Below are 57,671 nucleotides of genomic sequence, written 5' to 3'. Positions count from 1 at the left end.
TCTCATGCAGCAGGCGCGTTTTAACGCCGTTCGGATGGCCGAGTTTGCTTGGACGAGGCTTGAGCCTTCAGAAGGCCAATATGACTTGTCCTGGCTCGACCGGGCAATCGACCTCATGGACCGATACGGGATCCGAACGATACTGGGAACGCCGACCGCCGGCCCGCCGAAATGGCTGATGGACCTTCATCCGGACATCTATCAGCAGGACATCTACGGCCGCCGCAAAGGCTTCGGTGCCAGAAGGCATTACTGCTTCAACAACTCGACGTTCCACACGTATACAAAGCGAATCGTTACGCAAATGGCCGAACGTTACGGTTCCGACTCGCGCGTCATCGGCTGGCAAATCGACAACGAGTTCGGCATGATCGATACGGCCCGCTGCTATTGCGACAGCTGCCTCAACGCGTTCAAAGCCTGGTTGCAGCAAAAATACGGCACGATCGATGCGGTGAACGAGGCGTGGGGGACGATTTTCTCCAGTCAGACGTTCCGCAGCTGGGACGAGGTCCATCTCCCTGCCTACGCGGTGCACCAGCATCACAATCCCGGGCTCGCCCTCGATTTCCGCCGGTTCTCCTCCGACTCGGTATGCGCTTATCAGAAGCTTCAGATCGATATCATTCGCGCCAACGCGATCAAGAGCCAGCCCATAACTCATAACGAGATGGGCAAATACAATCATATCGACTTCTACGAACTGTCCAAGGAGCTCGATCTGAGCTCGTTGGACATTTATCCGAACATGAAGTCGGAGCCGAAGGACCGTCCCTCCTACGCGGCGGAGCAGCACGACATGACTCGCGGCTTCAAGGGCGGCCGGAATTATTGGGTGCTGGAGCATCAGAGCGGCGCTCCGGGCGCGCTTACCATGGCGCCAACCCCGGTGCCGGGCGAAATTCGCCGCTGGACGTATCAATCCGTCGCCCGCGGCGCGGATGCGATCGTCTATTTCCGCTGGCGGACGTTGCCGTACTCCATCGAGGAGCTGTGGCACGGCATCCTCCAGCACCATGGCGACCCGGGCCGCAAATACGAGGAAGTGAAGCGCATTGGGCAAGAGCTGGAGAAGCTGGCGCCGCTGCTAACGGGCACGACGGTGAAGCCCAAGGTCGCGCTCATCCGCAGCTATGATAACGATTGGGCGTTCGAGCTCCAGCCGCATATGCAGGGCTACGAGTATATCAAACATATCGAGGCATACTATGCCTACTTCTACGAAAGAGGCATTCCGGTCGACATCCTGTCGCCGGAAGCCGATTTCACCAAGTACTCCCTCCTGATCACACCGAACTTGATGATGGCCAAAGAAAGCACCGTAACCGCGCTGCACCGCTATGTAGCGAACGGCGGCTGCTGGGTGGCGGATTTCAGGACCGGCGCCAAGGAATGGAACAATCAGATGACGCAGAAGCGGCTGCCTGGGCCTTACCGCGAGCTGCTAGGGATCGACGTAGAGGATTACGGGGTCATCGAAGCTCATGAGGAGATCGGCATTCATGACCTTTCAACCGGCGCCACCTACCGATCCTCTCAATGGTACGAATCTATCGAATTGCTCCCGCTCGGGTCGCCTGCACAACCGATGGCCGTCTATACAAGCGGCTACTACAAGGATACCCCTGCCGTTACCCGTAGAGCCTTTCAAAAAGGCCATGCGTTCTACATCGGCACGGTGCTTGAGAAACAAGGCTTGTACGCGATCCTGGACCAAATTGTCGACGAGGCAGGCGTAACCTCGCTTATTCCGAACCTGCCGGCAGGCGTCGAGGCGGTTGCCCGAGTGGATGCCGATGGAGGCGGACGAGAGGTTCTTTTCTTGATCAATCATACGGCAGTTGAAGCTGTAGTCTCTCTAAGCGATTCCTGGTCGGATGCTTTATCGGATCAACAATTGAAAGGTCCTCTCGTCCTCAACCCACAGGATGTGAAGGTGCTGCATCAACCCAAGACGATTCCTATGCTTTTCGGTTGATCCCCTATTGTTCCGTATATACGATCCATTTATGATAAAAGCAGGTAGAATAAACGATTGCATCCAAGAGAAGGAGGCGGATTCCATGAGCCAAGCTCCGGCAAAAGCAGAAGCAGCAGCCTGGCAAGCAAAACCAAAGCCGACGGCTCAGACCCAAACATTCCGCTACTTAAGACGCTTTTGGCCCCTGTATGTCATGCTAGTGCCGGGGGTGCTGTACTTTCTCGTATTCAAATATGTTCCACTTCTGGGCAGCGTCATCGCTTTCCAGGACTACAACATATACGGCGGCTTTTTCAACAGCGAATGGGTAGGGTTCAAATGGTTTCAACAATTTTTCGCATATGTGAACTTCCGCCGGCTGCTGTGGAACACGCTTGCGATCAGCTTCTATCAGTTGATCTTTGCCTTCCCGGCTCCGATTATTCTGGCCATTCTGCTCAATGAAATCCGCAGCATGGTATTGCGCCGCACGATCCAGACGATCGTCTACTTGCCGCATTTTTTATCGTGGATCATCATCGCGGGCTTCGGCTATATGCTCCTGTCGCCGCAGATCGGGCTGATCAACACGATGATCAAAGCGTTCGGGTTCGAACCGATTTTTTTCCTGCAGGAGCCTGGTTGGTTTCGCTTCATCGTCGTAGGGTCCGGGATATGGAAAGAAATGGGTTGGAGCGCCATCGTCTTCTTGGCCGCCATCTCCGGGATAAGCCCGACGCTGTACGAGGCGGCGCGCATCGATGGCGCAGGCCGCTGGAAGCAGATGCTGCACATCACGCTGCCGGGCATGCTGCCGGCGATCATGCTGCTGCTGCTGCTGAAGATCGGGCATATTCTCGATCTCGGCTTCGAGCAAATATACGTGTTTCTCAATCCGATCACATTCGAAGTAGGCGATGTCATCGATACGTATGCCTTCCGCGAAGGAATTATCCGAGGCGAATATAGCAAAACGACGGCCATCGGGCTGTTCAAATCGGTAGTCGGGTTCGCTTTGCTCATCATTGCCAACCGAATCAGCCGCAAAACGACCGGAGAGCGGATATTCTGACCCAGGAGGTACACACGATGCGCTATCGTCGCACATTCGGAGAACGAGCTTTTGACACGCTGAACTACACCGTCCTGCTGCTTGGCTGCGCGGCTGTGGCGATCCCCTTCCTCTACATCATCTCGAGCTCGCTTAGCGCGCCGGAGCCTCTCATCCGTGGAGAAGTTACTTTCTGGCCGATAGGTTTCAACCTTAACAACTATGAGATCGTGATGAAAAACAACGTTTTCTGGCGATCGTTCGGCATCACGGTATTCGTAGTGGTTGTCGGCACCGCGCTCAATATGCTCATGACCGTCATCACGGCATACCCTTTATCCAAAGGCGGGCTGAAAGGGAAAAATTTCGTCCTGATGCTGATCGTCTTCACGATGATTTTCCAAGCTCCGATGATTCCGGTCTATATAGTCGTGAAAAGCCTGCATCTGCTGAACACGGTATGGGCGCTTATCATTCCCGGCGCGCTCGCCGCCTTCAATATGCTGATCTGCCTCACCTTTTTCCGATCGCTGCCCGAGGAGCTGTTCGAAGCGGCACGAGTGGACGGCATGAACGAGTTCTCCATCCTGTGGCGTATCGCGATTCCGTTGTCGAAGCCGATCATGCTGACTTTGATTCTCTTCTATGCCGTCGGCCATTGGAACAATTATTTCTCCGCGCTGCTGTTCGTCAACGACTTCAAGCTAAGGCCTCTGCAGCTCTATCTATACAATCTGATCGCGCAGTTCAATATGAACGAGGAATTGGCGGCCGCGATCGAATCGAGCGTCTCGCTGTCCCCGCAAGGCTTGCAGATGGCGACGATCATCGTAGCCACGGTGCCGATTTTACTGGTTTACCCTTTCATTCAGAAGCATTTCATCAAAGGCGCTCTTATCGGATCGATCAAAGAGTAACGTCCTTTGATATAATCAAAATAGGGAGGCAGATTCAGATGAAGAAGAAGGTCAAGCAGGCAGCTGTATTAATGACCTCATTGTCCCTGTTAGTCGCAGGCTGTGGGAGTGGGGAAAAAGGGGGAGCGTCTAGCTCTCCGAACGCAAGTTCAAGTCCGGGTGCCAGCACCGCCGCATCGGCGACGCCGGCAGCGCCGGCCAAGATCCGGATGTACGCTTCGGATCATTCGATGCCGCCGCTCGATCAGAACGATCCCAACATTTTGTTCTTGGAGCAGAAAACGAACACCGACCTGGACCTGGTTTCACTGCCGCATGCCCAGTACAACGATCAGCTCTCGCTCAAGTTCGCTTCCGGCGATTTCCCGGATGTGTACCAATCTTGGTCGGGTCCTGAGGCGGACCTGGTTGCCGCCGGCAAGGTGCTGGAGCTGAACGCCTTGATCGACAAGTTCGGCCCGAACTTGAAGAAAGTAATCCCGAAAAACGCTTGGGATGCGGTGTCCGTCAACGGTAAAATTTTAGCGATTCCGCAACCTTCGACTTACTCGAACTCCGTGCTCTACGTACGGAAGGACTGGCTGGATAAGCTCGGCCTTCAAGTGCCGAAGACATCCGACGAGCTGATGAACGTGCTGAAAGCGTTCCGCGACAAAGATCCGAACGGCAACGGCAAGAAGGATGAAATTCCGTTCTCGATGCGCGAGAAGTTCAGCTGGGGCGACAATATTTTCGGCATGTGGGGTGTCAACAACTCCTGGACGGAGTCTTTCTACAATAACGAAGTCATCATTCAGAACATTCATCCGAATATGAAGCCGGCGCTTTCGTTTATCAAGTCGATGGTGGACGAGAAAGTAATGGATTCCGAATTCCTGACCAACTCCAGAACCGTCTGGGAGCAGAAGATCAAGTCCGGCCTGGTCGGCATGTGGTCGCATACCCAGCAGCTCGCTTGGCAATGGCAGGTGGACCTGGACAAGACGATTCCGAATGAAAAGCCGGATGTGGTCGCGATCCCGACTCCGCGCGGCGCCGGTTATGACGGTCCGCTCGGTACTCGCTGGAGCCCGATCGCCAAAACGTTCATCATCATGAAGAGCGCGAAAAATCCGGAAGCGATCATTAAGTTCTTCGATTGGCTCGTCACCGAGGAAGGGCAGCTGTTCTCGGATCTCGGGCAGGAGGGCAACGCCTATAAGAAGGAGAACGGCAAGATCGTGATCGATACCGCCAAGATGGAGAAGCAGGCGTCGTTTACGAACATTTTCAAAATTCACGATCTCAATGAAGCGGTGGAAGAAGCGAAGCTGAGCAATCCGGCCGCATACGCGAAGGTGAAGGCGGCGCGGGATATCGGCTTGAAGGAAGGCTTCGTCAACGAGTCGGTCGGCATGCCGTCCGTCAAGAACAACTACGACATCGCCAATCAGTTCCTGGAGGCGGGCAGCAAGATCGTGCTCGGCCGCGAGCCGCTGACTCACTTCGACGATTTCGTCAAAACATGGCGCAAGCAAGGCGGAGACGAGATGGTCAAGGAACGGACCGACTGGTACAATAAAAACAGGAAAAAATAACGGTGGACTTGGAAAGCATAACCCAGACCGGCTTCGTCCGGGCGGCGGTTGTGCTTTTTAACCTCGGAATGTCGGGAAAGTTGGTTGCCGATGCTCAAAATCATCAAAGCGTCCTTGAAGTGGAAGTTGATCAGCTTGCTCATCTTGATCATTGTGACGATGGTGTCGATGATCGGATTTTTCAGTTACTACGATACTTCCCGAACGATTCGCCAAGATGTCGCACATTTCAGCGAGCAGGTACTGCGCCAGGCCAACCTAAACTTGGACCGGCAGTACGTGGAATATGAGCGTGGGCTTCTCATTCTCGGCACGAGCAATGAATTCAAGAAATGGTTCCAGATCGACCCGGCCGATCGGTTTGAGCTGGTGAATGGGTTTCACTCTTTGGAGCGCAACTATTTGCGATTTTTTCTGGTGCGCCAGCCTGAAATTTTGTCGATCTCCATGATCTCGGACAAGGGCGGCGATTTCAATTATGCGCTCACCTCGGGACTGTACAAGGATTACACGATGGGAGACGAGCCGTGGCTGAGCGAGGTAGGCTTGCTGGAGAAGGTGTACCACCGGGTCGAGGTCAGTACGGCTTATGTGGATTACAACAACAATCCGAAGAAGGAGCTTCTCTTGACCATGGCCGGACGGTTCGGTAATCCCGATGCGAGAGGTTATCTGAAGATGGACATCTCGCTCGAGCCGGCGCAGTCGATCCTGGATCAGATGAAGCTGGGAGAAGAGGGGATCGGACTCATTGCCAAGCCGGACGGAACGATCCTGATCCATCAGGATGCGGAGAAGGTCGGCAGTACGCTGGAGCCCGACATTACGGAGCGATTAGCCGCCGAGAGAGGTACCTTTTACCGCAAAGAAACGAAGCAGCTTATCGTGTTCGATACGATTCCGTATACCGGCTGGAAGACGGTCGCCATCCTGTCCGACAAAGATATAACGAAGAGCATTGATAGGGTTCGGAACTTCACAATCGGCAGCGCTTCCGTCGGGATGGTCATCGGCATTGCTTTTGTCACCTTTGTTGCCGCTTCCATTTCGCGCCGGTTGTCGAAGCTCCGATCCCACATGAAGAAGGCGCAGTTCGGCAACTTCCGGAACCGGATTCATATCGAGGGTACGGACGAGGTGGCCGATCTCAGCCATTCGTTCAACCGCATGCTGACGGAGCTCGATTCGTCGGTCCAGCAGCTGACGGAGACGAAGCTGATGCAGCAGCGAGCGGCTTTCTCGGCGATGCAATCGCAGATCAAATCCCATTTTCTGTACAACGCGCTGGAGTCCATCAACTCGATGGCACATCTGGCCGGTCATGACCGGATTGAGCGCACGGCGATCTCCCTGTCTCGGATGCTGCGCTACACTTCGAACTATCGGGATACGCACGTCAAGCTGGAAGAAGAGATCACCCATGTGACGCATTACATGAATATCAGCCAAATCCGTTTCGGCGGGGACGTCACATTCCATATCGACCTGCAGGAGGAGTGCCGGGACGCGCTTTGTCTCAAGGTAATCCTGCAGCCCATTGCCGAGAATGCGATCAAACACGGGATTGAGACGACCGGAGAGCCGACGCGGCTCGAAGTGACGGTGCGGAAGGAAGCGGACATGGTGTCCGTCGTGTTCGAAGACAACGGTCAAGGCTATGATCCCGAGCGGCTGGAGGCGTTCCGTGCGAAGCTTCTCGAGGTGGCGAAGGTGCAAGAGGACTACGTGTCGCTGACCAATATCGGGCTGCTGAATGTGCATTACCGTCTGCAAGCCTTCTACCAGATGAGCGACGTAGGCGTCGAGATCGGCAATGACAGCCGTTTAGGCGGAGTGCGAGTGACTGTGCGCTTTCCCTACAGAGTGAACAATCCAAAGGAGTGGTAGCCGCATGTATCGCGTACTTGTTGTGGATGACGAGCCGTTGATCCGGGAAAGCCTTTCCAGCAAAATCGAACAGGTGGGCGAGGAAACGGTCGTCTCCGGCACCGCGGCCAACGGCGCGAAGGCATTGGAATGGCTGGACGGCCACTATGCGGATATATGCGTGACTGATGTGAAAATGCCGATTATGGACGGGCTGGAGCTGATCGGAAAAGTGAGGGAGCGCTACCCTTGGATGATCTCGGTTGTCGTCTCGAGCTACGATGAGTTCGATTATGCCAAAACGAGTATGCAGCTCGGCGCCGTCGACTACATCATCAAGCCGGTGGACCAGCAGCACTTGGACGAAGCGTTCGCCCGCGCCACCCATGAGGTGTCCTCGCGCCGAAAGGCGGACGCCGCCCTGCTGTTGATGCGTTCGCTGCCCCATCACCAGGACATGCTGAAGCGCTGGCTGCTGCAGTTCCAGACCGTTCAGCTAGAAACATTGCCGCTGCTCGTGGTTGATACGCTCGATATGTTGGAGAGCTTGGCAGGGGACCGCTTCTACTTGCTCAATCCGATGTCGATGGCGTGGCTGGAGCTGATCGTGGAGGAGCTCAAGAAGGAGAAGGTCCGCATCGAGCTGCATGAGGGCAAGGACTTGGGGCTGTGGGAGAAGACGATTCCGCATGAAAAAGTGCGCAGCTACTTCCGGCTGTGCGCGGTGCGCCGGTTGGAGGAAGGGGCGAACCGGATTTTCGCAGTGTGCCAGGCGTTGAAGGATCAACCGGCTCGCCGGGCGGTCGAGGAAGTGAAGGCGTTCGTGAACGAGCATTACGCGGATAAGCTGAACCTGCAAGACATTGCGGATCGGGTCGCTTTCAGCCGCAACCATTTCGCGCATATGTTCAAGCAGGAGACCGGAACGACGATCTGGCACTATTTGATCCAGATCCGGATGGGTAAGGCGAGGGAGCTGCTGCTCGGTACGGGGATGAAGGTGTACGAGATTGCGAGTGCGGTCGGCTATGACAACAGCGTGCACTTCTCGCAGGTGTTCAAGGAGCATTTCGGACTGTCGCCGGCGGAGTTCAAGAAGCGGATGGAGCGGTAGTTGGGGTGAGAAGCATTGGGCAGGCAGATGAGGCGGGAGAGAGAGGATGTTGGAGATGCAAAATAAATACACGGTTGAGCAAGTGGGCGGAAATTGGTGTTTCGTTGGGCCGGATGGCAAGCCGTTCTATTCGGTAGGCGTCAACGCGGTGCACAATCAGGTGCTGGATCAGACCCATTGGCTGAAGACGGATTGGGTGGAGAAGTTTGGGGGCGGCCGGGACTGGTTCGCTCGCTGGGCGGGGGAGAAGCTGGGGCAAGTTCGGCAGTATGGCTTCAATACGCTGGGAGCGTGGCATGAGCCGTACTATTGGGGCAACGGGACGCCGAAGACGGTGGAGATCCGCATGTCGCGGCATGCTCCGAAGGTAAACACGGACTGGGGGACGGGGTTCCCGGATGTGTTCGATAAGAAGTTTCGCGCTTCGGTGGAGCGGGCTTGCATCGACTGCTTTCAGAGCGGCAGGGGGGAGGCGCTGCTGCACGACCCGGGCGTCATCGGCTACTATACGGACAACGAGATCCACTGGTGGGGGCATGGCGGCCAATGGGGCAACAACGATCCGGGTAACGGCGTAAGCGACACAAGTTTGGTCGACGATTATTTGGAGCTGGCGGCGGGGCGGCCGGGGAAAATGGCTTGGATCGAGCTGCTGCAGGAGCGCCATGGCGGGTCGATCGAGCGGTTGAACGAAGCTTGGGGCGCCGAGTACACGGCCTGGGAGGATTTGGCGTATATCGCCGTGTACCGGGCGGATCATCGCGAGGTGCTGGAAGCGGACAAAACGGCTTTCCTGCGACGCATCGCGGAGGTGTATTACAAGACGACATCGGAAGCGCTGAAGCGCTACGATCCGGGCCGGCTCAATCTGGGGGACCGGATGGTGGGGACGAGCACGCCGGAAGTGGTGCTGGACGTGATGAAGGATTACGCGGATGTCATCACGCTGAATTTCTATAGCTTCAACCTGCCGGTAAGGTGGCTGGAGTATACTCACAGTCGAACGGGGCTGCCGATTATGATCACGGAGTTCAGCTTTTGCGCGGGGGCGGAGGCGGGTTTCCTGATCAACACGAACGGCGCGCGCAACGTCATTGTCCGGTCGCAGGCTCGCCGGGGCGAGACGTACCGGGAGTTCGTCAGCGCGGCGGCCGAGCTGCCGTTTATCGTGGGCACGCACTGGTTCGCGCTGTACGACTATGGCAATCCGCAAGGGTTGATCGGCAACTACGGGCTGCTCGATCTGGCGGATGAGCCGTACGCCGAGTTTTGTGAGTCCGTTCGGCAAACGAACGAGGCTGTGCTCAGGCGGAGGCGGGGGTAGCGCGGCCGGCGAAATAACGATTTGAGAAATTTGGAGAAATCGCTCTTTCGCGGGAAGTGAGCTTTCGCCAGACATAAAGATATGCCTTTGCCCAGCCGGTCGAGCTGACTTCGCGCTCCATAGAGGGCATTTTGATCTTAGTTTTGGCTAACCTTCCCTACTAGCTGCCAGTCTGAAGGCGAGCGACGATCGTGTCCGCTGCCGCTTCGAACAGCTGCTCGATGCCGCGCTCCCATCGCGAAGGGTAGCCCCATGTTCGCCAGGCGTCTACCTCGTAGCCGCCTTCGTCGTACATGGAGCGGCGCGGGATGTAGCCGATCTGCGCGTGGCAGTAGGCGAGTGTGAGCAGGCGCAGCTTCGGATGGCGGGCTTTGAGCCGCAGGCCGTACGCGGCGACGACCTCGCCCGGCTGGCCGAGCAGGATCGCGTCGCCGATCCGCAGGCCGTGCAGGCGCGCCTCGACCCTCGAAGGCCACTCAGGCTCGCCCGGGAAGCGCTGCAGCTGGAACCGCGCCCAGCGGGCGTCGCCCGGATGGTCCCCGGCCGCACGCTCTTCGAGCTCCCGGCGATCCGGGAACCGCTCGAAGCCGGGATAGCAGCTGAGCGTGAAGCTGGCGAGTGCGTCGCTCTCGATCGGCTCCATCCGATGGCCGAGCACGAGCAGCACCTTCCAGGCCAAGTACCGGCCGGCTGCCTCTACGTCCTCCCATTGGTCGGGCAACTGGTACCGCTCCTTCTCGCTGTTGTGCACCCCGACCACGGCATCCGCCGCGCAGCCTTGCAGGAACACCGTCTTCACGCCGGCATCCGGCAGGCGCGAAGCGACAACCCGCCGCGCTACGCCGGGAAACTCCGCCGAGACGAAAAGTCCGTTCGTCATCGTCGGATGGCAGGCGTAGCTGAACAGCACGAGCTTGCGGCTCCCGTCCTCGCGGTGCGCCGCCAGCACAGGCAAATCATGGTCCGCCGTCCCGTAAGGGTTGGCGGCGAACTGATTCGCGCCGTCCACGATGAGCCGGCGCGACACGGCAAGCTCGCAGGTGCCGCTGCCATAGGTCAGCGACACCGGCTCCAGGTCGCCTCGCGCTTCCTCGCTCGTCTCCATCACCGCCTCCAGCAGCGCATCCCAATACGCTGCCGGATAACCCGCGTGCTCGAACCCCGGCGTCGGCTCGCGGTACAGCGGGGCGCAGTGCGTATGCGTCCAGTGCACGAGCACTTGCCCGGACCCGAGCCCCCAGCGCTCGCCCATCCGTTGCTCCAGCCTATCCGTCCACTCGCGCGTCACCCCAACCTGATCCAGGACGACTAGCACATGCTCGCAGGAAGAATCGGTTTGCAGCCATATTACCTGGGCAAGCAAATCATCCCGCACGCCCTGCGCAGGCTCCGTCCGATTGGAAAACCCGCCTAACCATATACCAGCCTCAGGCGAAACCGCCCGTTCGGCAAATCCGAGTCTCAGCATGTCGCGCTCCTCTATATCGAGTAATTGGTTTAAGTCGTTATAATACAACTATTCGACCAGGACAGAGGAAACTCCTTTTTTCCGGACTCAGCTTTCATGGACTTTTCCTGCCCCTTTACCCTCACCGGCACCTCTGCCCATTCCCAGCAGTCTACCCCCGAGCTTCCTCCAACTTATCGCTTCATACAGAACAACGACAAACCAGCTGCCGAACAACGGCCACACAAATCCGATCAGTGTATAGAACGCATAAGCTATCGTCGATTCCTGGGGCGCGACCGAGAGGCGGTAGACGGACAGGAACAGGGGGTGCACCAGATAAATGCCGAACGAAGCGGCTCCGAGCGAGGTGTACCAAGCTAACTGGCGCGGCTGCCTAGTGGCGCTCCATCGTCCGAGACCAAGCATAGTTACACTGAGCGACATGACGTAGACCACGAGCAGCGCTTCGAACCATCCCCTTCCTAACGTATAGCCGAAATAACGGGAGGCCATGAAGAGGCTGACAAAACTAAAACCAGACAGAACGGTCGCCGACACTAGCCACCCGATTCGACGGTTCGTCCACCGGCTCACCCGCTCATACTCCAATCCGATCGCCGCGCCGAGCAAGAAGTACGCCAAGTACGAAATCGCAAGAGTAGGTGCCTTAGGGATATCGACGAACCAACTGGACAGAACGAAAAAACCGGCCTGCAGCACCAGTCCGATGGGGAGCAGGAGGCGGCGGATCAATGGCACTTTTTGGACTAATATTAGAAGAAAGGGGAAGAGCAAGTAGAACTGCAGAATGATGATCAAATAATAGAGGTGGTAGCTAGCTTCGCCCCATAGGAGCAGTCGGGGAAAAGCGGCCCAGTCAAACGTGAACGAGTGCGTGTTGATCAGATGAAAAAACGTAAAATACACCATGCTCCATATCAGGTAGGGCAGCACGATGCGGATCAAGCGCTTTCGGTAGAAGGTGATCGTTTGCCCGAGCTCCCAGTTGCGTCCGTATTTATGGAACAGCACCAGTCCGCTGACGAAGATGAACAGGGGCACGGCGAAGTAGCTCAGCTTGTTGATCGCGACAAAAAAGAGCTGGCCCGGACTGCCTTCCGCGAGCCCTATGCCAGAGACTTGTCCGCCTCCCGTAAAAGCCGTTGCATCGGCAGTGGCGTGGATCAGCACGACGGCCAAGATGCCCAGCGAGCGAATGATATCGATTTCAACCAATTTGTCACGGCTGCTCATGAGGTCGGAGACGCTCCTTTTTTGTGCGGGAGGAATGGTTGTTAGGTTTGTTCGTTTAGTATAGCATCCGGCAGGGACTTTGCGAAGGTTGGAAACGGAATGGGGATTGAGAAAGGGAGCTCTGTGTGGAGCTGCCCCAAATTGCAAAACTGAGGGTGCAAGAGCACACTTTCGGCTCCGGAAAGGTACTCTTTTTTGCTGGCCACAAACTTGTGAAGGATTTGAGCAATAAATCTAGAATATTTTTACGTTGGAACTAATCCAAACCATATCTAAGAGGAGGCTTCCCATCCAATGACTGAGCCACGCAAGCTAGCCCTTGAAACCCTGGCGGTTCATGCCGGTCAGGAGATTGACCCGACCACCATGTCCCGAGCCGTTCCGATCTACCAAACGACTTCCTACGGATTCCGCGATTCCGAGCATGCGGCCAATCTGTTTGCGCTGAAAGAATTTGGCAATATTTACACCCGGATCATGAATCCGACTCAAGATGTGTTCGAGAAGCGCGTCGCGGCGCTGGAGGGTGGGATTGCCGCTCTTGCCACTTCGTCCGGGCAGTCGGCGATTACGTTTTCCATTCTGAATATCGCTGGAGCGGGCGACGAGATCGTTTCGGCTTCCAGCTTGTACGGCGGGACCTATAACTTGTTCGCGCATACGCTCCGCAAAATCGGCATCACCGTCAAGTTTGTCGACCCGAGCAATCCGGATAACTTCCGTGAAGCTATTACGGAGCGGACCAAGGCGTTGTTCGTGGAAAGCATCGGCAATCCGAAATGCGATGTGATCGACATTGAAGCGGTATCGGCGGTAGCGCATGAGAACGGCATTCCGCTGATCGTGGACAATACGTTGGCCAGTCCTTATTTGCTTCGTCCGATCGAGCACGGTGCGGATATCGTCGTCCATTCCGCCACCAAGTTCATCGGCGGTCACGGCACTTCGATCGGCGGCGTCATCGTGGACGGCGGCAAGTTCGATTGGAAAGCAAGCGGCAGGTTCCCTGAGCTCAACGAGCCTGATCCGAGCTATCACGGCGTTGTGTACACCGCAGCCGTTGGGCCGCTGGCTTACATCATCAAAGCCCGCGTGCAGTTGCTCCGCGACATTGGGGCTGCGATTGCGCCATTTAACTCTTTCCTGCTGCTGCAGGGACTCGAAACGTTGCACCTTCGTATGGAGCGCCATAGCTCGAACGCTTTGCAGGTCGCCCAGTGGTTGGAGCAGCATGACGCTGTAAGCTCGGTCAATTATCCGGGTCTCGAGAGCCACTTCGCTTATCAGCAGGCTCGGAAGTATTTGCCGAAAGGCCAAGGCGCGATCCTGACGTTCGAAATTAAAGGCGGTGTCGACGCCGGGCGCAAAGTGATCGACAGCGTGAAGCTGTTCTCGCATCTGGCGAACGTCGGCGACTCGAAGTCGCTGATCATTCACCCGGCCAGCACCACGCACAGCCAGCTCGTGGGCGACGAATTGCTGTCGACCGGCGTGACGCCGGGGATGATCCGGTTGTCCGTCGGGACGGAGTCGATCGACGACATCCTGCACGATCTCGAGCAGGCGTTGGCGGCCAGCCAGCAGTAATGCGCGTGCGCCTCATCTCTTCTCGATGGGGCGCTTTTTTTGGTGGCGGATACGTATCACATCCCCCATACTTCCGCCAGCTTGCGGATCCCCTCCTCAATTTGAGCACCGGACAACCCGCCGTACCCAATCACAAACTCCACCTCCCCCTGTGGCTCGCAAAATGTAGCCGAAGTCGCCGCAGGGGCGTGATGAAAGTCCGTCACTGCGCGAATCCCGACTCCTGCCAACCTCCCTCGTTTCACCAATTCTTCCGTAGGCAACCCCAACGATTGCACAGACAGGCGCGCATGCAGCCCCGATCCGGCACCGGACACATTTGCCTTGCCCTTCATATAGCAGGCGACCGCGTCCAACAATCTTTTCCGATTGAGAGAGTAGACGCTTCTCATTTTGCGAATATGCCGGTCTAGCAACCCTTCCGCCATAAATCGAGCCATCGTCACCTGGATTACCCGGGAGGCGGTGCCGTCATAATCCCTAAACTCCTCCTCGTACCGAGCCAGTAGCTCTGGAGGCAGAACGAGGTAGCTTAAACGCAGTGCGGGGGCCAACGCTTTGGAGAACGTCCCCATGTAAATGACACGCCCATGTCGATCCATCCCTTGAAGGGCAGGTAGAGGTTGACCATCATAAATAAACTCACTGTCATAGTCGTCTTCAATAATCCAGGCACCCGAATCCGAAGCCCATTGGAGCAGTCGCGCTCTTTTCGAAGCCGGTAAGATGCTCCCATAAGGGAACTGGTGGGAGGGAGTCACATATACCCCGCACAGTGCGTACAGGGTGTTCAGCCTTTCCAGCGCTTCGCAGCTAATGCCGTCTTCATCTAGCGGAACCGGTACAAGACCGTGCTGTAGCTGTTGCTCGAGAATACGGTGCAGCCCAGGATGCATAGCCGCCTCTGCACCAAGCGGTCGCCGATCGGAGCGAAGCAGCAAACCAATCATCAGCGCCGACTGCTGCGTTCCTGAAGTCACAATGATCTGTTGCGAATCGCACACTACACCTCTATGCTGCCTGACATAGGCTTGGATGCAGCGACGAAGCTGCAGCTCCCCTTTGCGATCCCCGTACTCGAAGAGCTCCGGACCTGCTTCACGCAGTGTGTGCTGGGTAAGCTTTTTCCAAAGGGCAATCGGAAAAGAGCCGGACCGAATGCGGTCATATGCGAAATCGACCACTACCTCGTGCTCGCCAGACCTTCCGCTATCCGTGATAGGAGTAGCCTTAGTACCCTCCTCAGACTGTGGTGACAACCCAGAAGGAAGCTGCGGAATGGATGCAACCCAATAACCGCTCTTCGGTTTGTTCACAATGTACCCCTCTGCAACCAAATGAGCGTAGGCTTCCTCAACCGGATTCCGGCTAACCCCCAAGTGGAGCGCCAGAGCTCGTATGGAGGGCAATTTGGCTCCGATCGGCATCGTCCCTAGCAGAATATGCTCTCTATAAAAATGGTAGATTTTCAAATAGTGAGGCTGTGCCGGTAACTCTCCCACCTGCGGCGGCATGAGCATAATGAATGTCTCCATCCTTTTCATCAATCATCTGTCATCTATTTTACTTAAAAACTGTACATTTGAAAATGACACATAACTCCTATAATTGTCGCTAGGACCATCTGTTAAGGTCTAACTCCAGTTAAGGGGATGAGCCGAATGAACGGAAAAGGACATACTTACAAAGCTGCAGGGGTAGATGTCCGCAATGCGGAAAGAACGAAGGATCAGATGGGGGTGCTGATGGAGACCAAGGATACCAGAGTGCTGAATCGGCCAGGCGCATTTGCTTCCTTGTTTCTGCCGCGTTTTGAAGGAGTGGAGAATCCCGTGCTGGTCTTGAAAGCTGAGGAGCCCGGCTCGAAGCAATGGCTTGCCTTGGAGCATCGACGCATTCCAACCATCTGCCAAGACCTGATTCATCATCTCATCAACGACATTGTCGTTATGGGAGCGAAGCCGGAGGTTGTGTTGGATACGATCTTGTGCGGTCAAATGGAAAAGGAGACGGTCGTGAGCATCGTCAAACATCTGGCCATGGCATGCCAGGAGCAAAACTGCAGTCTCATTGGAGGCGAAACCTCGGAGCAGCCCGGTCTGCTCGAGAAAGGGCGGTACATGCTCAATGCTAGCATCCTTGGTGTCGTAGATCGGGATCGAATCGTCGACGGCAGCCGAATCCGACCGGGAGATCGAATACTTGCCCTTGCTTCTAACGGGCTGCATACGAACGGGTACTCGCTGGTTCGCAAGCTGATGGCCGAGCGGCCTGAGATCATGAAGGAAACGATAGATGGACTTAGCTTCTTGGACGCCATCCTGCTGCCGCATACTTGTTATTACAAGCCGCTTCTACTGATTCAGGGAAAACCTTACTTGCACGGAATGGCCCATATCACAGGCGGCGGCATCGAGGGTAATCTGAAGCGAATACTCCCTGAGGGAACTAGTGCGAGCATCGACTTAAGTCATATTCGCGTCCATCCCCTTTTCCCTGTGATCCGACACTATGGGCAAGTACCTGAGGAAGACATGCTGCAAACCTTTAATATGGGAGTAGGTCTAGTCGTGGTAGTCGATCGAGAGCATGAGGCAGATGTTCTGGAGCAATTGGCGGCCGAGGGCTGCCCGACCTACACAATTGGAGAAATAGTCGAGGGCGCTCGGAACATCACCTTCCACAACTACCTGACCTGGTAACCGCAAACACCAGCTGGCGGTCGTCATTCTCTATCTTGAATCTACGTATACTACGTCCAATCTTGATTCTAATCGACTCATCTTAAGTATTGCTTATACTACTGAAGAGAAGTCCGTCTTATGATGAGGAGGAGTTTAGCATCTAAATGGAGGGGTTAACAAATGGTCAAGAAACGCAAGGGGAGACACATCGGATTCGCATCCGCCGTCCTGGCCGCAGCTGCACTCGCTGCAGTTGGTTGCAGCAGCACCGAATCGGAGGAAGGCAAGGCTTCAGTCACACCGGCGACATCAGCGCCGAATCAAGCGAAGGAGGAATACAAGCTGCCCTTCGCCGAACCCGGCACCGCATCGCTTCGTGTGGCGACCGCCGACAACTTGTACGCGCCGAAGAGCTTGACCCAAGGGCTGCCTGTATGGAACGAAATTGAGAAGCGTACCGGGGTGAAGATCAATTGGGAGGTTGTACCGAGTGCGCAATACACGGAGTTCATCAACGTACGGCTGGCCGCGGGACGCAATCTGCCGGATATATTCCGTCTGACGGGAAGTCCGGTCAAAGCGTCGGCCGATGGCGTCGTCATCCCCCTGGACGATCTGATCGCCAAGCATGCGCCTAATATTCGCAAGCTGTTCGCGGACTTCCCGGCGGTAGAGAGTCAGATGCGCGCGCCGGACGGGAAAATTTATGCCATCCAATCGGTCAACAGCGGAGCCAATATTAATGATCCCTTCGGCTGGCTCATCCGGAAGGATTGGCTCGACAAGCTGGGGCTGAAGGAGCCGCAGACGCTGGACGAGTGGTATACGGTCCTCAAGGCGTTCAAGGAGAAGGATCCTAACGGCAACGGACGCCAAGACGAAATTCCGCTCTCTCCGGACTACTCCTACCAAGGCTTAGGCATATTTGGAAGCGCCTTCGGCCTTCATAACTTCGTCTACAGCAACGGCTATTTCCCGGATAAGAACAACAAGGTCGAGTATCACTGGATCAAGCCGGAGACGAAGGAGCTCGTGACCTGGTTCAATAAGCTGTACAGCGAGGGCTTGATCGACAGTCAATTCGCTGTGAACAAGGTGGAGCAAATCGACTCTGGTATCTCCCGGAATCTGGTGGGCGTGACTAATCATTTTGTCAATAATGTAAACCGGTACAATTCCATGCTGAAGCAAACGGGCGTCCAGTCCGACTGGGTGATCACGAACCCGCCGAAGGGCCCGAACCATGAACCGTTTTATGAAATGGGGCCTCCGCTCGGCCTGGCATTTGGGATTTCCAAGGATGCCAAAAATCCTGAGCTCGCCATGAAATGGCTGGATTACATCTATGCGAGCGAAGAGGGTGCCCGGCTTGTGACCTTTGGGATCGAGGGACAAAGCTATAAGGTTGAGAACGGCAAACCGCAATTTACCGACTGGGTCTCGAACAACCCGGATAAGCTGAGCTTCAATGAGGCGCTCCGGTCCTTAGGCGCATTGCCTACGACCCCTTGGTTGCGGATGACGGATGGCTTTCATGCCGCACAACCGATCGCCACGTTAGAGAAGGATCCGGCGCTTGCCGCGCAGGTGAACAAGGTGAAGAAGTACATTGTAGATTCCATTCCAAAGCCGCATGGTACTCAAGCCGAGGTGGAGGAGCTGGCCCGGCTGGAGAACGATGTGCACACCTATGTAGGCGAATCGATCGTGAAGTTCATTACTGGCCGAACCCAGATGACGGAATGGGATACGTTCGTGAAGAACACGAAGTCAATGGGGCTCGACCGAATCTTGCAAATTCGTCAGCAGCAGCTTGACCGATATTGGAAAGCGAGCAAGAAATAAACCCGCCGTTCATACGTAGCACACGTGCGAATTGTGGAAGGAGCAAGGAGTCTCACTCATGAGAACCAAACATGAAAGTGCCACAGGCCGCGTCTTCTTGCCGCAGAGCCGCATGAGCCGGGTTATACGAGCGCTCGTCCGGGACCGCTACCTGCTGTTGCTGATAAGCCCGGTCCTGCTGTATTACGTGATCTTCCACTATGTTCCCATGTATGGCGTGACAATCGCCTTTAAGAACTTTCGGCCGGTGGACGGCATTTTGGGCAGCGATTGGGTCGGGTTCAAGCATTTCGAGCAGTTTTTCCAGTCGCTCTACTTTGGCAGATTGCTTCGCAACACGCTGCTGATCAGCTTGTATTCGCTTTTTTGGGGCTTCCCGGTCCCGATCGCCTTTGCCCTGCTGCTGAATGAATTGAAAGATCGGGTGTTTAAACGCGCGGTGCAGACAATCAGCTATCTCCCGCACTTCATCTCCATCGTCGTTGTGGCGGGCATGATCATAGCGTTCACTCATCCGATAGACGGGGTCGTCAATATACTGCTCGTGAAGCTCGGGCTTCAGCCGATCTCCTTCATCACCGAGCCGGGCTGGTTCCGCACGCTTTTCGTCTCCTCCGGGATTTGGCAGCAATTCGGCTGGGGCTCCATCATCTATCTGGCGGCGATCGCAGGGATCAACCCGCAATTGTATGAAGCGGCCGAGATGGACGGAGCGAAGCGCAGACACAAGATGCTGTACATTACGCTCCCGGGCATATTGCCTACCGTAATCATCTTGTTCATCTTGAACGTGGGGAACCTGATGGATGTCGGATTCGAAAAAGTGCTGCTGCTCTATAGCCCCATGACTTATGAGACCGCAGATGTCATCGGCACCTTCGTCTACAGGAGAGGGATCGTCAGCGCGGATTTCAGCTTCGCGGCTGCGGTCAATTTGTTCAACAACGTGATCAATATTATTCTGCTCATCACCGTCAACCGGATAAGCCGACGGCTGACTGACACATCGCTATGGTAGGAGGGCCAGATGCATACGACGCGTAAATCCTGGAGCGATCGAGTAGCCGATCTAGCGATCTACTCCGCCATGTGGGGCGTAATCGCCATCACGCTCTATCCGTTCCTCTACATCATCAGCATGTCGCTCAGCGAGCCGATTCATGTCGTGGAACAGTCCGTCTGGCTGTTCCCGAAGGGCTTCTCTCTGGAGGCGTACGCCAGAGTGTTCGATAACGAGCAGGTGTGGAAATCGTACTACAACACGGTCTTCTACACGGCAGCCGGCACGGCGCTGAACGTTGCCATGACGACGCTCGCGGCATATCCGCTCGCCAGGCGCTCCTTCTCGCTCCGCCGCCCTATCATGGTGTTCATCGTGATCACGATGTTTTTCGGAGGCGGAATCATTCCCACGTTCATACTGATCCAGGAGCTCGGGATATACAATACCCGGTGGGCGATCCTGCTGCCCAGCGCGGTCAGCGCGTTCCTGATTATAATCGCGAGGACGTTCTTCCAGACGATCCCGGAGAGTCTGCATGAGTCGGCCAAGCTGGACGGCGCCAACGATCTGGCCATTCTCTATCGGATCGTGCTCCCTTTGTCCCAGCCCATATTGGCTGTCCTGACGCTCTTTTATGCCGTGAACCATTGGAACAGCTTTTTCCCGGCGATGATGTATTTGCCGGACAAAGCGCTGCAGCCGCTCTCGCTGTATCTCATCAAGATTCTGGTCCAGAACCAGGAGATCATGGTGGAGGGCGTTCTGGATTCGTACGATCGAACGTTATATGCCGTGCAACTCAAGTACGCGTTGATCGTCATTACCGTGCTGCCGATAATGGCGGTCTACCCATTTTTACAAAAATACTTCGTCCAGGGCGTCATGATTGGCTCCCTGAAGGAGTAAACGGCCGGAGGAACGATGAAACGATATGCAATCGCAGGTACAGGGGCAAGAGCTCGCTACATGTTTGCCCTGCCTATCGTGCAGACCTGGAAGGATACCGCCTGTCTGACCGGACTGTATGATCCTAATAGGACCCGTGCGCAACGCCTGAGCGAAGAATGCGGCGGCATCCCGGTGTTCACGTCATTCGACGCCATGCTTGCGGAATCGCGCCCCGATACGGTGATCGTCGCGACCATCGACAGTATGCACCATGACTACATCATTCGTGCGATGCAGGCCGGCTGCGATGTCATCTCGGAGAAGCCGCTTACGATAGATGCGGATAAATGCCGGGCGATCCTCAAGGCGGAGCGGGACACGGGACGCCAGGTGATCGTCACATTCAACGCCCGATATAATCCGTATGTCACCCGAATAAAGGAATTGCTAGTGTCGGGCGCGATCGGAAGGGTCACCCACGTTCACTTCGAATGGAGCCTGGATCTGTCTCACGGGGCCGACTACTATCGCCGCTGGCACCGGCGCCTGGAGCACAGCGGAGGGCTGCTCGTGCACAAATCAACTCATCACTTCGATGTGATCAATTGGTGGCTGGACCAGGAGCCGGAGGAAGTGTACGCGTATGGCGATCGGCATTTCTATGGGCCGACTCGGCAACAGACCGGGATCCGCTGTACGACCTGCGCCTATAGCGAGGACTGCGAGTTTTATCTCGATCTGGAGCGCGACCCTATCCTGCGTGCCTACTATAAGGAGGGGGAGAGCGAGGACGGCTACATGCGCGACGCGTGTGTATTCAGCGAGGAGATCGACATCTACGACACGATGTCGCTCAATGTGAAGTACAAGAATCGCACGACACTGAACTATTCCCTCCTCTCCTACAGCCCGTTCGAGGGATGGCGGGCTACGCTGCACGGGACGAAGGGCCGGCTGCAGGCGGAGGTGTTTACCAGCGGCTCGCGGGCCGATGATCCGTATAATACGGTGACGTTGTACGATCATGCAGGAGGGGTCGTCATGCATCCGGTCAAAAAGCGAAGCGGTGGACACGGGGGGAGCGATTCGCTTCTGCAGCGTATGCTGTTCCAATCGGGAAGCGACGATCCTCTTGGCCAACAGGCCGGATCGCGCGCAGGGGCGTTGTCTTTATGCGTAGGTGCGGCCGCCAACATATCCATCGCCGAGCGGAGGCCGGTCAGTCTTGGCGAACTGCTTCAGGAGGAAATGGGATGAAGGCCGATGCGCTTGAGAAGGTGCATCTTCACTTGTTCAATGCCAGAGAACAATTGAAGCGGCATGTGTACGCTCGTTCGGAGCAGGCGTTCTGCCAGGGAGACCTCGACCGGGACAACATTACAACGATTGCGGAGATTCAGGAGCGACAGCGGTACATTCGAGAAGGCTTCGCCCGCAGCATTGGGCTCGAGCCCCATTCCGGAGGAGAGGTGCCGGTAATCCATTCAGGCGCCATCCTGCGAAAAGGGTATACAATCGAGAAGCTCCTCCTCGAATCGCGGCCAGGCGTATGGATAAGCTCCAATCTGTATCGACCGCACGCCTCGACGCAGGACGCTCCCTCTGCCGCAGTCTTGTTCCTATGCGGCCATCATGATCAGGGCAAGCACGATCCGGAATACCAGATGGTCTGCCAAATACTGGTTCAGGCCGGTCTAGTGGTGCTGGCGATCGATCCGTTAGGACAGGGAGAGCGGCTGCAGTATGACGAGCTGGGGACAGAGGGCTCCGTGATCGGGCCTGGCGTTTGGGAGCATGAGTATGCCGGAGCCTTATGCTTTCCGCTTGGAGGGAGCTTGGCCCGGTACTTCGTGACGGACGCGATGCGCGCGATGGACTATTTGTCGGCAAGGCCGGAGGTCGATCCGTCCAGGATCGGAGTGACCGGCAATTCGGGCGGCGGCATGCAGACGGCGATGATGATGATGAGCGATTCCCGCGTCGCCGCTGCTGCTCCAGCAACCTTCGTCATGAGCCGGAGAGCTTTTCTATACGCGGACCGGTCACAGGATGCGGAGCAGATCTGGCCTGGCTTCTCGGCGCTCGGGCTGGATCACGAGGATCTGCTGCTCGCCGTCGCACCGAAGCCGGTACTGGTTCTCGCCGCTGCCTACGACTTCTTCCCGATCGAGGGGACGCTCGCTACGGTGGACCGGGTGAGGCGGTTCTGGGAGGCATACGGAGCAAAGGAGCGGCTATGTCTCTTTATCGACGAGTCGGTCCATGCCTATACGCAGCGGATGGCTGTAAAGGCGGCTGTATTTTTTGCGGAGCATCTCAGGGGGGTGCGTCTGGAGGGGTATGAGCCAGAAGTCGAAGTGCTGGCACCGTCCGAGCTGTGGTGTACACCGGAAGGGCGTCTCTTGACTGCTCCGTCCTTGGATGAGCGCAGAAGCACGATACATGATATCCTCTACTTAGAGGCTGCGGCATTGCAGGCTTACCGGCATGAGAGGATTGGGGCGGAAGCGGGAAGGATGGCTGAAGAGTACTTGCGACATGCCGTCTTCAAGGATCGGCAATCCGGACCGCTTCACCCGAGATTGTACATGCTGAACACCCATGTAGAGGAGTTAAGTGTCTACAGCGCTCTGTGGCGATCTCAGCCGGCTATGTTCAATTACGGGCTGGTCTTCCGGGATGTCCGCCGACGGGAGGAACGCTTGCCGGTCACGATAGCTGTCTGGGCCGGGGGGACGCACTGTCTCCAACCCCACTGGGATTGGATCCGACGAACCTGTGCGGAGGGGCGCAGCGTAATAGTGTTGGACGTCAGCGGGGCCGGTGCCTTGACACCGCCGCCGTTTCATCGCGAGGATCCGCTGGCAACCTTCGAGGCGATCCACAAGCTGACGATCGATCTGTTCTGGCTGGGCGACAGTCTGGCGGCGCTGCGTGTGTACGATGTGCTGCGGGCGCTGGAGCTGCCGTCACACTTGCCGCTCATCGACAGCGGGGATATCCGCTTGTACGGCCATGGCCGCCACGGCTTGTATGCGCGGTTGGCTGCCGCGCTGGATAATCGGGTGTCGCGGCTGGAGTGGCAGGAGCCCTTGCCCAGCCTGATGTCTTTGATCGCTCCTCGCTACTACGAGGCGCGGGATGTGTATTGCCTGCTCTTGCCCGGGATGCTCCAGGCGTTTGATTGGCCGGAGCTTGGCGCAGCAGGTGCAGGTATCTCATAGAAGGAGCTGGAACCGTTGGGAACGCATGAGCGACAGTCATGGACGGGACGCCACTATATCAGTGGGCGCCTAATTAAGGTCACAGCTGAAGAAGGGGTTCTAACCGCAGTAGAGGAGCTTCATGAAAAACAAGCCGATGTACGGGCAAGTGCAGTTGGAGGTTCTTCAGTTGATCTCGAGGCTGTTGCTCCGGAGCTCTGGATCGCACCTGGTCTGATCGATCTTCAGGTGAATGGGGTCCAGGGGATTGATTTCAATGAGGTTGAGACCAACCCGGAGCAAGTGCTCCTAGCTGTAAGGCATCTGCAAGCCCTTGGCGTCATCCGGTTCTGTCCGACGGTGGTTACGGCACCGCCAGATGATATGGCGATGTGCATCCGCACAATTGCCGAAGCATGCGAGATGTACCCCGAAGTCCGGCATGCCGTGCTGGGCATACATGTAGAAGGGCCATACATCTCGGAGGAGGACGGTCCTCGGGGAGCCCATACCCGAGAGGCGGTGCGCGATCCTGTATGGACCGAGTTCGAGCATTGGCAGAAGCTCGCGGGCGGCAGGATCCGCATGCTGACTCTAGCGCCGGAGCGGGCCGGAGCGCTGGATTTCATCCGGCTGCTCGTTCAGCATGGCGTCGTAGCGGCGATTGGGCATACGGCGGCGACGGAGGATGAGCTCCGGCAGGCGGTGGCCGCCGGAGCGACGATGTCCACGCATCTCGGGAACGGCGCGCATCCGCTCCTCCCGCGGCATCCCAATTACATCTGGTCGCAGCTGGCGAACGACGGGCTGTGGGCCGGGCTGATCGGAGACGGCCATCACCTGCCGCCTTCAACGTTGAAGGCCATGATCCGAGCGAAGGCGGAGAAGGCCATTCTCGTCAGCGACATGAATCATTTCGCGGGGCTACCGCCGGGAAGGTACTTGAAGCGCCATCGTCATGAGGTGATCTTAGCGGCGGACGGGCGTCTGGTCATGGCCGACAATCCCCTCATTTTCTCGGGGGCGGCTACCCCGTTGAACCGCTGCGTGGAGAATGTGGCCCGGTACGGTATTTGCACATTGGGAGAAGCGATAAGGATGGCTTCGGAGCGGCCGGCTGCTGTGCTCGGCTTGTCCGAGGAGGGCACGGGCACGCTGCTTCCAGGAGCTTCCGCCGACTTGCTGCTATATACCGTAGGTCCTGGAGGAACCTTCGAGATTCAGACTGCGATTGCCAAGGGCGAACGTGTATGATTCGGAGCTTTGGAGCAGCAGCACGATCAAGGGAGTGGTGCCGATTGTTAAGGGGGTCAGACGACAATGTACAGAAGGATGAATTTGTTTCTCGCTTTATTCCTGGCGTTCACCTTGGTGTTGTTGTTTCCAGTATTCATTCATACAGCGCTGTACCAGAGCATGTACTCCATCATCAAGGGGGACGCCGTCCGGTCTAACCAGTCGATGCTGTTCCAAATCAATCATCTGCTAGACAGCCGGTTGCGGGAGGTGGAGCAGATGGCGGCCCAATTGTCTTATCATCCGAAGCTTCGGCAGATGCTCGAGCGCAATGGATCGATCGAAGAATGGGTGCCGACGTACGAGCAGTACACAGAGATTATGAATTTGATGGTTCAGCCGACGGTCAAAAACGAGCTGCTTTATGACTACTACATGTACTTTCGTCAACAAGGAGCCATATTGACGCCGTATACGAAAACCGATCCCACGTCCTTCTATGCGAATTACTATGCCTACCAGAATCTCGAACAATCGGCTTGGCTGAAAGCGATTTCAGGTGATGTACCCGAACCGGGATTTTTACAGGCCGCAGAATTGCGGTCGAATGCCGGCGCACGAGCTGAGCGGGTCCTAACCTATATTCTGCCCTTTCCCTCTGATGCAGGCGAGCCTTCCCTGGGGGCGTTGGTGTTCCTGATCCAGGAGAAGCAGATTCTCAGCTTAATTGAGCATCTCCTTACCTCAAGCAAAGGCCAATTCCTGATTACGGATCGGAACGGCACGATGCTGACGACCTCCTCTGAGGAGCTACGCCGGCAATTAGCGGGGAGCGGTGTCCATAAGCTGCGGGAGATGCAGAACGCCGGAGGCGATTCCGTCTATTCGCTGAACGGCGAAGAGTGGATGATGTCTTCGGTCGAATCGACTGAAAGCGGATGGGTGTATTACTCGCTGGTGCCGAAGTCGGTGTTCATGAGCAAGCTGAACAAGGTGCAAATCTGGGCCTTGTCCCTGCTGTTCTTCTGTCTGTTCTTCGGGGTGATTGGGGCTTATATGTTTGCCAAGCTCTTCTACAAGCCGGTGCGCAAGCTGGTCCGCTACATCCAGAACACACATAATCTCAAGCGAGGAGAGTACAGGGGCGAATACCGGCTGATCGAGGAGACGATGCTGAAGTCCTGGGACATGGAGCAGCAGCTGAAGTCTGCCCTGAGCCGACAGACCCCTGCTATTCAGGCGAATTTGTTGAACCGGCTGATCAAGGGCTTGGTGGAACCGGGTTCCTTGACGGCGGAGGCTTTGGCGGTAAGCGGAATACGATTCGAAACGGACCGATATGCAGTAGTCGTAATGGAGGCGGACGACAGCTCTACCTTCACCGAGATGGAGCCTGAGCACCGTTGGGCGATCGCGCGGGGGATTCTGCTTGAGGTCAGTCTGGATCTTGTGAACCGTCATCATACAGCCTATGCGCTTGAGCTGGATCGCAATCGCCTGGCATTGCTTGTCAATCTTGCTGCCGTCCCGGATGCGATGGAGCTGCTTGAGACGGCGATCGGACAGGCCCGATCGGTGATCGAAGAGCAATATGGCATCTACAGCAGCATCGGAGTGAGCGAGGCTCGGGAGGGCTTGCAGGAGCTGGGGACTTGCTACGGGCAAGCGATGTTGGCGCTTGAGTATCGGATCGTGACTGGCAATGGCTGCATGATCCGGTACGCGGATATTATGTCCGCCGACCCGCGGTATTTTTATCCGATCGAGGTGGAGCTACAGCTCATGAACGCGATCAAAACCGGCGATTTCGCCACGGCAGACCGGCTGTTGGACCATATCCATACGATGAACTTCCAATCTCGAAGCATCTCGTTGGAGTTGGGCAAGTGTCTGTACTTCAACATGCTAGGTACATTGCTCAAAATTTGGAACGACCTGTCCGGACGTATCGCAATTGAGGGACAAAGCTCGACATTCGACCCGGTGAAACAGGTGCAGGAATGCCAGACTCTGTTGGACATGCACGAGGAGATGAAGGCGATCTACCGCTTAATCTGCACAGCCGTGAGCGAGGCGCAGCAGGAGCCCGGGAGCAAGGTGGCGGACGAGATGGCCCGGTATATAGATAGTCATTATGGGGACCATGCCCTGAGTCTGAATTCCATCGCAGAGGCGTTTCGCCTCACCCCCCAGTACACGTCGCATCTGTTCAAAAAATGGAAGGGGCAAAATCTGGCCGATTATATGGCCCGTGTCAGGGTGGAGCAAACGAAGCGTCTGCTCCAGGAGGATGCCGATGGGCTGACGCTTAGCCAGATCGCGGACTCTGTAGGCTATGCTAGCGATGCGGCCCTGATCCGGGTATTCAAGAAATACGAGAGCGTGACACCGGGCAGATACAGGGAGCAGACGAAGGGTGATGTGGAGCTGTTCTCGGGAATCCGGGAAAGCGGTCAGGTTTTGCGCTAGTGATGAACGCATGAGCAGGCCTATGCGCTCTAGTCCGATTTTTCCTGACTGCGTGGCAGGAGCAAGGGAGAAAGCGTTCTCTAGTCCGATTGTTCCCTCTTGCGGAGCCGTTTCCGTACACCCCCTCCAGAATGCATCGCTCCAATTCGGCCAATTCGGACTCCGTAGCATTTCCGGGAGGAGAGGTGTGCGGTAGTCCGACTTTTTCGGACTAGGTAGCAGGGCTGCTTGCGCCACGGCGATCGAGCATGATCTTCGTGTCGAGCGAGTCAAGCTAGCGACCTGCCAACTCCCTGGTGCTGACAAAACACTTGCAACGATTTCCATTTTCCAGCTACAATAGAGGTAGCAGTCGGTATGCGCGACTGGCGGAAACGTGGAGTACCACGAGGGAGCGCATATGTCTATAGCCGTACGCCTGGGCAAAGTATTTGATCCTTTGGATTGAATGCTTTTTTTGTTTTTCCAATCGAGGAGCGGGAAGGTGTAGGCTATGAAAATGGCGATTGTGTTGTTCGACGGCATGACCAGTATGGATTTTATGGGATTTTATGAGGCGATCACCTGGCTAGGTATTCTGAAGGCAAAAGAAAATGTGTCCTGGACCTTCTGCGCCGACAAGCCGGAAGTGACCGATGACCGTCGTTTGACGTTCAAGGCGCACAAGGTGCGGCCGGATCTCAGGGAGTTCGATCTGGTGTTTCTCCCTGGTGGCATGGCGACGCGAAAGCTTCAGTATGACGAGACGTTTCTGGATTGGATCCGGACGGCGGAAGCGGTGCCTTATAAGGTTTCAGTTTGTACGGGAGCTCTGCTGCTTGGTGCGGCCGGGTTCCTAGAGGGGAAACGAGCGACGACCAACTCCTCGGCTTACGAGCTGCTGACCCCATACTGCGCCGAAGTGATCAAAGCCCGCGTGGTGCGGGACGGGAACATCATCACCGGAGGTGGCGTGACCGCATCCATTGATTTGGGTTTGTACACGGTGGAGTGGCTGACGAATGTCGATTTTGCGCTGCAGGTGCAGAAGAAGCTGGAGTACCCGTACTACCAGGTGGGCCAATTGAGCGATGTTTACATGAGGCAGGACGGATGAGGGAGCCGGCGGAAAAGCTTGTTGTGCGGCACATCCATGAAGAGGAGCACACGCAAGTCTCAATTATTCTGGAAGAAGCGTCCTTGTGGCTGATGGAAAAGGGCCAACCGATGTGGACCGAATCCCAGTATTCGGTCCACGGGCTTCTGAATCGCTATCGGTCAGCGGATATGTGTTTGGGTTTCATCGGTCAGCAAGCCGTTGCCGCTATGATCCTTCCCGAGCAAAAACCATCTTATTGGCCGGATGATTCGCAACCATCTTTGTACCTGCACAAGCTTGCTGTACGTAGATCCTATTCAGGGACCGGTGTTGCAGCCGGCATGGTAGCATGGGCCATCGAGCAGGCCGCTTTGCGAGGCAAATACGCTCTAAGATTGGACTGTGCCTCTGACCGGTCACAATTGTGCGCTTTCTATGAGAAGCAAGGATTTGTGAAGCTCAAGGAGACTTTATTGTACAATCAATATCCGACGGCGTTCTATGAGATTTCTACCTTTGGAATGTCAACTTAATCCTAACTGAAGCTGTCTCGACTAAAGTCGAACAGCTTTTTTCAACAGAAAAGAAAGTTTAAATCCTTTACAGAACTAAAGCATAAGGGGGAATTGCGGAGCCGGGTTCGCACACCCCGTCTGGAAAAAGTCGCTCAAAATTCGGCAAATTCGGCCTACAGACATCGATGCTACGAGGCGGCATCATGGATGCTAAAGATGGGGCGGCTGTGCAGAGTAGCTTACGAGTATTTTCGAAGAAGCCAAGTTACTGGCCGGGCATGAGAGAGTCGTTCTGAAACCTGGGGATAGTGCCGAGAGGGACTGTACAAGCAGAAAATAGCCGCCGACCTCCAAGTAACCTTGCTCCGTAAGCTCCGTAAGCTCCGATGCTCCGTAAGCTCCGCAGTCCGAAAAAATCGGACTACAGATCGCGTCCCCGTCGACAAAAGCTCTGCAGTCCGAATTTGCCGAATTGGAGCGGTATTTTCGGGAGGGGGTGCGTGGAAATGGCTCTACAAGTGGGTGAATTCGGACTACGACGTCTATCACGTATCGCTCACGCCATGCAGTCCGAAAAAGTCGGACTACAGACACCGATGCCGCGAGGCGGCACCTGTGTCCGCAATCAAGGGGTTGGGGCCTTGTTGGGACGAAATAAGGTCCGCTGTGTCCGCTCAAAATCGACCGAATTCCGAAAGTAACGCTGAGCCCGGAAGCAGGACTGAAGAGGGAGGCTGGCTGGAGTGGAGAAGCGAAGCAGTCGCCTGAAATCTGGTGCCGCCATTCTACCTCCACCCATCCAAGGCACAGAATTTCAAGAGCGATCGGAACCCGATGCCTGCCCTCCGCATGCGCCAAACCGAATGCCACAGCTCAAGGACCGTTCAGCGATCTTCTGCGCGCTCTAGTCCGAGTTTTCCCATTTGCGGTGCCGATTCCGCACACGCCCTCTAGAAAACGTCGCTCCAATTCGACCAATTCGGACTACAAATCATTTCCGGGCGGTGAGGTGCGCGGTAGTCCGATTTTTTCGGATTAAGGAGCAGGAGTGCTGGCGCCACGGAGCTCGAGAATGTCGTGTGCAAGCCGGATTATTTACTTACAATCTAACTTTCTCGTTTTTCTCTCATAGCCGTAGGGTATTGTAGGAGTAGCTAAAAAGTATCCCAGCCCGCGCCGATCGAAAAGGGAAACGAACACCCTGTATAGAAATGGTAAATGGTGCATTTATTATGGAGCGGAGGCGGTTCTCGTGCAAAAGGAGCAGGAAGCAGGACACACATTGGAGACGACGTCGGTGCTGATAGATTTTCTCTTGAAAAAGTATAGGTCGGAGAAGCAAGGGACGCTCCAAGTCATCGGGCAACTGACGGACGCGGATATCGTGTGGGCGCCGACGCCCGAGAGCAACAGCATCGCCAACTTGGTGGCGCATATTGGGGGGACGGTTCATCAGCGAATTGAAGCCGTCCTTCTTGACATTCCGGATACGAGAGACCGCGAGAAGGAATTCGAGCCTGGACTGGTGCTGACACGAGAGCAGGCGCTGGATCTGGTTGCTCGGTCTTTTGACCGGATTATTGAGGTGCTGGAGCAGGCTAAAGCCAATCCGGGATTGTTGCTAAGGCAACCTTACTTGCACTTACCGCCTCTTACGAACAGCGGAGTGGACAACCAGGCTACCGTCCTGGAGATTCTGCTCCATCAGTTCCGACATTTGCCCGGCCACACGGGACAGATCGTTTACATCGCCAAAATGAGAATCGGGCAATTGCAATGGTAGGCGGTTATGTGAGGCAAGTTGGGTTGGTCCTATTGTGCGGGGCGCTGTTGTTGCTAATTGCTTGCAGCGATCAAACAAGTTCAAACGCTTTTACCGGATACGTCACTAAAATCGAGGGTCACCGAGCTCTAGTGATTAACCCAGGCAGCCGAAGCATCAATCCATCCAACCCCGAGTACTACGAGGCAGTCTGGGTATCCAGCGTGCCTTCGAAAATAAAGGTCGGACAACAGGTCCAAGTCTGGTTTGCCGGGAACGAGATTGCAACCTCCTATCCAGGCCAAGGAAAAGCCGCCAAGGTTACCGTTATCCAAACTTCCAAACCCGATAAGGCGGACCTGGCGCAGGATGAAGTAATCCGAAAAGCTCTTTTAAATGAGGGTATAGCCAGTCTGCAGTATTTGGTTATCAAGGATGTGAGCTATGATGAAATAACGGATTCGTGGACGATTCGGTACAGAGGGGCCATGGACGCCTCATCCGAGGTTCGTGATTTTCAAGTGCCCGATCAATAATGGCTATGCTCACGAAATGAGGGGTACTCAAAGGAGATGCATAAAAAATGATCCGCTATCCTATCTTGCAGCGAGGCACGACCGTTGGGGTAACCGCACCCTCATCGGGAGTACAAGAGTCGCTGCATCCGTTGGTCAACGAAGCCGTACGACGTTTGGAAGAGAAAGGGTATCCGGTAATTTGCGGGGAAACTGTCTGGACACAGCATAAAGCCAAATCGGCCCACGCGTCGGTGAGAGCGGCGGAGCTGCAAGCTTTTCTCCAGGATGAGCGAATCGGTTTAATTTTCCCTCCGTGGGGCGGAGAGTTGTTGATCGAGCTAATAGACCAGATAGATTACTCTCAAATGCAACCCAAATGGATTCTGGGATACTCCGATATGAGCGTCCTGTTGCTGGCTGTTACTCTGGTTACGGGAATTGCGACGGCACATGGGACCAATTTGATCGATACGCGAGGCACATACTCGGACGAAACGACTGCGATGTGGGAAACGGTTTTATCGACTCGGGAAGGCGCATCCGTCCCACAAGTGTCATCGAATCGGTATCAGAAACAATGGGATCACGAGCATCCTTCGCCATGTGTGTTCCATCTGACGGAGCCTACAGCATGGCTGACGGTTTCGGGAGCCGATGTTACAGTACGAGGACGCCTGCTTGGCGGATGTGTAGATGTGATCCGACATTTAATCGGGACGCCTTATGGCGATGTACAAGCTTTTCAGCACCATTTTATCCATGACGAGCCGATCCTCTGGTACTTGGAAAACTGTGAACTGAACGTGGCCGACCTCCGGCGTTCGCTTGTCCAAATGAGGCTTGCCGGGTGGTTCGGCAACTGCAGCGGGATCCTCTTCGGCCGAAGCGAGGCGAACAAGCCCATTGACGGCTACGCAGCAATTGACCTGTACCGCGAGCTGGAGGATGAGCTTGGCGTTCCGATCGTCTATGATATCGACTGCGGCCATGTTCCGCCGCAAATTACCTTTATTAACGGCGCCGTGGCGGAGGTTAAAGTCTCGGGCGGCAAAGCTGCCGTGGTTCAAATTTTCGAGAAATAACGCGATGTTACCAGTCGATCATAAGCCGAAAACGGAAAAACAGGAGGGCCGCAAAATGAAACCGATTCGAAATTCGGCCAAAGCCGTTATCATTCGCAACGATCAAGTACTGCTTACCAAGAACCAAGACGACCAAGGATACTTCTTCTATTTGTTCCCCGGCGGCGGGCAAGAGCCTGGTGAACAATTGAGCGATGCGGTTAAACGAGAGTGTCTGGAAGAAATCGGGGAGCAGGTCGAAGTACATGAGCTTCTATGCGTGCGGGAGTACATTGGCAAAAACCATCAATTCGCCGACTGGGATTCCGCTGTGCACCAGGTTGAGTTTTATTTCAGCTGCACTTTAACGGCGGAAGAGCCGGCTTTTCAGAACATAACGAATCCGGATAGCTTTCAAGTAGGCGTGGAATGGGTCGAGCTCAGCCAGCTCCATGCCATCCAAGTGTATCCTCGAACTCTAGCTTCCATGCTCACTGAACCGGCTACGACATTACGCTATCTCGGTGACGCAAACTAACCATGCAGGAAGGACGTGATAGGATGAGGTATCCTATTGGCAACGCGGATGAGCAGGAGAAAAACTTTGTAAGGCGCAAGCTGATTGAATTCAACGCGCAGCACACGCCGGAGCACTTGAAGTCCAGGTATGAAGAAATCAATCTAACCGTCAAAGACGAAAACGGGGAGATTCTAGGCGGACTGCTTGCGGTATTAAGCTGGAATTGGATAGAGGTGAACATTCTTTGGGTGGATGCTGCCTTTCGGCACTCGGGGATCGGGACGCAGCTGTTGCAAGAGATTGAACGGTTGGCAAAAGAGAAGGGCTGCACATTCATCAAGCTGAATACGTTCAGTTTTCAGGCTCCGGCCTTTTATCTGAAAAACGGGTATGTACAGTATGCGGTTCTCGAGAATGCGCCGGAAGGCGCCAGCCACTATTTTTTCAAGAAGGATGTTGGATGAGTACTCCCAGAAAGGTGAATCTATGAAATTCATACTCATCTTCGGTCCCCAAGCAGTAGGGAAATCTTTGAGCAAATGTCGAAAAGCAACCAACCTGGATTTATGTTTACGTTTGTTTGGGGATTTGATTTGGCTGGCGATTGGGAGTTTGTCGAACAGCTTAGCCATACTTTTGCGTCGAAGGGACATGAGGTTATTTTTGTAGAATTGGAAGCGGGGCTGGAGGAAAGGTTAGTGCGTAACAAATCGCCTCATCGATTGCAGCATAAGGCCAGTAAACGCAATGTAGAACGCTCTGAGCAAGACTTACTCCGGACTATGGAAACTCATCGCTTAAATTCCTTCCCTGGCGAGATAAAACGAGAAACTTACATTCGAATCGAAACGACAAATAGTACCCCGGCAGAGACAGCCCAACTAATCAAGCAACGCTTTCACCTATAAACCGTATCAACTGAGTAAGGATGCCAACTTTCAAAGGAGCCTGCCATGCCTAACATGTTGTTCGACCCCACGCGTCATCCGGATTGGATCCAGCCGCAAAGCCCAGTCAGAGCAACAACTAGTCGACAGCCGGCTTGAGAAAGTGGATGTGCGCCTCTTTGAAGAAGTGGAGTATTTGTCAAGGCCGGAGGATGTGCTCAACAAGAAATGTTTGGGCCAGAAGGAATCATTGAAGAAAATCGTATGGGAGGCATGTTTGCAGGAGGTGGAGGAGATCTTCCATCGGCATGCTACCTCTCAAGGCCTGAGGGTGGTCAACTTTCACACGCTGCTCATCGGGAGAGCTAGGTAGCGGCTCACGCACACATCACACACACCTGCGAGGGACTGGGGACAACTAAATGCGACCATACTTGAAGCTACAAATGATTTTGCCGGGTATCCAAGCGTTACTGACTCTGGTGGCCGTGCTAGTCGACCGAAGTGTCAACCAAGGTCTGGGAGAAGGACCCAACCAAGTGCAAGCGAATCTGATCAGCAATGTCGAGTTTTTTATCAAAGGGTTGCTGGGCTACGACGATATCGTGAATTACAATTTCAGGCCCGTTACGGTTATGTTGGCGATCGGCTTCTGGTACCTGGTGGGGCTAGCCTTGAATAGGCTTCTGAGGAAACGGAAAGGCAGCATTCACCGAGGAAAAGTAGGAATCGAATAAGTTTGGTCAAGCTGTACGAGAAGCTCGATTTCGTCGAGTTCCTGCCTCCCCCAGAAGCACAGCAAACACAGCGGCGTCAACAATCTCGTTTAAATGAAGTGGAAGAGGGAGGATGACGGGGCGATATGAATATTAGGAAAGCACTCCCATCAGATTCACGAGGCATAGCGAAAGTAGCGGTTGATACATGGCGTTCAGCGTATCGTGGAATATTGCCGGACCATGTACTGGACGGGTTGACGTATGAGCAGAGGGAAGAGAACTGGAATCGTATTTTTATTATTGGAATAGACATCGTCTTCGTCGCTGAAAATGTTGCTGGAGAGGTCATTGGTTATGCGAGCGGAGGTAAGGAACGGCGGAGTACAGCGATGGATCAAGGAGAACTGTATACGTTGTACCTTCTTGAGCAGTACCAAAGACTAGGGCTCGGCAAGCAGTTGCTTCTGTCTGTTGCACGAGAGCTTGATTGGTTAGGGATGCGGTCGATGTTGGTTTGGGTGCTGGCGGAGAATCCTTCCCGTTTCTTCTACGAGTCGCTCGGTGCACAAAAAGTTGAAGCTAGAGAGATTGAGATCGGTGGGGGGACCTTACCGGAGATCGGGTACAGCTGGGCGAGTATGAGGGAAGCTTTACTGAGCTAGGTGACTAGGGAGGGTGAGCGAGTTTGATTGGAATACGCCGGCGCAGGATTTCTGGAGAAAGGTAGTCAAGGACTATACGGGCGATCGTTATATGGAAATGAGAAGAAAAGACGGCAAAGGTCCCTCTCAAGAGTTCTGTAATGTCCTTTAACCGTGCAATCCCAACATCTCGAGAAGGCTTATTTTATCCCCGTCCAAAAAAGGAGAGTGACGCTCCCTATATGAAACGCGTCATCCTAGTAGGCTGCCCGGGCTCCGGCAAATCGACGTTGGCGAAGCGACTTGGGGAGATGACCGGGCTTCCTGTCATCCACCTGGACTCGCTGTATTGGAAGCCGGGTTGGGTTGCGTCAGAGCCGGCGGAATGGAGAGGCACCCTTGCTCAACTGCTGGAACGGGACGAATGGCTCCTCGATGGGAACTATACGTCCACGTTCGAGCAGCGACTGAAGCGAGCCGATACGGTTATTATGTTTGATTTCCCCAGATGGCTTTGCTTGTATCGCGTCCTCAAGCGAGTCTATCTTTACCGAAAGCAGGTCCGTTCCGATATGGCGCAAGGCTGCCCGGAAAGGTTGGACTGGGCGTTCCTCAAGTGGGTATGGAGCTTCAGGAAGCGGAGCCGTCCGCTGCTGCTGGACAAGCTCGAGAACGCCCGGTCCACGCATCGCGTGATCCTATTTCGGAAGCCGCAGGAAGTAGAAGCGTTTCTGCGCGACATTGAGTCATAAGCCTTAATCGCCTATAGCCCGACCTGGCTCGCGCTCCAGTCCCAAAACCGGCGTGCCAACGCATCGTCCTGCGCGAGCTCAGAGATCGGCGCGACGAGGCGCTGATAGAAATACTCCCCGCTCACGCCGCGCACGTCCGGGCTTGTGGCCAGGTAGATCGCCGTGTCGGCCCCCTGCTCCGGTGTGAGAAAAAAGGGCCGCAGCAGCCGCAGCACTGTTTTGCCGAAGCCGGTGTCGCGGTTGACGCCGATGTTCGTGCCGACCGCGCCGGGATGCAGGGCGTTGACGGTCGCCGAGCCCCCCTCCAAGGCCAGCCGGCGGGCCAGCTCCCGCGTGAACCAAATATTCGCGATCTTCGATTGCGAATAGCCTCTCCAAGGGCTGTACCCTTTCACCAGGAAAGGGTTGTCGAAGTCGAAGCGCCCGATCTTGTGCGCGCCGGACGATACATTGACGATCCGCCCGTTAGGCGACCGGAGGATGGCGTCGAGCAGCAGCTGCGTCAACAGGAAGTGGCCGAGATGATTCACGCCGAGCATTGCTTCGAAGCCGTCCGTGGTCGTCTGCCGCTTGACGGTAACGACGCCGGCATTGTTCACCAGCACATCCAAGGTCGAGTGCTTGGCCAGAAAAGCGGCCGCGAACGCGCGAATGCTAGCTAGCGATCCCAGATCGCAGAGCATCAGCTCGATCCGGTCCGTGCCGCTCTGCGCGCGGGCTTCGGCTAGAGCCGCGTTTCCTCGCTGTTGGCTGCGGCACAGCATGACGACATGGGCGCCACGACGCGCCAGCGCGATCGTCGTGGCCAAGCCCATGCCGGAGTTGGCTCCCGTGACGAGCACCGTTTGATTTTGCATATAGCGTAGACCTCCTTGGGCTGCCGATTCCTATATGTTCTCTTGCAGGTTCTCCTGCAGCAGCATCTCCTACATCCAATTCTACCTGCAATTGGATTTTTATCACAAGGGGGATCGACGATGAACCGCCAACTCAGCAGCAGCCACAGCAATTGCCACAACCCAAATGTCAATCCAACCGGCTATCCCGATGCAGACGAAGCGCTGGATTATTTCCTGAGGAATATTCAGTCCAGCTTGGCTGGGAACTTGGTGGGCCTGTACGCGATCGGCTCGCTGGCACTGGGGGATTTCGACCCATCCGGCAGCGATGTGGATATTGTGGCTGTGACGCACCAGGAGATAAACGACGCCGACTTCGCCAGCCTGAGCGCGATGCATGCCGAATTTTCCCGTGGCCCTTCACCTTTGGCAAATAGAATAGACGCGGTCTACGTCACAAAAGCTGCTTTCAGCCCGGACCATCCCCAGACATCTCTGTACCCCACGCTGGAGCACGGGACGGAGCTGTTCAGACATGCGTTGGAAGACGGATGGGTGTTTCAGACCTACACGTTGAGGGAGAAGGGATTGGTGGTATGGGGCGCGGACCCGAGATCTTTTATTAGCCAAGTAGACCCTGGAGAAATGATACCTGCTGTAAAAGCTATCGCAGGAATGTGGCTGGAAGACGCCCGCCTCGACCCGACTTGGCTGGAATGGGTGTCCGTCCGCAAGTGGCAAGTGTTCGTGATCCAGACGCTGTGCCGAATGCTGTACTCGCTTCTCACGGGGGACGTAACCTCCAAACCCGCAGCTGTGGAATGGGCTCGACGCGAACTCGGCCAGCCTTGGGCACATCTGATCGCCCACTCCTTATCGGCACAAGACGAGACCATCACCGAGCGTGAGCTGGAGGAGACTTTACTGTTCATCCGGTATACATTCGATAAAGTGAACCCGAACCCATAAGGAGGAGGACAAGTATCATGCAAGAGGTCACCAACCGGGAAATTCTTGAGGAGCTTAAGAAAATTCAGCAGAAGCTGGAAGCGCTCAGCGAACCAAAGGGGCTATCGACTCCGGGCAAAATCTTGGCTCTCATTTTTGGATTTGCAGTCTTTGGTCCGCTGCTGGGTTATCTCGCTTCTATCATCATTAATTTGCTCAGCTAGGGAAAAAAAGCCGCATTTTGCAGGGACTTGGTGTCGGGGGTAGTGACGGGAAATAGGCTGTACATGGGATGAACCGCGCGAGCCGCGGTTTTTTTATTTGAAATGAGCGCGCATCTCCGTAATAAAAGCGGACAGCGCGGGCGTAATCAGCGCATCCCGGCGCCGGATGAACAAGGTGGTGACCTTGGCGTTTTTGCCTGGCAGCTCATGACCGCGAATTCGGCCTTGCTGCACCGAGTCTTTGACGAACGATCGCGGCATCAGGGAGAAGCCAAGTCCCGCGCTTACACAGCCGATAATCGTTTCGATCGATTCGAATTGCATGACTTTATTAGGAACAACCTTTTCTTCGTCGATCAATTGCAGGATTTTGGAACGATACGTGCAGCCGCTTGGAAACAAGAGCAGGGTGCGCAATTGAACCTCTTTAATAGTAGTAATGGGTGGATGGGAGACGGGTGTCAGGAGCACGAATTCCTCGTCGATGACATTTTCCTGGATCAGATCGGGGTGAATGACCGGACCGGATACGAAAGCTCCATGCAGCTCATAATCAAGGACGGCTTGAATATGTTTCTCGGTGGGACCCGTGGCTAAAGTGAGGTCGACCTGAGGGTAATCGGCATGATATTTCGTTAGGAGGAAAGGCAATCGTACCGCGGCGGTCGTTTCCAAGGATCCGATGTGAAGCGCCCCGGTAGGAACGGCGGAGTCGCTGACCGCCGCTCTGGCTTCTTGCATCACATGCATGATTTGTTTGGCATACGCTACTAGAATTTGTCCGGATGGAGTAAGCATGATTCCGCGATTATGCCGGTAGAACAACGTCGTCTGCAAATCGGCTTCGAGCTGCTTGATTTTCTGCGTAACATTGGATTGGGCGAAGTTCAGCTTGTTGGCGGCTTTGGAGATACTGCCTTCCTGCGCCGTCGTATAAAACATCTTGAGCATCTGAATATCCATTTGGACCTCCGTGATGGCCAGCATCAGTCTGTATCATACAAGATAACGCAAATCCTAGTATAGTTGTTGCAGTTGAAGCGAGGATATTAGAATTTGAGATACCACTCATCTGAACTGCGTATTATGCAGGAAATCGGAACCATTATATAATGATCTGCGGCTCGGAAAAAAATGGTGGATACGGGAAGGATGAACGAATAATCCGATGAATCGCTTTCGACTTCTTATGATGGTGTTGATCTTCGCGCTAGTTGCCAGTCCCTCTATCACTCCGGGAACCGCCCAGGCGGCCGATGAAATTTCCAAGCTGATTTTGAACAAAAACGAGCTCGCGCTGCAAGTAGGCGAAACGGCGAGCCTGACGGCAACGGCTGTTTATCTCAGCGGAGCTACGGAGAACGCCACGATCAAGACCGATTGGAATTCCAGCAATTCCGAGATCGCTTCCGTCTATGCGGGGGTAGTGACCGCCAAGCGAGAAGGCAAGGCCGTGCTGACCGCTACGTATATGGGTAAGATGGTTGTCGTGAATGTCGATGTCAGTAAAAAAATCAAATCACTTACGATCGATAAAAGCTCTATGGATTTGCGCTTGAATGCCTCCGAGCAGGTCACGATCACAGCCTATTACGATGACGGCACGACCGAGGATGTCACCAAAAAGGCCGATTACACGGCGGCCAGCAGCTCGATCGTTACGGTTACGAATGGACTCGTCAAGGGACAACGTCCCGGCAGTACGAGGGTGACCGTCAAATATATGAACCAAACATTGACGTTGGACATTGATGTAGAAGTGGTCCGCCGGATCGATACCGAACAGTCGAAAGTGTCTTTGTTTAAGAACGGGACGGCGCCGATCAAAGTATGGGCTACCTATCCGGACGGCACCGTTGCAGATGTTTCGGAGTTGATCGAGTGGACGACTGACAATGCCCAAGTTGCGGATGCGATCAAGGGCTTCGTGACCGGCTATGGGGTTGGGACAGCGACCTTGACGGGCTCTTACGGGACGAAGTCGACCACGGTACTTGTCGATGTCGACAGCACCTTGAAGCTGGAATTGGACAAGCCTGGTCTGCTGATGAAGAGAAATACATCCGGCGAGCTAAAGCTGACCGCTACTTATACGAACGGGGAGACCGAGGATATATCGGATCGTGCGGAATGGACGTCCAGCGACACCAATATCGTTGAGGTGAGCAAAGGCCGGCTGCACGCGACTGCGATTGGGGAAGCCGTTATTACGGCCAAGTATGGTGCCAAAACCGTACAAGCTTCAGTGGACGTAGAAGTTCCGCGTCGGTTGGTCGTCAGCTCCGACCTGCTCTCGCTGCAGACCGGGCAGGTGCAGCAGTTGGTGCTGTCCGCTTATTATGCCGACGGCACTAGCGGGAATGTCGGCGGGGATGCCGTATGGCGTGTGGATCATGAGGACATTGCCCTTGTCCATAAGGGAAAAGTGACCTCCTATAAAGCAGGTGTCGCCACCGTGACCGCAGAGTATGGCGGCAAGAAAACGACCACTCGGGTCGAAGTGGATGTTCCGGCTATTATCAAAGCTGGCAAAAAGATTGTAAACTTGCAAATCGGCGATTCTTCTAAAGTGACCCTGGAAGCGCAATTCAAAGACGGGCGGAAATCGGATATTACTGCGAAGGCGGAGTGGACAAGCAGTAATGGAGACATTGCCGATGTGCGAGAAGGGAGCATTACGGGGATTTCTACAGGCGCCGCTACGATCAAGGCAGAGTTCGGTACTCGGACGGCCGTCATTCAAGTGTCGGTCGGCGTCTTGAAAAGCTTGACCGTTAGCAAGGACAAGCTGGATCTGCGCAAAGGCGATGCCGTCACGCTGCAAGCCGAAGCTTTGTATATGGACGAGACGGAGAAAGACGTAACGATGGAGGTCATCTGGACGAGCGCCAATAGTAAAGTGGCGTCGGTGGATGGCGGGAAAGTAAAAGCGGTAGGGCCGGGCGATACGACGCTCAGCGCTCAATTCGACAACAAAACGGTGACGATTCCGGTTCAGGTGGATCGGGCCGATGAGCTTACAGCCAGCAGCCAACATCTCGTGTTCGACTTGTATGACACTCGGGCTATCCAATTGACCGCGGCCAATGCCAGCGGCGCAATTCAAGATGTGACGAAGGAAGCCGAGTGGAAAACAAGCAACAGCGCGATCGCCATGGTGACGAAAGGCGTAGTGACGCCGGTTTCGCGCGGCAAAGCTACGATCACCGCCTCCTACGGGGGGAAGAGTGTCACGATTTTAGTGGAAATCGGTGTGGTGCAATCCCTTGCCGCCGACAAAACGTACATCGTCATGAAGAGCGGCGAGCAGGTGCAGATTCGATTGAGCGCCACTTTGGCGGATGGTTCGGTGAGAGAGGTCAGCGATGAGGCGATCTGGAAAGTGTCGTCCTACAAGCTCGGCACAATCTCGGGCGGGCTGTTCACGGCTACAGGCTCCGGCAAAACGACCATTACGGCAACGTTTGGCGGCAAGTCCGTCTCGGTGCCGGTAGAGATCGACTCGCTGAAATATTTGAAGACCGACGTGGTGAAGCTTACGCTGCAGGAAGGGAAAACCGCCAAAGTCGAAGCGATCGCCACCTACTCCGACGGCGTAGACGAGAACGTGACGCTGCCCGCCTTGTGGACCTCCTCGAACATCATGGTTGCCGATGTGAAGGACGGCCTCATCAAAGCCACCGGTAAAGGTACCGCGCGCATCACCGTCACGTTCGCCAACAAGAAGACCACCGTACAGGTGACGGTGAAACCCGAAGCTGCCGACTAACATCGGCGGCTTTTTTTTCACTATATTTCCCGATATCTATACTATACCGGAGAATCGGCGGCCTTTTTGCTGGATGTTCAGGCTTTGTGTGAGCGTATGGGAATTTGCAAGGGAATCGTTAAGAGATTGTGAGGAAGATGCTGCGGGTTTAGCTGGAATCGTGTCGGAGGTTGTCGAAAGCATCCTGGAAAATTCATATTTGATTTTAAAAGTAACCTAACATGTTTCCGGTACAATGAAGTCATCAGCAAGATCGTACGGACAAGACCATCCCATAATCGAAGGAGTGTTCCCCCATGCAAGCAGCTTTCTCTCTTAACGAGATAGATGTTCAACCGCACCCGTCCAGAGACTTGATCACGTTTGGAAAATCCGGGACTTTCCGCTATGTGCTGATTCGTCTTCCCTACTCGTACGGTGGAGACCTAAACAACTGCGACAGCGACCGATATTTGATGAAAAAGCTGAGCAATGCGGAGATCGGCAGCCTGATCGGCACGACCGTCGAATACGTCGATTGGCTGATGAGCAACTTGAACCGCAGCGAGATGCTCACCTATGAGAGCGGCAACTTCTTTGTCAAGAAGCTGAGCACTCTTCGCTCCCCGTCCAGGAAGCCGAGTGCGTTCGAGCGTTATGACTATCCAAGCAGCAAGCCGTATGTGAGTTGAGACATGCGGTTTTTTTATTGGGAGGGAAGCGGCCTAGTCGACTATTCGAAAATTGGCTCTATGAATTCCCCGGAGCGACGGTACAATTGATGGAGATGAGTAACGAGAGGAGCGATGCAAACGCCAGATGGCGGATGAGGCTTCGCTCTTTTGTTATAGGCTGCTCCTATGAAGCGATAGCCCTTGAGTATTTCTGGAAATCGCCCCGGCTGTGCTATGATTCCCGTAAACGGGTGGACGACAAGCTTCCGCGACACCTACCCTAAAAGAAGGTGATCCCGCATGGCACTAACTCAACCAAGACCCAAAATGACACGCAAAGAAACGATGCTCATAACTGCCGTTGCGCTCGGCACGCTGCTGAACCCGCTCAACACGACGATGATCTCGGTCGCCTTGTCGCGCCTGCAGGAGGAGTTCCAGCTCACGTTCGCCGATGTGTCGTGGCTCATCTCCACTTACTACTTGGCCAGTGCGATCGGGCAGCCTCTGATGGGCAAGTGGAGCGACATGTTCGGCCGCAAAAAGGTGTTCCTGTTCGGGCTGCTGCTCGTCACCCTGTCGTCGTGCCTGGCTCCGCTGTCGCCCAGCTTCGGCTGGCTGATCGGGTTTCGCATGATCCAGGCGCTGGGCAGCTCCGCCGTATTCCCGTCCGGCATGGGGATCATCCGCGAGCAGATCACTTCAGGACAAGCCCGGGCGCTCGGCTTGCTCTCGGTCTTTTCCAGCACGTCGGCGGCTTTCGGGCCGTCCCTCGGCGGGTTGCTGCTGCACTACGGGGATTGGCCGTTGATCTTCCTGTGCAACTTTCCTTTTATTATAGGTTCCTTCGCGCTGGCATGGAGAACATTCCCGAAGGATCCCAAGCCGGCAGCAGGCACCAAGGCCAAAATGGACTGGACCGGCGTCGCCCTCTTCTCGGCTGCGATCTTCATGTGGCTGCTATTTTTCCTCTCGCTCGCGGACGGATTCAGCGTGTGGAAGCTCGTCGTCAGCGTGGGTTTGTCGATCTGGCTGTATCGGTTCGAGCTTAGCCGGAGCAAACCCTTCATTGATGTCGATTTTCTTCGCAAAAATAAAGCGGTAACCCGCATCTACGTCCAGTTCATCTTAACGAATATCGCATTCTATTCGATTATGTTCGGCATCCCCTCCTACCTGCAGCGCGTCCAACAGATGGATCCGCAGAAGACGGGGCTCGTTATGCTGTCGATCGCCGGCTTTAGCGTACTGGTGACGCCGCTTGTAGGCAGGTGGATCGATCGGAGCGGGTCCAAGCCGTCTCTCCAAGTAGGCACATTACTAGTCATAGCCGGCAGCTTGCTCCTGCTGCTTATCCGAGACCAGGCGAGCACGGTGACGATTTTCCTTGTCCTGTGTGTGCTCGGCATCGCCAACGGCTTCAACAATTTAGGCATGCAGACAGCTCTGTACCAATTTATCAAGAAGGAAGAAACCGGCATCGCCTCGGGGCTGTTCATGACTTCGCGGTTTATCGGGACTATACTGTCCTCCAGCTTGCTCGCCGCCTTGTTCGGCAAACAGATCACAACTCCGAACCTGCACAGCATGGCTTGGGTTTGTGCGGTGCTAGGTGTGATTATGGTGGGGCTGACGATGCTGCTGCCCAGAGGGGACGTTCAAAAAGCTCGATAAAAATCCCATAGTTTAGCAGAAAAAGACATATCCGCCTTCCTCGGGATCTAGTTACACTTAGGACACAACCGTGATCTCGATGGAGGCTAAGCGTAATGTCCAACCAACTAATGAACGTGAACGAAAGGCATATCCGCGTTGTGGGTGAGCATCATACTTTATTTTTCGCGGCGCGCGAGCTTTCTAAGTACTTGGGAAGAATGACGGGCGAACTGTTTTTGCTGGAAAGAGAGAAGTCGTTTGAGAATGAAATCGTGCTCGGCGTGTTTGGCGATCTAGAAAAGAGTCCCCGATTCAGCCATGAGGATCCTCGGTTTGACGATGAGATTTATGCCGACTTGCAGGATGGGAAAGGGGTCATTTCCGGCGTAAACCCGCGGAGTGTGCTGTTGTCGGTGTATCGGATGCTTACGGAGCTCGGATGTCGCTGGGTCCGTCCAGGTGCGCTTGGGGAGATCATCCCTCGAGTAGCTATTGAGCATATGGACTGCCATATCAGCGAAAAGCCGAGCTTGCGTCACCGCGGGTTATGCTTGGAAGGCGCGAATACGTTCGAGAACGCCATCGAAATGCTGGAATGGATGCCCAAGGTCGGCATGAACACGTTTTTCATGGAGTTTATGGAGTCCTATGCTTTTTTCAACAACTGGACGAGCCAATCGCAAAACAAAAAAATTCCCGGCTACGAGCTACCCGTCGATACGGCACGCCGTTATCACAATCAAATCATAGAAGAAGCCAAAAAACGCGATATGATCTATCACGGGGTCGGACACGGCTGGACTTGCGAGCCTCTGGAGCTGCCTTCGCTGGGGTGGGGGCCTTTTGAAGGGGAAGTGAAGGAGGAGTATAAGGACTGCTTGGCCCTGATCAACGGCAAACGAGAAATATGGGGCGGCGAGCCGTTGAATTTCCCCAACACCTTATGCACGAACCTCTGCTACTCCAGCGAAAAGGTTAGGCGGTTGATGACGGAATGCATTACCAATTACGCCAAGAAACACAGCTACATCGATGTGCTTCATTTCTGGCTGGCCGACGGCTACGACAATCAGTGCGAATGCGACTCGTGTATCCGTAAAACACCGTCCGATTGGATGGTCATTATGCTGAACGAGCTGGACGAGAAGCTGACGCACGCCGGACTCGAGACGACCATTTGTTTTGTTTTGTATGTGGAGCTGCTGTGGGCGCCGGAGGTGGAACGTCTGAACAACCCTTCTCGCTTCAAAATGCTTTGGGCGCCGATCACAAGGACGTATTCGAAGTCTTATCGGGAAGATCCGGCCGTGCAGATGCCGCCTTTCGTGCTGAATCGGAACGTGAAGTCGTTCCCCAAGACGATCGAGCAGAACGTAGCGTCCCTGCGCGATTGGCAGCAAGTGTTCGACGGCGACAGCTTGACGTTCGAATACCATATGATGTGGGACCATTACAACGACCCCGGTTACTTCAGCATCGGGCGAGTTTTGAGCGAGGATATTAGAAATCTCGGGACCATCGGCTTGAATGGGTACATTTGCGACCAGCCTTTCCGGGTTTTTATGCCGACGGGGCTCCCGATGCATATCATGGCGCGCACATTGTATGACACCGGATTAACCTTTGACGAGATCGCAACGGATTATTTCGCCTACGCCTTCGGGGCGGATGCTTCGCGCGTGCAGGCGTTTTGCGAGCGGATGTCGGAGCTGTTCGAGCCTGCTTATTTTAGACGGGAGAAGCCGTGGCAGGATGAACAAGCCGCAGAGCGGTTCTCGAGCGTGGAGGCGGTGGTGGCCGAGTTTGTGCCGATCATTAAGCGGAATTTGTGGGACCCCTCGCCCGTCGTCTCCGAGAGCTATAGGATTCTGGACGCTTATACCGGCTACTTGACCCGCTACGCGAAAATGGCGGTCTGTCTGGCGCACGGGGACAAAGAGGCGGCCGCCCGAATTTGCGAGGAAGAAGTGTGCGAGTATTTGTCGGGGATTGAGCTGGGCTTCCAGGACACTATGGACGGCTACGAAATGATGCGGCATGTGCGGGGGAAAATCAAAGCTAACGCGCTGGAGCTTGTGACGATGCAAGGCGATGATAAAGAGCATGTTTATGTATAGACGTGGAACAGGAGAGAAGCTGCCGGAAGGCGGCTTTTTTCTGCTAGAGGGGCGGGCAACCGTGCTATTATTAAGGAAACAGTTTTGGAAAAGGAATTCATCGTCATGTTGGAGAAGCTGCGGAAGTGGGCCCTAAGGTTGAAGAAACAAGTGTTTGTGCTTTACTTTGCCTATAAGGATAGCCGCACCCCTTGGTATGCCAAAGCGTTTGCCGTGTGCGTCGTGGCGTATGCTTTCAGCCCGATTGATTTGATTCCGGATTTTGTGCCCATTTTGGGGTATCTGGACGATTTGATATTGATTCCGCTAGGTGTGGCGTTGGCTTTGAAGCTGCTGCCGAGTGCTGTCATTCAAGACTGTATGGAGAAAGCAGAGGCGCGAGTCCAGGGAGGGAAGCCGAAAAATTGGCTCGTGGGAAGCTTGATCATAGTGGCGTGGCTGGCGGTCGGTGTTGGGGGTTCGGTTTGGGTGTATCGGTGGTTGGCGGGTTGATAAGAGGTGGTGAGGAGAGTCGGTCTTGCAACCTAGTAAAGGTAACAGTTGAAAATGAGGTGAACGGATGCATAGCTGGGAAAAAGCTTTAATGGAAGTATGCGAGTTGTCTAGCACTTCTCCCGATTTGGAATGGATACTGGTCGGCTCGGTTGGATCTGTCCTGCAAGGATGTGACATGACGCCGGGTGATGTGGATATATATGTGAGGCATCATGCGGACGTTGAGCGATTCGCAAGGATTCTGGAAGGTTATTCACTTCAGCGTAAGTATGAGGGTCCTTTGGGGAACGATTGGTTATCCTCAATTGAACAGCCTGTCTTTACCCAAACGTTCGGATCGGGGTTCACGTGGACGAAAGGCTGCTGGCTGATCGAAGGCTTCAAGGTTGAGGTCGTCCATATTTCCGATTCTGCGGGGATTCCGGATTCGCTGAGTGGGGAAGGGATTTGGGAAGGCGGGCGGTTTATATGGAGCTATTGTAAACTTGTGAAATGTGGAGCATTTTCGATCCCCGCGGTTCCGCTGGAAATCCAACTGGAATCGAATTTAAGACGCAAGCGAATGGAGCGGGTGCAATCTATTGTGGCCGCCTTGAAACAAAACGGCTACGATGCAGACTTGCTTAACAAGGCTCTCTCGACGGAAAACTTAAACTATTTCGCCTCCGCCGTGAAATAAGAAATGGAGCAGGTCGTTCGGACCAGTATGCAAGAAACGTAATTATTTCCTGGAAAGATTGCGGCATTATTCCATTTGCGGGCTCATACATGATTAAATGGGTGAGGAAACGGTTCGCACGGATATGATTGCCACTTGACTAGGGAGGGATACTGTGTTGACAAACAATCCTGCAGGTTTCTGGGTTCGGTTCGGCGCTATGATTTTGGATGTGTTGATAGTGGGCTTACCACTGATCACCATCGCGCTTGCTTTAGGGGATAAGTATTTGACCGACTTGATCTCGTTCCTGTATACGCTCTTGACTCCAGTCTTCTGGAAAGGGTACACGATCGGGAAACGGATCAGCGGCATCCGCATCGTAAGAGTGACTGACGGAAGTCCGCCCGGTCTAGGGACGATGCTGCTTCGGAATGTGGTGGCTGGCCTGGTCTATGCCATTACCCTGGGCATCGGCATCATCATAAGCGCTATTATGGTGGGGAATCGCGAAGACAAACGGTCGATTCATGACATGATTGCGGGTACTACGGTTGTTCACGACAAGTGAGAGTAGTGCGAGGCAGCAGGCTGCCGGGATGACTGGTGGCCTGTTTTTGCGTTTATCTCGTGTGCCGGAGGGAAATAAGGTGATGGCATAATAACAACTTAAGTCAGTTTGAGACCAATCATTACCCTGCATCGCACCCGGCTGGCCGGTTCAGCTGACAGTAACGATGGCATAGCGCCACTTGGCGGGACTGGAGCAGCGTTCTCCATGCACTGGCCCTTTGCAGTCCGACTATTCGGACTACAGCACCCATGGTTGCCTCAAGGTCCTCCCTCCCTTCAGCTTTACTAGCCCAACTCCCATCCGTCCACCTACGTTTTCGACACTATCCCTTCCGCTCAGGCAAGTGAGCTCGAACTCCACTTGGGTGCACAATTCTCTCGTTTCCGACCAGTAACTCAGGGGTTAGCCCGCTCGAACAACAAAAACGCCAGCCGCACCTGGAGACAGGTGTCGACTGGCGCTTTTTGACTTAGCGGGAAGTGACCGGCTTGCGGGCTGATTCGCGGGAGTTGGTGTCCGCGTGCTTAGGTGCCCCTGATACAGCGTTTGCAGCACGATCCCTAGCGTTCAACTCGGCGATCAGCTTGTCGCCTTCGACGTCGAGATTCGGCAGCAGCCGATCCAGCCATCGAGGCAAATACCAGGCCTTGTCGCCGAAGAGCGCCATGACAGCCGGGACAAGCGCCATACGGACGACGAACGCATCGATCAAGATGCCGATCGCGAGCGCAAAGCCGATCTGCTTGATCATCACGTCATGCGCGGTGATGAAGCCTGCGAAGACGGCGACCATGATGACGGCGGCGGCGACTACGACGCGGCTCGCTTGGCTGTAGCCATGGACGACGCTTTTGTGGCCGTGGTGGCCGTGAACGTAAGACTCGCGCATGGACGAGACGAGGAATACTTGGTAGTCCATCGCCAAGCCGTACAGAATCCCGGTAATCATAATCGGGATAAAGCTGAGCAGCGGACCGCCGGTGTCGAGTCCGAATAGCTCGCCCAGCCACCCCCACTGGAACACGGCGGTTGTCAATCCGAAAGCAGCCAAGACGCTGAGCAAGAAACCGACGGTTGCCTTGATCGGAACGAGAATCGACCGGAATACCAACAGCAAAATAAGGAGCGAGAGGACCACGATGATCCCGATGTAGATAGGGAATACTTCCGCCAGCTTAGCGGATGTATCGATGTTGATCGCGGTGAACCCGGTTACCCCGAGGGTTACGTTGGAATTGTGGGCAACCGCAGAGTCGGACGAGCGCAAGTCTTCGACTAACTGCTTCGTTTCCGCATCGGTAGGCCCGGTTTTCGGGATCACGCTCAGAATGGCCATCGTGCCGTCCGGATTGACGCCAAGCGGTGAAACGACGGAAACATTGTCTACTTGCTGAATATCTTGTACGAGCTTCATGAGCAGCTGCAGCGACATTTTGCTAGCTGCATCTTTCGTTTCGGCAACAAGGACGAGAGGCCCGTTAAACCCTTCACCGAACCCGTTCGAGATGGCGTCGTAGCTTTGTCGGGCAGTCGTATCCAAGTTGGCGCTGGCGCCGGACGGCATGCCCAAATCCATCTTGGTTACCGGGATTGCTGCTGTTCCGAGCACGAGGATGATGCCGATAATGACCGGCCAGCGGAATTTGACGATGCCCTTCACCCAGCCGTTAGCCACTGCATGCGACTTTTCGGCGGCCAGGTTGCGGCTTTTCTCGCGCACCTTGCGGGAGCAGATGCGTTCGCCCATGAAGCCAAGCAGCGCAGGCAGCAGCGTAAGGGCCAGCAACACGTTCAAGAATACGGTCAAAGCAGCTACGAGAGCCATCATGCTCAAGAAACCAATACCGATGACGAGCAATCCGCACAAGGCGATGATAACCGTCAGTCCGGCGAAAAACACGGCGCTTCCCGCCGTCCCGACTGCACGGCTGGCGGCTTCGCGCGCGGTCAGCCCTTGATCCAGGATGAGACGGCGCTGGCGGTTCACGATAAAGAGCGCATAATCGATGCCGACGGCCAACCCGACCATTAACGCCAGAACGGGAGTAACGGACGTCATAGTGACGAAGCTCGATACGGCGAAGGCGCCGCCGACCCCGATGGCAACCCCGAAGAGGGCGATCACAAGCGGCAGTCCTGCTGCAACTACGGAGCCGAGTGTCATAACGAGTGCAATGGCTGCGACGACCAGACCGTAGATTTCATTGCTTCCAACTGGAATTTCCGGTTTTTTGAGCGTGTCGCTCGGCAATACTTGAATCCCGGTGGCGCTAGCCGCATCGCTGACCGCTTCTACAATCGAATAGGCTACGCCGTCTGGCAACGAGGTTTGTTGGACGGTAAACTGAAATTGAAAAAGCGCCACGCTGGCGTCATTCGCAATCAGCACACCCGGCACGGGTTGGCCTTGGTAGATCAGCGGCCCATATGGGGGCAATTGCGTCTGAGCTCCGGCAGTAGTACCAGCAGTAGCACCAGCAGTAGCTCCGGCTTGTGCACCCGCTTGTGCCCCTGCTTGCGCTGCTGGAGCAGCCTGACCGCCGCCGGCCGACATACCGCCTGCAGCCGCCGCGTAATCAGCCGGATTGATTACGTACTCCAGCGTGTATACCTTGTTGACCGCATTGAGGATTGCGCCTACACGCTCTGGTGTGTCCAGCCGCTCCTTCTCCGGCGCCTTGAACACGACGCTACCCTGTCCGCCGGACGCTTCCGGAAGCACCTGCTCCAGCTTATCCAGCACCTTTTGCGCCTCCGTGCCTTCGATCTTCATCTCCGGACTGACGTGCATGCCGTTCACACCTAGCAGCGTAAGCACGATGCCAAGAATAAGCACCCAGCTCGCGAGGAAAAGCCATCTTTTATCGTAAGCTTGTTTCCCCAATTTGTATAAAAAAGTAGACATAGGTGACCTGTACCTCCTGTGAGTGAAAAAATGACCATGACCGATCGTGCTTACCGAGCAAACCAACGCACAAAAAGCTGCTCTAAGCACGAAAATCCGCCTTGCAGCGTCTCGCGTACTAATGCCAAGCTAAAACCCGTCCCGCAAATAACCGAAGCTCCTGTCCAAATACTGATCGAACGAGACGACGTCTGGCGTTTCGTCCACCTGATCGCCTGGAAGCTGCACCTGCAGGCTGCCGTCGATAATCGGCAAAATCGCCCCGTAAACAGCGCCGATGAGCAGATGCGTGTAGCCCTCCGGATGCCGACCAGCGAACAGCTCGTTCAAAGCTTCCTGAGCCTCTCGCTGCAGGCGGCGGAACAAGCTAAGGATATACGGCTCGAGCGTAGGATGCTGCTGGGACATCGAGACGAGCGTGCGCATTTTCCGAAACAGATCCGCTGTAAATTGCAGCTTCAACCACCGATACAGGACATCGAGCGGAGTCGCGTTTTCCGGCATTTTCGCTAGCTCGGCTTCCGCCTCTTCCACCCCGTCAAAGGACATGGCCGCCATCACCACCGCTTCCTCTTTGCAAGCAAAATGATTGGCAAACGTTCGGCGGGAATACTCGGCGCGCTGCACCACATCCTCGACGACAAAGCCGTCCAACCCGCGCTCCAGCGCAAGCTGATAGGCAGACTCGGCCAAAGCGTGGGCGGTCGCTTCTTTTTTTCGATCACGCAAGCTAAGTTTGTTCATACGATTACGCCTTGGCGTGCACCTCATTTCCGAGCAGAATTCACTACTAGCATAGAAGCTAATGTATCAAATCGTTGCCCATTGTGCAATTATGCGCGATGAGTATTTTTGCTCAAGAGGCATATTTGTTGCAGCTTCGTGAACACGTTCTCGTGCAGGGACAGCTGGTTTCACTCATACCCTTACCATTTTATCCAAGTCAGGAACAGGCAATGTGGTATAATGGAAGCATCTCATTCGGATGAGGAGCGTTGCCGTTGACTTTTGCAAGGAGGCTTAGGCCAAAGAACGATTTTATCTTTCAGAGATTATTTGGTGAAACAGAGACGAAAGAGAGTCTGATTGCGCTGTTGAACGCCATCCTTCGTTTGGAGGGCCCCAATCGAATCGCGGATGCGACGGTTATCGAGAATAAGCAGCTAGCCAAGGAATTGATCGACGACAAGACAGGCAGGCTGGATGTACGGGCGGAGACGGCGGACCGCGTGCAGATTGATATTGAAGTTCAATTGGCCGATCAGCGCAATATGGAGAAACGAACGTTGTTTTATTTGAGTAAAATGTTCGTAGAATCGATCAAAGCGGGAGAAAATTACGATAATCTGAAGAAGACCATCACGATTAACATCTTGGACTTTAACTTGCTCCAGTTGGAGCGCTATCATAGCACCTTTCACTTTTACGAAGATCATGAAGACAGCTTTATGCTAACCGATGCCATGGAGATCCACTTTATTGAGTATCCCAAGTTTCAGAAGGTAGAGAAAAATGTTCATGATCCGCTACACCGGTGGCTTCTATTTCTGGACGAGAAGCTTCCGGAAGATCAGTTGGAGGAGTTGATTCGAATGGATCCGGTGATCAAGAAAACCGAAGAACGGTTGGAATGGCTGAGCGGCGATGAAGAGACCCGGCGCTTGTACGAGGCGCGGGAGCACTCCCGGATTGAGCGGAACAGCATCATTTCGGACGCGATGGAAAAGGGAATGGAAAAAGGAATGGAGAAAGGCAAGATAGAAATTGCGATCAATATGTTGAGGAAAAAAATGGGGATTCATCAGATTGCCGAGCTGACTGGGCTGAAGGTTGCGGAGCTCGAGCGAATCAAGAAAGAGGCGGGTATGTAAACCTTTCAAATAAGGAGGAGCATATGAAGGATCCGAAAATGTTGGAAAAAAAGGAAAAATTGCTGCAACTGGTGAAGGGCTTCTGCGAAAAATATCTGGATGAAGAATACGAGCAGCTGTCTTGCAGTATGGTAGAGAAGCTGGGCCGCAAGCGGGCGGTTCCCTTCATGTCGGGCAAGCTGGAGGTTTGGGCGTCAGGCATCATTCATGCCATTGGAACAGTCAACTTTGCATTCGACAAGAGCTTTGCGCCGTACATATCGGTTCATGATATATGCGACTATTTTGGCACAGCGCAGAGCACCACCACTCAGAAGTCCAAGACGATACGAGATATGTTCAAAATGAGCTATTTTGGCGGTGAATTTGCTACGCAGAGTTCGCGACGCAGCAATCCGTTCAACGATTTGGTATCTATAAACGGCTTTATTGTCCCCGCAGATTTTCTGCGCAAGAAGCTGTAGGCGGCTGTGCACTTCTGACCCTCGGCACGCATCCACTTGCATCCGAGCCGCGGTTTGCCTATAATAGTCGATATATGTAAATGCATGGACGGAGAAGAGTAAGCAGTGCTTCCTTACAGGGAAGAGGCGCCGCAGATTGAGAGCGTCTCCAGGGAACAGGCCGCCGAAGTTCGCTCCCGAGCAGTCCCTTGAACGAGCGTCTAGCATCAATAGACGTAGTAGAGGGTACCGGCCACGAGCCGTTAATTCGATCAAGTGAAGCCAAGCGACATGCGTACAGCACAGTCCAGGCTTAACAAGGGTGGTACCGCGAGCACATTCGTCCCTTACCAGGGAGAGGTGCTCTTTTTTGTTGAATTCGTAGAGGAGGCGTTGCGAAAATGAAAGAACGTTTACAGGCATTAAAAGCCGAAGCGCTGCAAGAGCTGCAGCAAGTGTCGGGCAGTCAGCAGCTGAACGACCTGCGGGTCAAATATTTGGGCAAAAAAGGGCCGCTGACGGAAATCCTGCGGGGCATGGGGGCGCTGAGTGCGGAAGATCGTCCGGTCATCGGGCAAGTGGCGAACGAGGTGCGCGCCGCAATCGAGGAAGTGCTCGAAGCGAAGCAAGCCGAGTTCCAACGCCAAGAAACGGAAGGCCGTCTGCAAGCGGAGACGATTGACGTTACGTTGCCGGGGCGTCCGTCGGCGCTAGGTGCGGTTCATCCGCTGAACAAAGTTATCCAGGAGATCGAGGATATTTTCCTCGGCATGGGCTATACAGTAGCGGAAGGACCGGAAGTGGAGAAAGACTACTACAACTTCGAAGCTCTGAATCTGCCAAAAGACCACCCCGCGCGCGACATGCAGGATTCGTTCTATGTGACGGACGAGATTCTGATGCGGACCCACACGTCTCCGGTGCAAGTGCGCACGATGGAGAAGCGCAAGGGCGAGGTGCCGGTCAAGATCATTTGCCCAGGCCGAGTATACCGTCGCGACGACGACGACGCCACGCATTCTCACGTGTTCACGCAAATCGAGGGGCTTGTTATCGACCGCCATATCCGTATGAGCGACCTCAAAGGCACATTGCTGCAGTTCGTGCAGGAAATGTTCGGCAAGCAAACGCAAATTCGGCTGCGTCCGAGCTTTTTCCCGTTCACGGAGCCTAGCGCGGAGGTCGATGTGTCGTGCATGATGTGTTCCGGCAAAGGCTGCCGGGTTTGCAAACATACAGGCTGGCTCGAAATTCTCGGCTCCGGCATGGTGCATCCGCGGGTGCTCGAGATGGCCGGCTACGATCCGAAGGAATACAGCGGCTTTGCGTTCGGCATGGGCGTGGAGCGGATCGCGATGCTCAAGTACGGCGTCGACGACATCCGTCATTTCTACATGAACGATCTGCGGTTCTTGAAGCAGTTCGTCCATATTTAGCTCACGGGAAAAGGGAGGGGCATAAGCGATGAAGGTTTCCTATAAATGGTTGTCCGAGTATGTGGATTTGAGCGGCTTCACGGCATCGGAGCTGGCGGAGAAGCTGACGCGCAGCGGCATCGAGGTCGATGTGGTCGAGAACCGCAACAAGGGCGTTGAAGGTGTAGTCGTGGGTTATGTTAAGTCGCGCGAAAAACATCCGGATGCGGATAAATTAAGTGTGTGCGTTGTGGACGCAGGGCAGGACGAGGACTTGCAGATCGTATGCGGCGCACCGAACGTAGCGGCTGGGCAAAAGGTGCCGGTTGCGGTTGTAGGGGCCGTGCTGCCGGGCGATTTCAAGATCAAAAAGGCGAAGCTGCGCGGTGTCGAGTCGATGGGGATGATTTGCTCGGCCAAGGAACTCGGCTTGAACGACCGGCTGCTGCCGAAAGAAATCCAAGAAGGCATTCTCGTGCTGCCGGAAGACACTCGAATCGGCACGTCCATTCTCGACGTACTGGCGATCGATGACGAAGTGTTGGAGCTCGACTTGACGCCGAACCGCTCGGACGCGCTCAGCATGCTGGGCGTCGCCTACGAGATCGCGGCCATTCTCGGCCGCGAAGTGACGCTGCCGGACAACGAGCAAGGGCTCGGCGGCGGCAATGGGGCGCAAGCGGCCGACCACATCGGCGTCCGCATCACAGCCGGCGAGCAATGCTCGCATTATGCGGCTCGCCGCGTGGAGGGCGTGCGTATCGCACCTTCCCCGCTGTGGATGCAGAACCGCCTGATGGCGGCGGGCATCCGCCCGATCAACAACATCGTGGACATCACCAACTACGTGATGCTGGAATACGGACAGCCTCTGCATGCGTTCGATGCCGAGAAGCTGACGAACGGCCAGATCGACGTGCGTCTCGCGAATGAAGGCGAGAAGCTGACTACGTTGGACGATGCTGAGCGCGAGCTGACATCGCAAATGCTGCTGATCACGGACGGCGTGAAGCCGGTCGCGATCGCAGGCGTGATGGGCGGCGCTAACTCCGAGGTGACGCCGCAGACGACGACGCTCGTCCTCGAGTCCGCACGTTTCTCCGGCGGCTCGGTGCGCAAGACGTCTCGTGCGCTGGGCTTGCGCTCCGAAGCGAGCCTGCGCTTCGAGAAGGAAGTGAATCCGGAAGCGGTCATCCCCGCATTGAACCGGGCCGCATCGCTAATCGCCCGTTATGCCGGCGGTCATGTGAACGAAGGCATCGTCGAAGCGCGGACGTTGGACCCGCAGCCGGTGGACATTACATTGCCATTGGCTAAAGTAAACAGCTACCTAGGCACCGATTTATCGCTGCTTGAAGTGAAGGTGCTGTTGGGCCGTCTGCATTTCACCTATCAGGAAGTGGCGGAAGAGACGCTGCTCGTGCATGTGCCTTCCCGTCGGGGAGACATTACGCGCGACGTCGATTTGATCGAAGAAGTGGCGCGGCTTTACGGCTATGACAACATTCCGACGAGCTTGATCCAGGGCGTCACGACGCCGGGTTCGCTGACGAAGGAGCAGAAAATTCGCCGCATTCTGCGCAGCTTGCTGACTGGCGGCGGATTGCATGAGGTGAGCACCTACTCCTTCACGCATCCGAGTCAGATCGAGGAGTTCAAGGGCATGTATCCGGAAGCGACGCCGGTGAAGCTGGCGCTGCCGATGAGCGAGGAGCGCAGTACGCTGCGTACGAGCTTAATTCCGCACCTGCTGGACACGGCGGCTTACAATCGGAACCGGAATACGAATGATGTGGCGATTTTCGAAATCGGCAAAGTGTTCGTAACGAAGGAAGACCGCCTGACGACGCTGCCGGACGAGAAGCTGATGCTCGGCATCCTGTGGACGGGTAAACGGAGCGGAGAGCATTGGGGCGGCAAAGCGGCTGCCGTGGATTTCTATGATCTGAAAGGCGTCTTCGAGACGATCGTATCGGATCTGGGCATTCAGGGCGTTCGCTACAAATCGGCGGCACCGGAAGGATTCCATCCAGGACGGACGGCGGAAATAACGATTGAGTCTGCACGCGGTGTCGTGAACGTAGGACGCCTCGGACAGCTTCATCCGGCGCTGCAGCAGGCGAAGGATCTGGACGACACTTATGTGCTAGAGATCGAGTTGCAGCCGTTGTTCGACTATGCGGACTTCAAGATCGAGTATGCGCAGCTGCCGAAATACCCGGCGATCGGGCGCGATATTGCGGTCGTCGTCGACCGCGGCGTGGCTGTCGGCGATTTGCTCGCCAGCGCGAAGCAGACGGCAGGCGCTCTGCTGGAGTCGATCGAGGTGTTCGACATCTTCACCGGCGAGCGTCTCGGAGCCGACAAGAAGAGCGTGGCGATTGCCCTCGTCTACCGTCACGCGGACCGTACGCTGACGGATGAGGAAGTAACGGAGCTGCATGGCTCAGTGGTGCGGGTTCTCGAAGAAACATTCCGCGCAGAGCTGCGTAAATAGGAAGGAAATAGCACCGGTCACATCGAATGTTATTATAGCGCGATGGACCGGTTTCTTTTTTTTGGCGAAGAAATGAGGCATGGCGTGAATCCTCGATTCCGACTACGGAACGTTAACCCGGAAAGGAAGTGCCTAATTGAGTAACGAAGAAAAAATTCGAGTAACCGTTGACATATATGGTACCTCCTACAAGCTGGTCACAAACAACAGCGTCGGCTATGTGAAACGCGTTGCCCAATATGTGAATGATCAAATGCATCAGATCGCGGCGGGCACGCAGCGGCTGGATGTGCCTAGAATAGCGGTGCTGGCGGCGGTCAATATGGCTGACGAAACGCTTCAAGTGAAGCAGGAGATGGAGAATCAGGTTCATCAGCTGGAGGAAGCGAAGCAGCTCAAGGACGCTTATGTCGAGCTGGAATTGCAGGGCGAGGCGCAAAAGGCTAAGCTCGAGCGCGAGCTGGAGCGTGTCCGTGGCGAGCATGAGCGGGCGTCGGCCAGGTTGCGCGAGGACAGCGAGCAGGCGCTGGCGCGATTGAAGGCGGAGCAGGCGGGATTGTTAGAGCGTGTGCGCGGTGAGCATACGAGCGAGCATGAGCGCATGCGGACCGAGCATGAGCGAGCGCTGGCGGAGGCGCGCGAATCGAGTGAGCAGGCGGCGGAGCAGCTGCTGAGCGAGTTCACGAGCGAGCATGAGCGCGTGCGAGGCGAGCACGAGCGAGCGCT

The 57,671-nt window shown here is 55.1% G+C and carries 49 protein-coding genes and 1 riboswitch (1 of these 50 running past the window's edge); of the genes, 42 read left to right on the top strand and 7 right to left on the bottom strand.

Translation table 11 applies throughout. The features are described from left to right. The 7 genes from PKO02S_RS13545 to PKO02S_RS13515 all read left to right on the top strand — a co-directional run. Nucleotides 1–1,978, top strand: the 3' portion of a protein-coding gene (locus PKO02S_RS13545) for a beta-galactosidase (RefSeq protein WP_127583616.1). 65 nt of this gene lie to the left of the window's left edge; only the last 1,978 of its 2,043 coding nucleotides appear in the window; its start codon lies beyond the left edge, outside the window; it ends in the stop codon at nucleotides 1,976–1,978. An 85-nt stretch (nucleotides 1,979–2,063) separates the two neighbouring features. Further along, entirely contained in the window at nucleotides 2,064–3,032 is a 969-nt protein-coding gene (locus PKO02S_RS13540) for an ABC transporter permease (RefSeq protein ID WP_164821443.1), read from the top strand. Nucleotides 3,033–3,049: 17 nt separating this feature from the next. Next, complete coding sequence (locus PKO02S_RS13535; RefSeq protein ID WP_127583614.1) at nucleotides 3,050–3,928, top strand: carbohydrate ABC transporter permease; 879 nt, start codon at nucleotides 3,050–3,052, stop codon at nucleotides 3,926–3,928. 38 nt (nucleotides 3,929–3,966) lie between these two features. Then, complete coding sequence (locus tag PKO02S_RS13530; RefSeq protein ID WP_127583612.1) at nucleotides 3,967–5,505, top strand: extracellular solute-binding protein; 1,539 nt, start codon at nucleotides 3,967–3,969, stop codon at nucleotides 5,503–5,505. 90 nt (nucleotides 5,506–5,595) lie between these two features. Continuing rightward, nucleotides 5,596–7,392: a cache domain-containing sensor histidine kinase gene (locus PKO02S_RS13525; protein ID WP_127583610.1), complete on the top strand. Its 1,797-nt coding sequence runs from the start codon at nucleotides 5,596–5,598 to the stop codon at nucleotides 7,390–7,392. A 4-nt stretch (nucleotides 7,393–7,396) separates the two neighbouring features. Beyond that, nucleotides 7,397–8,485: a response regulator transcription factor gene (locus tag PKO02S_RS13520; protein WP_127583608.1), complete on the top strand. Its 1,089-nt coding sequence runs from the start codon at nucleotides 7,397–7,399 to the stop codon at nucleotides 8,483–8,485. A gap of 46 nt (nucleotides 8,486–8,531) precedes the next feature. Further along, nucleotides 8,532–9,809 carry a hypothetical protein gene (locus PKO02S_RS13515; protein WP_127583606.1) on the top strand — a complete coding sequence of 426 codons (1,278 nt, stop codon included), beginning with the start codon at nucleotides 8,532–8,534 and terminating at the stop codon, nucleotides 9,807–9,809. A 160-nt stretch (nucleotides 9,810–9,969) separates the two neighbouring features. On the opposite strand, the gene PKO02S_RS13510 is transcribed toward PKO02S_RS13515, so the two are convergent. Together PKO02S_RS13510 and PKO02S_RS13505 are read right to left on the bottom strand one after the other, a co-directional pair. Next, nucleotides 9,970–11,277 carry a hypothetical protein gene (locus tag PKO02S_RS13510; RefSeq protein ID WP_127583604.1) on the bottom strand — a complete coding sequence of 436 codons (1,308 nt, stop codon included), beginning with the start codon at nucleotides 11,275–11,277 and terminating at the stop codon, nucleotides 9,970–9,972. An 87-nt stretch (nucleotides 11,278–11,364) separates the two neighbouring features. Further along, on the bottom strand, nucleotides 11,365–12,513 hold the full coding sequence (locus PKO02S_RS13505; protein ID WP_127583602.1) for an acyltransferase: 1,149 nt from the start codon (nucleotides 12,511–12,513) through the stop codon (nucleotides 11,365–11,367). Nucleotides 12,514–12,807: 294 nt separating this feature from the next. On the opposite strand from PKO02S_RS13505, the gene PKO02S_RS13500 reads away from it, so the two are divergent. Further along, entirely contained in the window at nucleotides 12,808–14,100 is a 1,293-nt protein-coding gene (locus PKO02S_RS13500) for a homocysteine synthase (protein WP_127583600.1), read from the top strand. 56 nt (nucleotides 14,101–14,156) lie between these two features. Here PKO02S_RS13500 and pdxR read toward each other — a convergent pair whose 3' ends face one another. After that, nucleotides 14,157–15,620 (bottom strand): MocR-like pyridoxine biosynthesis transcription factor PdxR, encoded by a 1,464-nt coding sequence (gene pdxR, locus PKO02S_RS13495; RefSeq protein ID WP_164821442.1) that lies wholly within the window; start codon nucleotides 15,618–15,620, stop codon nucleotides 14,157–14,159. Nucleotides 15,621–15,761: 141 nt separating this feature from the next. On the opposite strand from pdxR, the gene purM reads away from it, so the two are divergent. The 20 genes from purM (at nucleotide 15,762) to PKO02S_RS13400 (ending at nucleotide 35,881) form a co-directional block, all read left to right on the top strand. Beyond that, complete coding sequence (purM, locus tag PKO02S_RS13490) at nucleotides 15,762–16,802, top strand: phosphoribosylformylglycinamidine cyclo-ligase (RefSeq protein WP_127583596.1); 1,041 nt, start codon at nucleotides 15,762–15,764, stop codon at nucleotides 16,800–16,802. A gap of 162 nt (nucleotides 16,803–16,964) precedes the next feature. Continuing rightward, complete coding sequence (locus PKO02S_RS13485) at nucleotides 16,965–18,629, top strand: extracellular solute-binding protein (RefSeq protein ID WP_127583594.1); 1,665 nt, start codon at nucleotides 16,965–16,967, stop codon at nucleotides 18,627–18,629. A 58-nt stretch (nucleotides 18,630–18,687) separates the two neighbouring features. Next, nucleotides 18,688–19,647, top strand: coding sequence for an ABC transporter permease (locus PKO02S_RS13480; protein ID WP_127583592.1), 960 nt, complete (start codon nucleotides 18,688–18,690; stop codon nucleotides 19,645–19,647). A gap of 9 nt (nucleotides 19,648–19,656) precedes the next feature. After that, nucleotides 19,657–20,538: a carbohydrate ABC transporter permease gene (locus PKO02S_RS13475; RefSeq protein ID WP_127583590.1), complete on the top strand. Its 882-nt coding sequence runs from the start codon at nucleotides 19,657–19,659 to the stop codon at nucleotides 20,536–20,538. A gap of 15 nt (nucleotides 20,539–20,553) precedes the next feature. Next, nucleotides 20,554–21,777, top strand: a complete 1,224-nt coding sequence (locus tag PKO02S_RS13470; protein ID WP_127583588.1) for a Gfo/Idh/MocA family oxidoreductase — start codon at nucleotides 20,554–20,556, stop codon at nucleotides 21,775–21,777. Beyond that, nucleotides 21,774–23,744, top strand: coding sequence for an alpha/beta hydrolase family protein (locus PKO02S_RS13465; protein WP_164821441.1), 1,971 nt, complete (start codon nucleotides 21,774–21,776; stop codon nucleotides 23,742–23,744). Before PKO02S_RS13470 ends, PKO02S_RS13465 begins: the two co-directional genes overlap by 4 nt. A 15-nt stretch (nucleotides 23,745–23,759) precedes the next feature. Then, on the top strand, nucleotides 23,760–24,977 hold the full coding sequence (locus PKO02S_RS13460) for an N-acetylglucosamine-6-phosphate deacetylase (protein WP_164821440.1): 1,218 nt from the start codon (nucleotides 23,760–23,762) through the stop codon (nucleotides 24,975–24,977). Nucleotides 24,978–25,043: 66 nt separating this feature from the next. Beyond that, nucleotides 25,044–27,428, top strand: a complete 2,385-nt coding sequence (locus PKO02S_RS13455) for a helix-turn-helix domain-containing protein (RefSeq protein WP_127583582.1) — start codon at nucleotides 25,044–25,046, stop codon at nucleotides 27,426–27,428. Between the two features lie 351 nt (nucleotides 27,429–27,779). Then, nucleotides 27,780–27,859, top strand: a riboswitch (ZMP/ZTP riboswitch). A gap of 62 nt (nucleotides 27,860–27,921) precedes the next feature. Continuing rightward, nucleotides 27,922–28,524 (top strand): DJ-1/PfpI family protein, encoded by a 603-nt coding sequence (locus PKO02S_RS13450; protein WP_127583580.1) that lies wholly within the window; start codon nucleotides 27,922–27,924, stop codon nucleotides 28,522–28,524. Then, a complete protein-coding gene (locus tag PKO02S_RS13445; protein ID WP_127583578.1) occupies nucleotides 28,521–29,039 on the top strand; it encodes a GNAT family N-acetyltransferase in 519 nt (172 codons plus the stop codon). The genes PKO02S_RS13450 and PKO02S_RS13445 overlap by 4 nt, the downstream gene beginning before the upstream one ends. 1,234 nt (nucleotides 29,040–30,273) lie before the next feature. Further along, on the top strand, nucleotides 30,274–30,804 hold the full coding sequence (locus tag PKO02S_RS13440) for a DinB family protein (protein WP_164821439.1): 531 nt from the start codon (nucleotides 30,274–30,276) through the stop codon (nucleotides 30,802–30,804). Beyond that, nucleotides 30,798–31,319 (top strand): DUF3221 domain-containing protein, encoded by a 522-nt coding sequence (locus tag PKO02S_RS13435; RefSeq protein ID WP_127583574.1) that lies wholly within the window; start codon nucleotides 30,798–30,800, stop codon nucleotides 31,317–31,319. Before PKO02S_RS13440 ends, PKO02S_RS13435 begins: the two co-directional genes overlap by 7 nt. Nucleotides 31,320–31,366: 47 nt before the next feature. Continuing rightward, on the top strand, nucleotides 31,367–32,383 hold the full coding sequence (locus PKO02S_RS13430) for a S66 family peptidase (RefSeq protein ID WP_127583571.1): 1,017 nt from the start codon (nucleotides 31,367–31,369) through the stop codon (nucleotides 32,381–32,383). 55 nt (nucleotides 32,384–32,438) lie between these two features. Continuing rightward, nucleotides 32,439–32,900 (top strand): NUDIX domain-containing protein, encoded by a 462-nt coding sequence (locus PKO02S_RS13425; RefSeq protein ID WP_127583569.1) that lies wholly within the window; start codon nucleotides 32,439–32,441, stop codon nucleotides 32,898–32,900. Nucleotides 32,901–32,923: 23 nt separating this feature from the next. Continuing rightward, nucleotides 32,924–33,346, top strand: coding sequence for a GNAT family N-acetyltransferase (locus PKO02S_RS13420; RefSeq protein ID WP_127583567.1), 423 nt, complete (start codon nucleotides 32,924–32,926; stop codon nucleotides 33,344–33,346). Between the two features lie 75 nt (nucleotides 33,347–33,421). Further along, nucleotides 33,422–33,790, top strand: a complete 369-nt coding sequence (locus tag PKO02S_RS13415) for a hypothetical protein (protein ID WP_246066986.1) — start codon at nucleotides 33,422–33,424, stop codon at nucleotides 33,788–33,790. Nucleotides 33,791–34,191: 401 nt separating this feature from the next. After that, nucleotides 34,192–34,506: a hypothetical protein gene (locus PKO02S_RS13410; protein WP_127583565.1), complete on the top strand. Its 315-nt coding sequence runs from the start codon at nucleotides 34,192–34,194 to the stop codon at nucleotides 34,504–34,506. A 125-nt stretch (nucleotides 34,507–34,631) separates the two neighbouring features. After that, a complete protein-coding gene (locus tag PKO02S_RS13405; protein WP_127583563.1) occupies nucleotides 34,632–35,150 on the top strand; it encodes a GNAT family N-acetyltransferase in 519 nt (172 codons plus the stop codon). A 13-nt stretch (nucleotides 35,151–35,163) separates the two neighbouring features. Continuing rightward, a complete protein-coding gene (locus tag PKO02S_RS32360; protein ID WP_164821437.1) occupies nucleotides 35,164–35,301 on the top strand; it encodes a hypothetical protein in 138 nt (45 codons plus the stop codon). Nucleotides 35,302–35,371: 70 nt separating this feature from the next. Further along, nucleotides 35,372–35,881 (top strand): DNA topology modulation protein, encoded by a 510-nt coding sequence (locus PKO02S_RS13400; protein WP_164821436.1) that lies wholly within the window; start codon nucleotides 35,372–35,374, stop codon nucleotides 35,879–35,881. An 11-nt stretch (nucleotides 35,882–35,892) separates the two neighbouring features. On the opposite strand, the gene PKO02S_RS13395 is transcribed toward PKO02S_RS13400, so the two are convergent. Then, entirely contained in the window at nucleotides 35,893–36,738 is an 846-nt protein-coding gene (locus PKO02S_RS13395; RefSeq protein WP_127583559.1) for an SDR family oxidoreductase, read from the bottom strand. Nucleotides 36,739–36,858: 120 nt separating this feature from the next. Here PKO02S_RS13395 and PKO02S_RS13390 point away from each other — a divergent pair, with 120 nt between their 5' ends. Both PKO02S_RS13390 and PKO02S_RS13385 read left to right on the top strand, forming a co-directional pair. Next, nucleotides 36,859–37,689, top strand: a complete 831-nt coding sequence (locus tag PKO02S_RS13390; protein ID WP_127583557.1) for an aminoglycoside adenylyltransferase domain-containing protein — start codon at nucleotides 36,859–36,861, stop codon at nucleotides 37,687–37,689. A gap of 17 nt (nucleotides 37,690–37,706) precedes the next feature. Then, nucleotides 37,707–37,892, top strand: a complete 186-nt coding sequence (locus PKO02S_RS13385; protein WP_127583555.1) for a hypothetical protein — start codon at nucleotides 37,707–37,709, stop codon at nucleotides 37,890–37,892. Nucleotides 37,893–37,985: 93 nt separating this feature from the next. On the opposite strand, the gene PKO02S_RS13380 is transcribed toward PKO02S_RS13385, so the two are convergent. Next, the gene (locus tag PKO02S_RS13380; RefSeq protein WP_127583553.1) at nucleotides 37,986–38,855 is read right to left on the bottom strand and encodes a LysR family transcriptional regulator; all 870 of its coding nucleotides are present in this window, start codon (nucleotides 38,853–38,855) and stop codon (nucleotides 37,986–37,988) included. A 205-nt stretch (nucleotides 38,856–39,060) separates the two neighbouring features. Between PKO02S_RS13380 and PKO02S_RS13375 the strand changes: the two genes are divergently transcribed. The 7 genes from PKO02S_RS13375 to PKO02S_RS13345 all read left to right on the top strand — a co-directional run bounded on the left by PKO02S_RS13375 (nucleotide 39,061) and on the right by PKO02S_RS13345 (nucleotide 47,811). Beyond that, nucleotides 39,061–41,661, top strand: a complete 2,601-nt coding sequence (locus tag PKO02S_RS13375; RefSeq protein WP_127583550.1) for an Ig-like domain-containing protein — start codon at nucleotides 39,061–39,063, stop codon at nucleotides 41,659–41,661. A gap of 296 nt (nucleotides 41,662–41,957) precedes the next feature. Further along, entirely contained in the window at nucleotides 41,958–42,332 is a 375-nt protein-coding gene (locus PKO02S_RS13370) for a hypothetical protein (protein ID WP_127583548.1), read from the top strand. A gap of 282 nt (nucleotides 42,333–42,614) precedes the next feature. After that, nucleotides 42,615–43,988: an MFS transporter gene (locus tag PKO02S_RS13365; RefSeq protein WP_127583546.1), complete on the top strand. Its 1,374-nt coding sequence runs from the start codon at nucleotides 42,615–42,617 to the stop codon at nucleotides 43,986–43,988. A gap of 95 nt (nucleotides 43,989–44,083) precedes the next feature. After that, entirely contained in the window at nucleotides 44,084–46,087 is a 2,004-nt protein-coding gene (locus PKO02S_RS13360; protein WP_127583544.1) for a DUF4838 domain-containing protein, read from the top strand. A gap of 105 nt (nucleotides 46,088–46,192) precedes the next feature. Then, nucleotides 46,193–46,579 carry a YkvA family protein gene (locus PKO02S_RS13355; RefSeq protein WP_127583628.1) on the top strand — a complete coding sequence of 129 codons (387 nt, stop codon included), beginning with the start codon at nucleotides 46,193–46,195 and terminating at the stop codon, nucleotides 46,577–46,579. 67 nt (nucleotides 46,580–46,646) lie between these two features. Beyond that, nucleotides 46,647–47,261 (top strand): hypothetical protein, encoded by a 615-nt coding sequence (locus PKO02S_RS13350; protein WP_127583542.1) that lies wholly within the window; start codon nucleotides 46,647–46,649, stop codon nucleotides 47,259–47,261. 154 nt (nucleotides 47,262–47,415) lie between these two features. Further along, entirely contained in the window at nucleotides 47,416–47,811 is a 396-nt protein-coding gene (locus PKO02S_RS13345) for an RDD family protein (protein WP_127583540.1), read from the top strand. 472 nt (nucleotides 47,812–48,283) lie between these two features. On the opposite strand, the gene PKO02S_RS13340 is transcribed toward PKO02S_RS13345, so the two are convergent. Both PKO02S_RS13340 and PKO02S_RS13335 read right to left on the bottom strand, forming a co-directional pair. After that, nucleotides 48,284–50,719, bottom strand: a complete 2,436-nt coding sequence (locus tag PKO02S_RS13340) for an MMPL family transporter (protein WP_127583538.1) — start codon at nucleotides 50,717–50,719, stop codon at nucleotides 48,284–48,286. Between the two features lie 129 nt (nucleotides 50,720–50,848). After that, complete coding sequence (locus PKO02S_RS13335; RefSeq protein ID WP_127583536.1) at nucleotides 50,849–51,463, bottom strand: TetR/AcrR family transcriptional regulator; 615 nt, start codon at nucleotides 51,461–51,463, stop codon at nucleotides 50,849–50,851. Between the two features lie 251 nt (nucleotides 51,464–51,714). Here PKO02S_RS13335 and PKO02S_RS13330 point away from each other — a divergent pair, with 251 nt between their 5' ends. From PKO02S_RS13330 to zapA, 5 genes are all read left to right on the top strand, one after another. Then, nucleotides 51,715–52,590, top strand: coding sequence for an Rpn family recombination-promoting nuclease/putative transposase (locus tag PKO02S_RS13330; protein ID WP_127583534.1), 876 nt, complete (start codon nucleotides 51,715–51,717; stop codon nucleotides 52,588–52,590). 23 nt (nucleotides 52,591–52,613) lie between these two features. Further along, nucleotides 52,614–53,054 carry a DUF6398 domain-containing protein gene (locus tag PKO02S_RS13325; protein ID WP_127583532.1) on the top strand — a complete coding sequence of 147 codons (441 nt, stop codon included), beginning with the start codon at nucleotides 52,614–52,616 and terminating at the stop codon, nucleotides 53,052–53,054. Nucleotides 53,055–53,434: 380 nt separating this feature from the next. Further along, entirely contained in the window at nucleotides 53,435–54,469 is a 1,035-nt protein-coding gene (pheS, locus tag PKO02S_RS13320) for a phenylalanine--tRNA ligase subunit alpha (protein ID WP_127583530.1), read from the top strand. A gap of 28 nt (nucleotides 54,470–54,497) precedes the next feature. Further along, nucleotides 54,498–56,945: a phenylalanine--tRNA ligase subunit beta gene (gene pheT, locus PKO02S_RS13315; RefSeq protein ID WP_127583528.1), complete on the top strand. Its 2,448-nt coding sequence runs from the start codon at nucleotides 54,498–54,500 to the stop codon at nucleotides 56,943–56,945. 136 nt (nucleotides 56,946–57,081) lie between these two features. Further along, the coding region (zapA, locus tag PKO02S_RS13310) for a cell division protein ZapA (protein WP_127583526.1) at nucleotides 57,082–57,671 on the top strand (590 nt) is incomplete at its 3' end.

This window comes from Paenibacillus koleovorans NBRC 103111 (genome assembly GCF_004000845.1).
Taxonomy (GTDB): Bacteria; Bacillota; Bacilli; order Paenibacillales; family NBRC-103111; genus Paenibacillus_AA; species Paenibacillus_AA koleovorans.
The sequence above is the reverse complement of the archived record's forward strand: the minus strand, read 5'-3'. Positions and strand labels throughout refer to the sequence as shown.

Bases quoted from the DNA above. Each gene is read 5' to 3' on its own strand.
- PKO02S_RS13535 (WP_127583614.1), top strand. From the start codon at position 3,050: ATGCGCTATCGTCGCACATTCGGAGAACGAGCTTTTGACACGCTGAAC.
- PKO02S_RS13505 (WP_127583602.1), bottom strand. From the start codon at position 12,513: ATGAGCAGCCGTGACAAATTGGTTGAAATCGATATCATTCGCTCGCTG.
- purM (WP_127583596.1), top strand. From the start codon at position 15,762: ATGAACGGAAAAGGACATACTTACAAAGCTGCAGGGGTAGATGTCCGC.
- PKO02S_RS13445 (WP_127583578.1), top strand. From the start codon at position 28,521: ATGAGGGAGCCGGCGGAAAAGCTTGTTGTGCGGCACATCCATGAAGAG.
- PKO02S_RS13325 (WP_127583532.1), top strand. From the start codon at position 52,614: ATGAAGGATCCGAAAATGTTGGAAAAAAAGGAAAAATTGCTGCAACTG.
- PKO02S_RS13470 (WP_127583588.1), top strand. From the start codon at position 20,554: ATGAAACGATATGCAATCGCAGGTACAGGGGCAAGAGCTCGCTACATG.
- pheT (WP_127583528.1), top strand. From the start codon at position 54,498: ATGAAGGTTTCCTATAAATGGTTGTCCGAGTATGTGGATTTGAGCGGC.
- PKO02S_RS13510 (WP_127583604.1), bottom strand. From the start codon at position 11,277: ATGCTGAGACTCGGATTTGCCGAACGGGCGGTTTCGCCTGAGGCTGGT.
- PKO02S_RS13465 (WP_164821441.1), top strand. From the start codon at position 21,774: ATGAAGGCCGATGCGCTTGAGAAGGTGCATCTTCACTTGTTCAATGCC.
- PKO02S_RS13340 (WP_127583538.1), bottom strand. From the start codon at position 50,719: ATGTCTACTTTTTTATACAAATTGGGGAAACAAGCTTACGATAAAAGA.
- PKO02S_RS13435 (WP_127583574.1), top strand. From the start codon at position 30,798: ATGGTAGGCGGTTATGTGAGGCAAGTTGGGTTGGTCCTATTGTGCGGG.
- PKO02S_RS13485 (WP_127583594.1), top strand. From the start codon at position 16,965: ATGGTCAAGAAACGCAAGGGGAGACACATCGGATTCGCATCCGCCGTC.
- PKO02S_RS13425 (WP_127583569.1), top strand. From the start codon at position 32,439: ATGAAACCGATTCGAAATTCGGCCAAAGCCGTTATCATTCGCAACGAT.
- PKO02S_RS13530 (WP_127583612.1), top strand. From the start codon at position 3,967: ATGAAGAAGAAGGTCAAGCAGGCAGCTGTATTAATGACCTCATTGTCC.
- PKO02S_RS13500 (WP_127583600.1), top strand. From the start codon at position 12,808: ATGACTGAGCCACGCAAGCTAGCCCTTGAAACCCTGGCGGTTCATGCC.
- PKO02S_RS13415 (WP_246066986.1), top strand. From the start codon at position 33,422: ATGTCGAAAAGCAACCAACCTGGATTTATGTTTACGTTTGTTTGGGGA.
- PKO02S_RS13480 (WP_127583592.1), top strand. From the start codon at position 18,688: ATGAGAACCAAACATGAAAGTGCCACAGGCCGCGTCTTCTTGCCGCAG.
- PKO02S_RS13385 (WP_127583555.1), top strand. From the start codon at position 37,707: ATGCAAGAGGTCACCAACCGGGAAATTCTTGAGGAGCTTAAGAAAATT.
- PKO02S_RS13450 (WP_127583580.1), top strand. From the start codon at position 27,922: ATGAAAATGGCGATTGTGTTGTTCGACGGCATGACCAGTATGGATTTT.
- PKO02S_RS13420 (WP_127583567.1), top strand. From the start codon at position 32,924: ATGAGGTATCCTATTGGCAACGCGGATGAGCAGGAGAAAAACTTTGTA.
- PKO02S_RS13350 (WP_127583542.1), top strand. From the start codon at position 46,647: ATGCATAGCTGGGAAAAAGCTTTAATGGAAGTATGCGAGTTGTCTAGC.
- PKO02S_RS13515 (WP_127583606.1), top strand. From the start codon at position 8,532: ATGTTGGAGATGCAAAATAAATACACGGTTGAGCAAGTGGGCGGAAAT.
- PKO02S_RS13455 (WP_127583582.1), top strand. From the start codon at position 25,044: ATGTACAGAAGGATGAATTTGTTTCTCGCTTTATTCCTGGCGTTCACC.
- PKO02S_RS13375 (WP_127583550.1), top strand. From the start codon at position 39,061: ATGAATCGCTTTCGACTTCTTATGATGGTGTTGATCTTCGCGCTAGTT.
- PKO02S_RS13540 (WP_164821443.1), top strand. From the start codon at position 2,064: ATGAGCCAAGCTCCGGCAAAAGCAGAAGCAGCAGCCTGGCAAGCAAAA.
- PKO02S_RS13370 (WP_127583548.1), top strand. From the start codon at position 41,958: ATGCAAGCAGCTTTCTCTCTTAACGAGATAGATGTTCAACCGCACCCG.
- PKO02S_RS13405 (WP_127583563.1), top strand. From the start codon at position 34,632: ATGAATATTAGGAAAGCACTCCCATCAGATTCACGAGGCATAGCGAAA.
- PKO02S_RS13400 (WP_164821436.1), top strand. From the start codon at position 35,372: ATGAAACGCGTCATCCTAGTAGGCTGCCCGGGCTCCGGCAAATCGACG.
- PKO02S_RS13475 (WP_127583590.1), top strand. From the start codon at position 19,657: ATGCATACGACGCGTAAATCCTGGAGCGATCGAGTAGCCGATCTAGCG.
- PKO02S_RS13365 (WP_127583546.1), top strand. From the start codon at position 42,615: ATGGCACTAACTCAACCAAGACCCAAAATGACACGCAAAGAAACGATG.
- PKO02S_RS13525 (WP_127583610.1), top strand. From the start codon at position 5,596: ATGCTCAAAATCATCAAAGCGTCCTTGAAGTGGAAGTTGATCAGCTTG.
- PKO02S_RS13395 (WP_127583559.1), bottom strand. From the start codon at position 36,738: ATGCAAAATCAAACGGTGCTCGTCACGGGAGCCAACTCCGGCATGGGC.
- PKO02S_RS13335 (WP_127583536.1), bottom strand. From the start codon at position 51,463: ATGAACAAACTTAGCTTGCGTGATCGAAAAAAAGAAGCGACCGCCCAC.
- PKO02S_RS13390 (WP_127583557.1), top strand. From the start codon at position 36,859: ATGAACCGCCAACTCAGCAGCAGCCACAGCAATTGCCACAACCCAAAT.
- PKO02S_RS13380 (WP_127583553.1), bottom strand. From the start codon at position 38,855: ATGGATATTCAGATGCTCAAGATGTTTTATACGACGGCGCAGGAAGGC.
- pdxR (WP_164821442.1), bottom strand. From the start codon at position 15,620: ATGCTCATGCCGCCGCAGGTGGGAGAGTTACCGGCACAGCCTCACTAT.
- PKO02S_RS13355 (WP_127583628.1), top strand. From the start codon at position 46,193: ATGTTGGAGAAGCTGCGGAAGTGGGCCCTAAGGTTGAAGAAACAAGTG.
- pheS (WP_127583530.1), top strand. From the start codon at position 53,435: ATGAAAGAACGTTTACAGGCATTAAAAGCCGAAGCGCTGCAAGAGCTG.
- PKO02S_RS13410 (WP_127583565.1), top strand. From the start codon at position 34,192: ATGCGACCATACTTGAAGCTACAAATGATTTTGCCGGGTATCCAAGCG.
- PKO02S_RS13360 (WP_127583544.1), top strand. From the start codon at position 44,084: ATGTCCAACCAACTAATGAACGTGAACGAAAGGCATATCCGCGTTGTG.
- PKO02S_RS13520 (WP_127583608.1), top strand. From the start codon at position 7,397: ATGTATCGCGTACTTGTTGTGGATGACGAGCCGTTGATCCGGGAAAGC.
- PKO02S_RS13430 (WP_127583571.1), top strand. From the start codon at position 31,367: ATGATCCGCTATCCTATCTTGCAGCGAGGCACGACCGTTGGGGTAACC.